We start from the raw sequence: 57,671 nt of genomic DNA, 5'->3' as shown, positions 1-57,671 counted from the left end.
AAAGTCGTGGACTACATTCTGGAACATCACGCTCAAAAGACCAAAGCACCAGACTTCACCGCCATGTTTTGCGTCAGCAATATCGAAACCCTAATCAAATACTACGAACTATTCCAAAAGCAACAAGCTCAAGCAACCACTCCCCTAAAAATCGCCACAATCTTTAGCTATGCTGCCAACGAAGAAAATCCACAAGCCAACGGCATGATCGATGAAGAGCCGCTAGAAATTCCTAGCGAAGCAAAAATCAACCAAAGCAATCGCGACAAACTCGATCAATTCATCACTGACTACAACGCCCTATTCAATACCAAACATAGTGCCAACGACAGCCAAGCTTTTTATAACTACGCTCAAGACATCTCAAAGCGTGTCAGACAAGGCGAAATCGACATTTTGCTAGTGGTGAATATGTTCTTAACAGGCTTTGACAGCCCCAGACTAAATACTCTCTATGTCGATAAAAATCTCAAGTTTCACGGGCTAGTCCAAGCCTTCTCCCGCACCAATCGCATTCTCAACGATAAAAAATCACAGGGCAATATCGTTTGTTTTCGCAACCTCAAAAAGGCAACCGATGACGCGATCGCCCTATTCTCTGACAAAGATGCAAAAGCAACAGTGCTAGTCCAACCCTATGAGGACTATGTAGCTCAATTTAATGAAGCTGCGATCGCGCTATTAAAAATAACTCCTACCATCAAAAGCGTAGATACCTTAGCCGATGAAAACAAAAAACTAGAATTTGTCACCCAATTTCGAGAACTACTACGCCTCAAAAATGCCCTGACCACCTTTGCCGACTTTGAAGAAACTGACCTCACCCTTGAAGCCCAAAAGTTTGAGGACTACAAAAGCAAATATCTCGATGTCTATGACAGTGTAAAGAAAGAACGCAACACCGAAAAACCATCGATCCTCGATGAAGTGGACTTTGAACTGAGCTTAATCCATCGTGATGAGATTAACGTCGCCTACATTCTCAACCTCTTGAGAAGCATGAGCAAAACCGATCCCGCCGCCGCTCAAAAACGTCAAAAAGAAATCCTCGACCTCATGGCAGGTGAAGTCCAACTACGCAGTAAACGCGCCCTAATCGAAACATTCATCGAAAATAATCTGCAACAACTTCAACCACATGAAAATGCCGAACAAGCCTTTGAGGACTACTGGCTAACCAAAAAATCTGAAGCCTTAGCCGAACTCTGCACCACCGAGAATATTGCGCCTGAAGAACTATCAAAGCTCATTAATAACTATGCCTTCGCTAACCGTCTACCCAGAGAGCAGGAGATTATCAGCGCTCTCAACTTTAAACCCAAAATCTTAGAACGCAAAGCAACCATCGATCGCATATCCGAGAAGATTAAGTCTTTGATTGACACATTTATCGAGGGTATGGGCGGTGCTGTTTAAATTATGCTTTTGGCGATCGCAAAGTGACCGATCATCATAGAGAATCTGATAGTCAAAAACAATCTAAATGTGTCCAAAAGTATCTAACCGTATAACTGGTTACACGGTGTAAGTTAGTCGTAGTGGCTTGTGTGCCTTATCCAAGGTGTCGGAATCGAACCGACATATCAACGATTATGAGTCGTTTGCTTTACCAGTCAGCCAACCTTGGGGATGTTGTGATTATAGCCGTAAGTATTATATGCTATCAAGCAAGCTACCGTGCAGGTTGCTCTAGGGAAAATATTAGCTAAACAAGTTTGTGATGGCAACAACCCGCTCTGAAAAGCCAGAAAAACGTCTCCGCAAGAAAAAAAAGCAGCCTAAAAAATTTAGGCTGAGCTACAGTCTAATCCTATTATTTGCGATGATCGTTGTGGGATCTGTAGCAGGAATGGTCGCCTACAGATTTGGTAAACAAGCATTAGAAGGGGTTAACCCATCTCCTGCGGGAATAAAATTACCCAAGGCTAGTCCAGCCGCTAAACCCAAGGAAACGCCAAAATCTTCATCACAGGTACAAGATAAAATCTCTTTTTTGCTAGATGAATCCGAGGTAATTGCCGACATTAAGACCCGATCGCAAGAGGAGTTAGGTGGATTAAGGCGACCTACCTATGTAGCAAAGGCAAATGTGAGCGATCGCAAAAGGATCTATACCAAGGTTGACCGTGTTTATAACTCCATGCGTGACCCTCTCGCCATTTCTAGCAATGCCGATGACAGGATTGCCGAAAGGATTGCAGCTTTGCGTCAACGGGTTTATAGTCGCTCCTATGAAAGTAAAGCCGATCGCGTAGCGGCTAATTCTAATGGTGGCAATACGAGCTTACCGTTATTGTCTACGCCTGTAGAGCTAACCCCCATCCGTAGTCGTTGGGAAGACCGTGATGCAGCTTTGCTTAATAATTCCAAAGCTGTGGATGCTCGTGAGCTTAATGCCCCTAGTTCTACAAGAAGCTTTTTTATTACTGATCCAGAACCTATTTCCGATGCCCAAAATCGACGCTAACTTTTAAAAAAGGGCTTGCCAAGCAAGCTCTTTTTTTTAATAGAGGGGCAAAGCGCTGCACCTCTATTTTGTTTTTTAAGCCATGCGTACTTGACGATTTGAGCGAAATGAAAATCTCTGGGGAGACAAATTGCCTGTACCGATCGCTTTTCTGATCAGTTCCGCGCGATCGCGGGATTTGGTCATCGCATTTGCGCCGCCATAGGTTTCGCGGATAGTAAGGTAATTTTGAATAATGGCAGATTCTTGATCGATGGGGCTTTGGGCGATTTGGGCCGGAGTTAAGCCCGATCGCGCGATCGCCTCTGCCACACAGCCAATTACATGGCTAGGTCGATTGACATGGTGATCGAGTAGCAAAGCTGCCGCAAACTCGGAACTGAGGACTTGAGAGAGAGCATATCCCTGTAGAGATTGGGTGGGTGTAAAGTAAAAGCGATCGAGGCGAGAAATTGCGTGTAGCACCTGTATGGATTGAATGATCGCATCCATTCCCGCGATCGCAAAGCGTAAAGCCCAGATGGGTTGCCGCATCAGATTTTTATCCGCCTCAGTCACAAGGCGAATACCATTAAGCGACATCCAGCCCGTAATTCCATCAAGGGAAGACGCATCAAGCCCAAATTGTCCAAAATAATATTGAAATTCGTTGGGATAGCGTCTTTTTACATTTGTTAGAAATGCTGGTAACTCTCCCTGTTGTCCTGCGGAACCAAGCGTCCATTGGAAAATACCAAAACTCAAATATTGATTATCCCAAGTATTAATCGCGTCAAGGCTGCCTTCATTGGCGGAGGTTACCAACATCACATTAATTTCTGAAGGACTCATTTGCATTCTTTGCAATAGGCTACCGCCGTAAGTAATAAAGTCCCGCAGTTTGAAAATGCCGAAGCGATATAGTCCGAGATTTCTCGTTTTGGCAAATGGTTCTTTTTGTCCAGTATTTAATAAATTAGCGATGACATCATTACCAACAGTGGTAAAAGAAATCGCGATCTTATTGGGTGGATAAACACCCTGCAACGTATTTCTGACCATCGCCACTTCAGGATTTTTGGCGATCGGCGGAGTCTCTACGTTATCGGGAATGAGAAGTCTCTGACCAATTTGTAAGCTGGAGGGATTGCTAATATTATTAACCCTTGCAATTTCTCTCCAATCTCCATTTGCTCCTAAAAAACGGCGAGCAATATTGGATAGGGTGTCTCCAGATTTAACAATATATTCCTGCATAATCCCTTGCCAGTAAATAGTCAATGATGCATGACTTTATCACGCTTTACCTCTCGCTGCTTTCTAGTAAGCTGTGACACACGCATAGCTTACTAGAAAGCTTTTAGGGTTTTATTTTTAATGTGAGTTCAAAAATTTTTCCCACTCATGATCTTGAAATTCACCCGTAGGCGGATAGCGTTGTTGCTGTTGTAAATACAAATAAGTACATTGAGATTTTGTAAATCGATTATAGGAATCCATTACCCATCCTTCGATACAGATTCCTGTCATTAGAGCAAAAGAGAAATCTGTATTCCCAATTAGCGCATGACTAAAATTTGCCTCATTTAAGTTCGCCTTTTTAAAAGAGGTTCCTGTTTTACTTTTAATTGACTCAATCAACCATGTAAAGACTTTAAAAGTCACGATCGCCGAAATGCTCATGGGAATTAAAAAAAGAAAGGCCCCAGAAAAGCTAATGACAGCAAAGCTTATTGTAAGAAATAGCATGAGAAAAAAAAGCAAGCAAATACTGGCTTCCCCCAAAAGGTCGGAAGTTTTGGGAAAAGCCTCTAAAATATGTTTTTGAAAGAAATATAGAACAAACAGCAGCAGAGTGGAAAAAATACTACTGATTTTTCTGTAGGTTTCTCCAAGCCAAACAAATAGCTGATTGTCAACCGTTACGACTACAAAGGTGATTATGGTAATGACGCTGATCATGGCGATCATGCCCATAACTATAGAGAAAATAGCTTTATTCAATTTTTGAGGAGTTTGTCCAGTAATCACGCGCTCAAAATTCGCCCCAGTTAAAATTGCTTTGGTAAAATCACAGCCGCGCAAGTCGGAACCACTGAAGTCTATTCTTGACAAATCTTGTCCGACAAAAGATTGATTTTGCAAGTCTTGACCTTTGTAATCGTAGGATTGGTTGCTCATAGTTAGTACTCATTAGGATAAGTAGAAATAAGAGGCGCAAATCTTCGTTTACCTCATTCCTTTCTACTGAATAATTAGGCTTACACTATTCACTGCGAAGGGAGGAGCGATCTCTTTCACTGCTATATAAATAAATTTATGTGGGATATCTTCACATTTTTTTATGTGAAGGTTAACATTACTATAACTTTTATGGCAATCTCATGGCAGCAGTACCAACGGTTCGCACTCACCGATTGACTAAACAGTTTGACAATCACGTGGCGGTTAATCATATTGATTTGCTGATCGATCGCGGCGAGGTTTATGGTCTTATTGGACCGAATGGTGCAGGAAAAACTACCTTAATTCGGATGTTGGCGGCCGCCGAAGAGCCTACGGCAGGAGAAATTTATATTAATGGGGCGCGATTTTTACGAGGTCAAAACAACCCTGAACTGAAGCGCCAGTTAGGATACCTACCAGATGATTTTCCCTTGTATGATGACCTGACCGTATGGGAATATCTCGATTATTTTGCGCGTTTATATTTTCTGCGTGAACCGCAGCGATCGCAAAGATTGGATGAAGTAATTGAACTAGTGGAATTGGAGCAGAAAAAGAATGAGGCGATCGCCACTCTATCGCGAGGGATGAAACAGCGTCTTAGTTTAGCCAGAAGTATCATTCATAATCCCACTTTGCTCTTGCTAGATGAGCCAGTATCAGGACTCGATCCCTTAGCACGGGTACAGGTTCGCAATATTATTAAATCCCTGCAACAGCAGGGAATGACGATTCTCATTTCATCGCATATCTTAAGTGACTTAGCCGAAATCTGCACTTCCATTGGTATTATGGAACTTGGTACATTGGTGGAGAGTTCGCGATTACAAGAGCTTTACGATCGCAGCAGTCAAGATCGGCAGCAGTTGCTTATTTCCACCTTAGGCAATATGGAAGACTTGCGATTAGCTTTAAAGCGATCACCCCTAATTCAGGAAGTAGAATTACTATCTGGAACTAATAGTATTCGCGTTCAATTTGGCGGTAGTATCGAAGAATGTGCCGATCTGCTGAAATCTTTAATTGAATCAGGGATTCCCATTTCTAATTTCCATCGAACTCAAGAGACTTTAGAAAATATCTTCTTGAAGTTAGGCTATAAACAAACAAGCTGATATCAAATGAAGAAATGGCTTCGCCATTTCTTCATTTAAAAAAGAGAGAGTCAAAGCAAAGCTTTGACTCTCTCTTAGGAGATTTTTAGGCGATCGCCTTTATGCTATTGACAATCGCTTGCTCTGCGTCATTAGCGGGAAGTGGGCGCGAGAATAAATAGCCCTGCCCATATTCACAACCTAACTTTTTCAAAATTTCTACCTGTTGCCGAGTTTCTACACCCTCCGCAACTACACTCATCTTTAAGGTATGAGCCAGCATGGTGATCGTCCGCACGATTTCAATATTCTCGCCGCCATCACTCATTTGACTAACAAAAGCGCGATCGATCTTGAGAATATTAATCGGAAAGCGATGTAAATAACTGAGAGAAGAATAGCCCTGACCAAAATCATCAATACTTAGTTGAATATTTCTGGCTCTTAATTGGGCGAGCTTATTGATAGTCTGCTCACCTTGATCCATTAAGGTACTTTCAGTAATTTCCAGCCGAATTGAGCTACCTTTAACCCCAGTGGCGACAAGGATGGCATCTAGTTTTTCGAGAAGATCTGGTTCGCGAATTTGATGGCTAGCCAAATTTATACTCATTTTTAAATCGGCGGCTTCAGGAAATTTTGTCAGCCAAGCTTGAAGTTGTTGACAAGCCTCCTGCAACACCCAATCTCCTACCGCTACGATTAAGCCCGTATCTTCGGCAAGGGGAATAAACTCGATGGGCGAAATGAAGCCTCTTTTAGGATTTTTCCAGCGAATTAAAGCTTCAAATCCCGATAACTGACTGGTTTCTAGCGAAACAATGGGCTGATAGTAAAGCTCAAACTCTTGATGTTGGAGAGCATAGTGCAGTTCGCTTTCGAGTTGGGTCAGCCTGAGAGTTTGCTCATACATTTCTTGATCAAAAAGCGTATAACGTCCCTTGCCCAAAGCCTTAGCTCGATACATGGCAATGTCAGCATCTCTAAGCAGATCGACGCAGTTATCATAGGCGGGTGTACTAATGACAATCCCAATACTGGCACTAGGGAAAATTGCTTCTCCTTGAATAATCACAGGAGAGAGAAATTTATTGAGAATGCGATCGGCTACCACTATAGATTCGCCCGCATCTTGAATATCATCAATGAGAATCGTAAATTCATCGCCGCCTAATCTCGCTACTGTGTCAATGGAGCGAAGACATCCTTGCAAAATTTGGGCGATCGCCTTTAAAAATAAATCACCGACATTATGCCCTAAGCTATCGTTGACCATTTTGAAGCGATCTAGATCGATAAAAAAGATCGCAAACATATATTCTGGATGCCGCTTACTATATTTGATCGCATGTTCAACCCGATCCATAAAAAGATTGCGGTTCGGCAAACCTGTGAGGGCATCGTGCGAAGCATCATGGGCTAGTAGCTCAATAGAATCAGATAAGGCGGCGTTTAACTCACGCAGACGCGACACATAAATGTAACTTTGCATCACCAACATCGAGCCGATGTAGGCAAATAAACAGGGTGCAACAGGTATCCACCAACCTCCAGTAAATGCTAAGTAAGTGCCACCCAATAAGCAACCAGTCAGGGTTAATACGGCTCCTGCCATCACAACTAAGCGTTTTGAAGAAAAAATCCAAATAACTGCTGCCCCACCTAGCGCCCAACTCGCAATCCATATTTCTTCCCACCCATCTGACCACACCTTAAATAGAGGACGATTATCTAAAACCGCACCGAGAACCATTTTAATAATATTTGCCTGAAACTCTACGCCTGAAATTTGAGCTGGCGAAGTGATGAAATTACTGCTGTAGGGGGTATAAAAAACGTCATTAAGGCTAGGGGCTTGAGCGCCAATTAGGACAATGCGATCGCGCATCAGCTTGGGATCAATGCGATCTTCAAGAAGTTGCTCAAGGGAAATATATTGAATTTTTTGTGATGAGCCGTGGTAGTTCATCATGACCTGATAACCACCCGCATCGGCGCGGATATAGCCGCCATCATTCTTCTCTAAGGGCTTAAAAATTGTTTGATCAAGTTGTAAGTAACCTCCGTCCTTAGAAGATGTTGCCTCGATGCCCTGATCTTTAAGATAGTAAAGTGCCATCGCCAGTCCAAGGCTAGGCAATCCTTCGTTACCATCGGGCATGGGGTAGAGCAAGGCTCGTCTTAATCTGCCATCGGGATCAACGATCACATCATTTGCGGACACCTGACCTAAAGCTTTTAGGGTTGGCGGCGGCGCAATTACGGCGTTAGCGCGATCGCCAATACTCTTTTCGATGCCGATGAGATTAGGGGTAGTTTTAAAGATTTTTTCTAACTCTTCCGAGCCTTCCCCCACGGAAATATCTCGATAGAGATCTAAACCAATCACCTTTGGTTTTTGGTCACGAATTTTACGCAAAATATTAGCTAATACACGATCTGATGCTGGCCACTTCCCCAAATAGCGAATATCAGATTCTTGAATACCAACAATAATAATTCTTTCGTCAACTGGCTCCGATGGACGAATCTGGATAAATAAGTCAAAGGCTGCCCACTCACTAGGCTGTAGCCACCCTAACCAACGCAAGCCAAAAATTAAAAGGTAAATGCTACTACTAGAGAGTAAAAAACCTCCCCATTGTTGGAGATTGCGCGGTAATTTTTCCCAACTAGTCTTTAAATTTTTGATAGAGAGCATTTAGAGGAGTTTAAGGTCACTTGCTTCCTTAATTCCGACTTGTTGCAGTAAATCCTGCAAAAGGTTGGACGCTAAGGCAATTTCAGAACTGTTAGATTTTGGTTCTGCTATCGAGGCAATCGCATCGTACCAAATTCCCGCTCTAATGTATGCAAGCGCTTTGTCGTAAGCTGACTTTTTAGATAGGATATCTTTATGTAAATTTAAGGATAAATCCTTTCTTTGAATCCATGCACGAGCATAAATGCTTTGAGAGGGTCTTTCAGGGTTACAAACTAGAGATACTGTCCAGCGATATTCTTTGCCGATTTCCAGCCCTGATGTATCTTGGGGCAATTTAAATTGTAACAATCCCGCGTTTTTAACCGCTAGACGCTTAACTAAGATAGGCTGAGCAACACCTTCTTCGACTAGGGCAATCTCCATGGGCATAGATGGCACGGTGGAGACATACCAAGAAAATGTAGGGTGAGAATCGGCTGTAAAAGCCGTATGATCCTGCGGGACGAGAAGTTGCAAGGAAACTGGCTGGTTATTAACACATCCGCGTGAGCCACCGCCTTGGGTTCTCTGAGGCTTAGGTCGGTCAGAGGGTGTATAGGTATTGGTTTGAGAACGAGTCTGACTAGTAGCTAAAGATTCTGCTGCCTGATTGCAAAACAATACTATGCCCCCCATCAAGGCGATAGAAGCGTTCAGAATACTTTTGTAAGATTGTGGAAACATAGTAATTCTGTGTCTTACAGTTACCATAAGAGTATACCCGAATCTCTAAAAAAAACAGCCAATAAGCTTATCTTCCTATAACTTTTTATTTCTGCATTTATGTAATATTTTTAGTTAAATAATGAGCATTTTTAATGTGTTTTCTCAAGCTGTATAAATAAAGTTGATAAACAATATAAATCAGTGTAAATCTTTACCTTTTTTAATCTTAAAAATTCTTCAGTTGATTTTTCTGCAATTAGGTTAGTAAATACCTTGAACTGCTTTTATTCTCAAAAAATTATCGTTGCAGCCACCTTGTTGTCTAATTTACTTGCTCTTACTAGTGCTAGTGAAGTATTAGGAAATGGTAATCATCCCTCACTGATCAAAAGAAGGATTTTCGATAATAGTGTATCGATGACTACGATAATATCCACTCACGATTCTCTTCTCAAAATAGGGCAAGAAAACTTAAATCAGGGCAATGAATATGAGGCGTTAATTAAACAATGGCTAAAAACGCTGAATTTGACGAATAAATTGGATGAAAAAGCTTTGATTTATAGCAATATCGGTATTGCTTATCGAAAAATGGGGCGAGTATCGGAAGCGATCGCCCAGTGGCAACAGGCAATATTAATTTATCAATCCCAAAATCAAAATTCTGAAAATAAGGAGCGTCTGGCACGATTATTGATCGACCAAGCTCAAGCCTATAGTGCTTTGGGACAGCAACAGCAGGCGATTGTTTTATTACAAAAAGTATTAGGGTTTGGAGAGGGGGAAATCCTGCAATTAGCACAGGGAAGTTTAGGCAATGCCCATCTCGCTTTGGGGGAATATCAACAGGCGATCGCCGCCTACCAAGAAAGCATTCGCTTAACGCGGAATCCGCACATTCTGGCTTCAGGCTGGATGAATCTTGGTAATGCTTTTGCTCGGTCGGTTGAGCGTTATCAAGGACAAATCGAAATAGAATCAGAAGAAGCAAATGCTACAGAAGTGACAAGATTAAAAAAGTTGCGAGATCGGGATCTTGCTGAGGCTTATATTGCCTATCAAAAAAGTTTATCGTTTAACGATGCGGCTTTGCTTCAAGCTCAAGCATTGCTGAATTTAGGACGTTTGGAACAGGCGCACTATTTACCAAATCATTTTTTTGAACCTAAAGAACTCATTGAACATCTAGAAAAAGAACATCTAGAAAAGGCTACAAAATTATTAGCGATCGCGCCAGATTCGCCTACTAAAGTCTATGCACTGATCGATTTAGCATCTCTTTATTCCCCTAATAAAATTTCTGTGCAAATTCAAGTGCTTCATCAAGCGCTGAGCATCGCTCAAAGTATTGGTGACAGGCGAGGTGAGTCTTTTGTCATGGGGGCGATCGGTAAAGTCTATGAAATGAATGGGAATTTGAATGATGCTTTGAAATATACCAATCAGGCTCAATGGTTAGCTCAAGCTTATAACTCGGCGGATAGTCTTTATCTTTGGCAATGGCAAATAGCGAGAATCCTCAAGGCAAAGGGCGATCGCTTGAAATCCATCGAGTCCTATCGACAGGCGATCGCTACGCTCCAAAGTATTCGTAGTGATATTGTGGCGGCGGATCGGAACTTTCAATTTGATGTGCGCGATCGCGTAGAGCCAGTTTATCGTGAGTTAATTGAGCTTTTATTGTCCGAAAATAACTCGCAATTAAATCCTGAAAAGCAAAAAGCCTTTCTTGAGGAAGCTTTGCAAGTTGCGGATTTGTTGCGTTTAGCGGAGTTGCAAAACTTTTTTGGTGATGAATGCTTACAAAACAAAGGGAGTAGCCGTAAACAACAAGAACAGTCAAAACAGAAGATTGCGCTTATCAATTCGATTACCTTAGATAAACAGACCTATATGGTGATGAGACTGCCTGATGGTTTTCTCAAAAGCTATGTAGTGCCGCTATCTAGGGCGGAGTTAAATACCAAAATCAAGTATTTGCGTTTCACTTTAGAAAACGTTGCTACAAATGAGTATCTCAATCCTACTAGAGAAATTTATGATTTATTAATTCGTCCTTTTGAACAGGATTTACAGCGATCGCCTGTCGAGCTTTTAGCCTTTGTGAATGATGATATTCTGCGAAGTATCCCCATCGCTGCTTTGTATGATGGCAAGCAGTTTCTGATTCAAAAATATCCCATTGTTTATCTTGTAGAATCCAAGTTAACGGAAAATCTTACTCAAACTGCCTCTAAGTTAAACTTACTAGCTTTTGGGCTAAGTGAGGCGATCGCGCCCTTTGCGGCTTTGCCTAAAGTTTTAGAAGAACTCCATGAAGTGGAGACCATTTGGAAAAGTAAGTCTGGTGAGAAGATATCTAAAATCTTTTTAAATCAGGATTTTACGTTTGAGACATTGCGTACTCAAATTAAATCTGGTTATGAAGTGGTGCATCTTGCCACCCATGCGAAATTTGGCGCTACGCCCGAAGCTACTTATCTACAGGCTTTCGATCGCAAAATTAATCTCGAACAATTAGAAGCAATTTTGCGATCGAGCCGAACCCAAATCGAACTATTAATTCTTAGTGCTTGTCAAACCGCGACAGGTAGCAATCGCGCCACTCTGGGACTAGCGGGTGTTGCACTGCGATCGGGAGTTAACAATGTTTTAGCGACTCTCTGGGCAGTAGACGATACGGATGTGGTTCCCTTAGTTAAAGATTTTTATAATGAGTGGCAAATTAATGGATTAACTAAGGCTCAAGCCTTACAAAAGGCTCAGATTAAGGGAATTACTCAAAATAATTTACATCCCGCTAGTTGGTCAGCCTTTATTTTGGTAGCAAATTAAAATAGAAGATTGGCGCAAAGCGCCAATCTTCTATTCTTAAGCTTTATGACGATTAATCTCCTGTTGGAGCCATTCTTCGACGGGCTGTCCATCTTTGCGAAGGAGTTCTATCTCTACTGTTACCGAAGATGAAGAACCAACGGGAGCCATTTTTTGATGGAAACGAATCACATAATCTTTGGGATTATAATTACGCTCTCTGAGCCAATCTTGGACTTTGACTTCGGCAAAAAGAGATTGTCCTTGCTCAAACATCTTCGATACTTGCATTCGGATCGTAAATGGATTAACTTGTGGCATATTGTTTTTTGATGATTTTTAAAATTTAGATGACAATAACAAACCAAAACCCGCAAAGTTGCGCCCCTACGGGTTTTAGTTTGTTATTTTGCATAAGCACTTACAGTCCAAATTTCTATTTTTTTAATACAAGATAATATAACTGACCATCGCCTTTGATTAGCCCAGCGCGTTGCTTAGCCCGATCGCCTGTTCCCATGAAAATATCCACACGCCCAGCCCCACGAATTGCGCCGCCTGTATCTTGATCGAGGACAAAGCGTTGAATCTGACGTAATTCTAATTTGCCAGTTTGGGGATTTTCAAAGGGTACTTCGGTTTTAATTAGTGCAAGTCCGCCAGAGGGAAATATTTTTTTGTCGGTAGCGATCGATCGCTCTGCGCTCACCGCTTGACCTAAGCTCCCCGTTGCTGGTTTGCCATTGGTTTCGCGAAAAAATACAAAACTAGGATTGCGATTGAGGTAAGTAACTAAGTCTTGAGGATTTTTTTGGAAATACTCAATCAAGGTTTGGAGGGTGACATCTTCCAGACGCATTTTGCCATCTCGAACCAACTCGGCTCCGACAGAGCGATAGGGCTGATCGGTTTTACCTGCATAACCAACGGTCAATAACTTGCCGTCGGGCAGTTCTAGTCTGGCTGAACCTTGGACATGGACAAGAAAAGCTTGAAAGCGATCGCTAAGCCATGCAACCTCTAGCCCTGCCAATTGCTTACTACCTTCGAGCATCGCACGGGTGGGATGGGGCGATCGCCATTCTCCAAAATCCGCAGGTAAGCGATAAAGCGGATATTTAAATTCTTCGGTTTTGGTTCGGCTAGCTTTATAAACTGCTTCGTAGTAGCCCGTAAATTGCACGGAGCCTGAGCCATCGCGCCCTACCGATTGATAGAGATCAAATTCTCGGCTGACCGCTTGTTGTAAGTCTTTGGCTGTGCGAGATACTTGCACAAGGCGGCGAAATCGGACTAGACTGCGCTCTACCAAATCGCGACTAATTCCCGCTACGGGATAACGCCGCTCGGCACTGGGAGTACGAATATATTGCAGGCTATTGTCGATCGCTTGCAAAAGATTTAGGCGATCGCTCTCTAATAAATCATCGGTAAGATCGAGGGTGAGGGGATTAACGGCGCGGGGCGTGAGGGGAAGCACAGCCTGAGCCATTTTAAATTCCGCCGCTTCCGCAGGCATTTGAAAATCTGTCTGCATATAGCAAGGTGGTACGGCACAAATTAAGCCGACACAGGTGGCAAATATTACGTCCCCACTCCGATGCAAGAGTGATTGCCATGAGACGGATGGCTGTCTCCCCGCTTTTTGAGCCGATTTTTGATATTGTGGCGATCGGGGTAATCGGCTATAGCTGTGAATACGATTATGTTTAGAGCCTATCACTCTTAAAAACTCCTCAATTAAAACTGTTATCTGTATAGCAATTAACTTTGGTAATCAACTGCCAAGTTTACAGGCTTTTGCTTGCTTTAGGGACAAGCGATGATTGTTTAAACCAAGAGAAATTTTGAAAGCGTTGCGAAGCAACGCTTTCAAAATTTCTCTTGATCGGCAATTGCTGTAAAAGTCCTGCGAAGCATTATTTTTAATATTTGACGTTAATGCTAGCTTTTTGTTCGTACAGGCGATTGAGCCATTGGGGATCAATTTTGAAGTGATAGCAAATTTTTAATAGCTGATTCAGGAGAGCATGGCGATAGATCCCCCGTTGATGAAATCTTCGTGCCGAAGTAATGACCTTACCCTCGACTAAAACTGGTCTTGCTAATTTGCAAAGGCGATCGCTTAACACCGTATCTTCAAAAATATCTAAGTCAGGCAGATAACCAATTTCATCCAAAATTCGGCGCTCCATAAAAGGACAATGATCTAAATAGACAATTCCTTTACCTTTTACCCGTACATTGTCCGAATACCAAGAAGTAAAGCGCAATAACCAATGGTCAAAATCAAAACTATGCTGAAATGCGCCCCAGTAATTCCCCTGCATGATTTCTGGGGCGATCGCCTGCTCGACTATTTGTAAAGCAAGCTTTTCAGGCAACAGGCTAGCGGGATGATGTAATAAAATAATTTCCCCGATGCTGTGAGCAAGACCGTCATTGAGCCTCTGAGCGCGATTTTTGGCGGGCGATCGTACAATTTTTACTTCCGTAAATTTGCTTGCATATTCCACTAAAAGGGTTTCCGTACCGTCATGACTTGGACTTAGTACGGCAATAATTTCTTTGTCACCCTTTTGCTGAACTAAATTAGTGAGAATTCGTTCTAAATAGCCATGTCGAATTTCATTGAGACAGGGAAGAATAATCGAAAACCGCATAGATTATGACTAAATTTAATGATCCCCAAAGACGATCGCCAAAAAGCTGATATCAGCAATTTGTACTATCTGTAGTTGACGCTAAGTGTATCAGGATATATAAAGTCAAAATGGACTTTTAACCCAAGTTACTACAACTTTATTTTGGGTTTATGTTTTGAGAGAGTACTTCGTCTAGGATTTACGCTCTCCAAGTATTTAGGATGGCTACAGGGGAGATTCATATAAAGCTGAATAGAGGTTATCATGTTAGAAAATTCTAAAACTATCTTCCTATGACCGAGCAAAACTTATATCAAGCTAAAGAAGAGAAATTAGCCAACAATGCGTCTGTTTTGATAGTTGATGACACTATATATAATATTCAGCTTTTATCACTAATGCTTGTCAAACAAGGATATCAAGTTGAGCAAGCCAATAATGGAACTGAAGCATTAGATAAAGTGCATCAAAAATTACCAGATATAATCCTGCTTGATATTAGAATGCCCGACATTAATGGTTATGAAGTTTGCAAAATATTAAAAGCTAATCCCGTAACTCAAGATATTCCAATTATTTTTATTAGCTCAGTGGAAGAGCCTTCGGAGAAAGTAGAAGCCTTTTCTGTAGGCGGTGTTGATTATATTAGTAAACCATTTCAGCTAATTGAAGTATTAGCTAGGATAGAAACCCACTTGCGATTATGTTCTTTACAAAAAATGCTTCAAGAACAAAATGAACAATTGCAGTTATCCGCATCTTTATTATCGCGATCGCTAAAGCAAGAACGGGAACTCAGTCAAATGAAATCTAATTTTATATCGGTTGTTTCCCATGAGTTTCGTACACCTCTAACTACTATTCAAAGTGCCTCGGAGCTATTAGAATACTATGAATGGACTAAGGAAGAGCAAGTAGAGCAACTACATCAGATTCAATCTGAGGTTAAGCACATGACAGCTTTAATGGAAGATGTCTTATTTTTAAGTAGGGCTAACGCCAATAAATCAAAGATTAATTTAACAGAGTTTGATATTTTAGTTTTTTGCACTCAACTATTACGGCAAATGCAAAGAACTTTTGGACAAAAATATGATTTACATTCATATTTATATAATCAAGTAAATAACACATCAATTGATGACTTTCATCTCCAGATTGATTTGCCACCTATGTTGGTAAAAATGGATGAAAAATTATTACGGCAAATACTAACAAATTTAATCACTAATGCGATCAAATATTCCCCAGAAAACACTAAAGTTGATTTTAAAATTACTATCAATAAAGAAAATATAACCTTTATAATTAGTGATCACGGTATAGGAATACCTGAAGAAGATTTAGGACATTTATTCAGTGCATTTCATCGAGGTAAAAATGTGGGAATTTTACCTGGGACTGGTTTGGGCTTATCAATTGTCAAAAACTGCGTTGATATTCATAAAGGATTTATATCAGTAAGTAGTCATTTAGAGGTGGGGACAGAATTCACTGTTGTTCTACCAATTTTGAAGGAGTTACAACTTAATGAATCACCTTAGATGCTTTGTATTAATGTTTGATTGATTTCAAAAATATTTTTGAAATACTAATGCTTGGTAAGCCTCTATTCAGCATTTTGTACCTTGTTAATCAGTATAATATTTAATAAAGTTAATTCCATTTAGCTTAAAAGCAGTAGTAAAAGTTGCCATGAAAAAAATTCTCCTCATCGAAGATAATCCTAATGTTTTACTTAACACCAGCAGAATGCTACAGGCTGAAGGTTATGTGGTAATAACAGCTACTAATGGGCGCGATGGACTAGAAATTGCTCAGCAAACTATTCCCAGCTTGATTATTAGTGACATTATGATGCCTGAAATCGATGGATATGGAGTAATTACAGCGCTACGCAGCAACCCTGCTACTACGGCTATCCCTTTTATATTTCTTAGTGCTAAATCAGACAAAATAGATTTTCGTCAAGGAATGGAGCTAGGCTCTGATGACTATTTGACCAAACCATTTACCCGAGATGAATTACTAGGTGCAATCAAAGCCCAGTTTAAAAAACAAGAAATAATCAATAATTATTATCGCCAAGAGCTAGATAATTTACGCGGCAATATCTCCAAATCCTTGCCCCATCAATTGCTATTCCCTGCGATCGAGGTTATGGGATTAGCGGATATTTTAGTCAAGAATTACCACGCGATGGAAGCCCATGAGGTTCCTGATATCGGTAAGCGTATTCGTAAAGCGGGACGAGATATGCATGAAATGGTGAAAAAATTCTTGCTATACGCTGAGTTGGAGTCGATGGAAAATGTCATCGATGGCAATAGACAGTTACGCTCTAGCAAAGCTACTTTTGTGGATATTGAAATTTCTAGCTGTGCTAAAAAAATTGCCGAAAACTATAATCGTGTTTCGGATTTGCAATTAAGTATTCAGGATGCCAGTATCCAGATTTCCGATTCCTATTTAAATGTGATTGTTAAGGAAGTTATTGATAATGGCTTTAAGTTCTCTTCAGAAGGCACGGAGGTAATTGTATTAGGCACATCTGATGCTAATGAATATTGTCTCTGTGTAGTTGATCATGGTCAGGGATTTGAGCCAGAGCAGATTGCGAATTTTGGAGCCTATATAAAATTTGAGAAAAAGCTATATATTCAGCAGGGAACAGGGCTAGGCTTAGCGATCGTTAAGCGTTTAGCGGAAATTCATGGGGGCAGGATTGAGATTGAAAGTATTCCCTACGAACGAACTTCAATCAAAGTATTTTTACCAATCGTCAGTTAATACAGCGCTTTGCGCTTACCAAAGAGAAAGGCGACGCTTTGCGTCGTCTTTCTTTTTGGTGATTTTGATACAACTAGGACTTACGCAGAATTTTCTAAGACCCTCACCCCTAGCCCCTCTCCCATTAAGGGCGAGGGGAACAAGAAAATTGCTTTACTCCCCTTCTCCCGTTCTGGGAGAAGGGGCTGGGGGATGAGGGCAGTTTGGGTTTTGCGTAAGTCCTAACAACCAACGATCGCTATATAGCTGCTGCCCTTCTTGTTAGGACAAAAAACCCACGAAGCTAGTTACGGCGCAAAGCGCCGTAACTAGCTTCGTGGGTTTTGCAAGTTACCACAGCTATAAAATCAAATTTTTAAGAAATAAAGCGACGCAAAGCGACGCTTTATTTCTTTGGAACGATTTTTAGTGATTTGAGTCACTAAGATAATTCCTCATGGTCACGTATAAATGCTTAGAAGCGTCACAAATCAGTCTATATAAACATCACAGCTTAATTAGGTTAGCTAATCGATGATGGATATGTGAAGAGCGTCCTATATTTATTTAGTTATGATCATTCTTTCGTTATCTGAGATAGAACCTAGAAAATTTCTCACGCCTTGGGGGAATGAAAAAGGAATTTGTTATTTAGGAAAAACTTTTTTGCCGATCGATGTTCATGCAACCCATCAAGAGGCGATCGCCGCTTGTCGTCGAGATCTGGAGGCGGGAATGATATCAATTGTGGTGGATGAAGGCGATCGCCTATCAATATGGTGGTATTTTTCGGACGATTTATGTCACCAAACTTAAGAATAGCAAGGTAGGGCAAAGCGCCGCTTTGCCCTAATAAGACACTTGACCATACATAAAAGTCACAGCTTTACCCTTCAGCAAAACCCGTTGGTCACGATCTTCAACATCTAGCTCTCCAGTACGTGCAGATAATTGTTTCGCCTTAAGATTAGGTTTGCCAAACCGCTTTGCCCAATAGGGTGTAAGACTGCAATGCGCGGAGCCTGTGACAGGGTCTTCGGGAATACCTGCTTTGGGCGCAAAAAATCGTGAGACAAAGTCATAGGGCTGATCCACATCAGCGATCGCCGTAATAATAAATCCGAAGCCCTCTAGCTGCGCGATGAGATCATAGTTGGGCAGGAAATTCTGGACAACAGACTCCGACTCTAATACTACGGCTAGATAATCTTCACTGAGTCCCAGACAGCCATAGGGGATCTCACCGAAAATATTATTTAACACCTGTCGCGATCGCTCTGAGCAGTTGTGATAGGTTGCCGCAGGAAAGTCCATCACAATCAATTCATCTTCAAAGGTGATCTGGAGATCGCCACTTAGGGTGGAGAAAATGAGTGGTATATCGGTGGCGATCGCCGAGATTTCACGGAGATAATGAGCCATGGCAAGAGTGGCATGACCGCAAAGTGGTACTTCCTGTAATGGAGTAAACCATCGCAACTGGAAATGATTTTGGTCTAAAGGTTTGACGAATGCAGTTTCGGATAGATTGATTTCGGCGGCTATTTGCTGCATTTGGGCATCTTCAGGAAATTCTGCTATTAACGTAGTTGCCGCAGGATTACCGTGAAATACTCGATCTGTAAATGCGTCAATAATGGCGATCGCTAATTTCATATTTTTAATAATAAATACAGCGCTTTGCGCTCCCTTAAAATCCAGAGCAAGTTTGGAACAGCTTGCTTTGCAAGCTGTTCAAATTAAATAGCGCTTTGTACCACCTGTTTATTTTGGCGTTAATATACTTGACGCACTTTACAAATTCTTACCCCCTCAGTCCCGCCTTGGAAGGGGGGAAGTCTGAGTTCTCCCCCTTCTAAGGGGGAGAGGGGGTTCTAGATATTTGGTGTGTCAAGTATATGAATGCCTTTATTTTAGGGGATTGCTACCGTGGGATCGACTTTGTAGCTATTGACCACGCGATCGAAAGACTCTTTAAGTGCAGGAATTTGATCTGCGACTCCACCCGTAGTAATTAAAGAAACCTTATCGCCATTGCGACTGATAAAGCTATTGCCTTGCACTTTGGCGGTCACATTTTTGAGTGACTCATTATAGCCCCAGACAATTTGGACACTGCCATCTTTTTGTTGGATTGGCTTTTCGGCTGTAAATCCGGGTCGAGAACCAAAGGTTTGCTTGAGAAATGTTTCTAAAAGTGAAGTCAATTGTTCGGGAGTAGTCTCCGCAGGAGCCTTAAACACATCTACCGATAGCAAAGCATTCTTAGATGGGTCAAACCATAAAACAATTACCTCATTAGGCTTCTTATTTTCTTTGGGAGTCCAACCCTTGGGGACATCAATTTGAAATAGTCCCGAAGGATGTTTATAGGTTTCTAGACCGTCAATTTTGACTTTAATGATTCGAGCATCAGACTTAGAGGTAGGCTCAGTCTTAGTTGCTACGCTTTTGGCATCGGGAGACTTGGATGCAGAGGCAGCAGGGCTAGCAGGAGCTTGACTAGCAGGGGTCTCAGGGGTGCTAGGTGTGCAGCCCACTAGACTTCCTAAAACAGCGATCGCGCTAAAAGTAGCGGCTAGGGAATGGGTTTTCAGCATATTTTTATGCATATTTTAAGAAATATCACTAAGGAATGGTAAGACTAGCATTGACGGTCTGACTGTTGGATATTTTAGCGAAGGAATCTTTCAATTCTATAAATTTAGGCTCGATCGCTCCAAAAGTTAAGATCACAAATTTGTTATTTATACGCTGCAATTTGCTATTAGCGAGAAATTTAATTTTTTTGTTACCAATGGTCACTGTCGATGTCCACTCAATCACGACATTACCTGTAGCTTCAAGAACAGGCGATCGCAGTGCAAAATCCGCTTGATTGCCATACATGCCCTTAATAATTACTTCAAAAACATCACTCAGTCTGTTCTCAGGAATTTCACTCGGAGGCACAAAAATATTTGAGGAAATCGTAGCGCGTCCCGCTTTGTCGTTCCAAGTTACTAATATCTCTCCCGCCTGACTATTATCCACAAGCTTCCAGCCTTTAGGGATGCTGATTTCCATAATTCCCGAACGGTGCTTGTAAAGTTCGAGTTCACCTATTTCTAATTCTTTGGTGAGGTCAATCTCAGGGCTAGGCGTATTCGGAGCAAGGGTGGGCGAATTGCTATTACTGGGCGTATTTGTGGGCGTATTTGACGGCGTGGGAGTTGGGGAAACTTTAGTAGTATCGATCGCTGGCATAGACAAATTATTGTTACCAGAACTTGAAGCGCCATTGGAATTACTGCAAGCAGTAAACATGCTAGCCGCGATCGCTGATAAAAATAAAATCGATATCTTTCTTGATATCTGGAAAGAAGAAAACATAGTGTTGCGTAATTTTGCGTGTTAAGCAAACCCAAATAATTTAAAAGCCTTGCAATGCAAGGCTTTTAAATTTACCTTTCCATTGTGTCTTTAATCTAGCCAAACTGCAATGCTTGACCACGTACATCAGGGTTAACCTTGCCATCAGCAAAGGCAATCTGACCACCAACGATCGTAGTAACCGCCCAGCCCGTAAGCTCCCATCCCGCAAAAGAACTCCAGCCACATTTAGTTAATAGATCTTCATTTCGCACAGGTTTATAATTATGGAGATCTACTAAAACTAAGTCCGCATCCCAGCCAATCCGAATTTCTCCCTTATTGGCAATTTTGTATGCTTTGGCAACATTTGCACTCATCCACTGACTAACCTGATGTACCGAGCAACGTCCCTTAGCTGCTTGCGTCAGCATTAGTGGCAATGATGTTTCTACCCCCGGCATTCCCGACGGCACATTGGCTGGTTCTAACAAAACGGTATCCTTTGAGGACTTTTCCGAAGGGGGAGCTTGCTGATCTTCGCTAGCCGCAAAGCCTTTCTCCGCCCAAGTATGGGGTGCATGGTCAGTGGCAATAAAGTCAATTACGCCATCGAGCAGAGCTTGCCAGAGAATTTCTTGATCACGAGGCGATCTCAATGGGGGATTCATTTGGGCGAGCGAGCCAATTTTTTCATAAGCGCCAATATTCATGAATAAATGCTGCGGAGTCACCTCGGCAGTCACCCATTCAGGCTTATCTTGACGCAAAAATTCTGCTTCTTCGCCTGTGGACATATGCAAGATATGCAAACGTCTTTGATATTTCTTAGAAAGCTTAACTGCGAGTTGGGTGGCATTGAGCGCCGCTTGATTATCTTGAATAATCGAGTGCAGTGCTGGCTCTTTACTACCCGCAAATTCCTTACGGCGTTGAGCAATTCTGGCTTGATCCTCAGCATGAACAGCAATTAAGCGATCGCCCTGCGAAAAAATCCGATCTAAAACGTCCTCTTGATCTACCAGCAAAGCCCCATGCATCGATCCCATAAATATCTTGATGCCACAGGTAGGATTCGCTGTGAGTAAATCTGGCAAAATTTCGCCTGTCGCCCCAATAAAAAAGCCGTAATTTACTACACACTTACTAGCCGCCCGACTGAGCTTGTCATCTAACGCCGCTTGGGTAATCGTGAGTGGTCGCGTATTCGGCATTTCTAAAAAGCTAGTCACCCCCCCCTTCGCACAAGCATGACTCGCCGATCGCAAATCTTCTTTATGCTCTAGCCCCGGCTCCCGAAAATGTACTTGGGGATCAATTACTCCTGCTAATAAAGTTAAGCCTTTGGCTTCGATAATTTCTAAAGGTTGATCTAGATCTGCGGGATTGAGAGATGGTGCGATCGCCGCAATCTTGCCATGCTGAATATAAACATCACCCAGTAACGTTTGGCGATCGGGCAGAATAATCGTGCCTTGTCTAATTAGTATGCTCAAAATAAAATCTCTATATAAATCAAAAATATTTACTGAACTGGCTCAACTAAGCGTTGGAAGCACTACCTCTTTCATTAGCTCTTTGCAAAGGTTTATTTTTAGCCTTACTTTCAATTAATTCCCAATCCGCATTTTCTAGCACAGCATCTAATACATCAGATAGATTACACCTTTGCTCATAGGCAATGCGCCTTAAAATATCATGATGCGGTGGCAGGATATATACAGGCTTTCTCTGTGTTTGCGCCATTTGTAACTTAGCAATAAATTAATTGTTTTCATGGTATCACAGCTAAGTGTTTAATTTGACAACTGGCTAATTAGCTGATTTAATTAAACAATAAATTTTAAGAGTAAAGATCTCTCATCAAGGTATCTAAAATTTAATGAGTAAATCAGTTATAGCTCTATTCTCAGGTTGTGGAGGTCTAGATTTAGGCTTTCACCAAGCTGGTTTTAATGTCACATGGGCTAATGAGTATGACAAAGATATTTGGGAAACCTACGAAAGAAATCATGTAGATACCGTGCTAGATCGACGCGATATCCGCAAAATTGCTTCAGAAGAGATTCCTGATTGTCTCGGAATTATTGGCGGGCCACCTTGTCAAAGTTGGAGTGAAGGAGGTACACAAAGAGGGATCGAAGATGCTCGTGGTCAGTTATTTCTAGACTATATTCGGATTCTCAGAGATAAACAGCCTCGGTTCTTTTTAGCTGAAAATGTATCAGGAATGATGCATAAAAAACATCAGCAAGCTTTTGGAAATATCATTGCATCCCTTGAAGAGGCGGGATATGTAGTTTCTTTTGCTTTATTGAATGCTAAAAATTACAATGTTCCCCAAGAAAGAAAACGTGTAATTTTTATTGGCTACCATGTTGACTTAAATAAACGCTTTGATTTTAATTTAGTCCAGAAATCACTTCATATTCCTACTTTTAAAGATGCGATTTGGGATTTACGAGAATCTGCACTTCCTGCGTTGCCAACTTGCAAGACAAATGGTGAAAATTGTTTAGTTCATAATCATGAATATATGACTGGTGGATTTTCGAGCATATTTATGTCTCGCAATCGAGTACATAATTGGGATGAGCCATCATTCACAATTCAAGCGGGAGGTCGTCACGCGCCGATTCATCCCCAAGCTAATAAAATGATTTGGGTTGGTAAAGATAAATGGATGTTTGATCCTAATTCACCAAATCCTTATAGAAGATTGTCCGTTCGAGAATGCGCTAGAGTTCAGACTTTTCCTGATGATTTTAATTTTTATTATAAAAATTTAGCGCATGGATACAAGATGATAGGTAACGCTGTTCCTGTAAATCTTGGCTACGCATTAGCTAAAGCTATTAAGTTACAACTTACAGAACCAGAAAATATTATAAAAGCTCAAAACTCCAATCAACTAAGTCTTACTTTCTGAGTAGAATTGCCATTGTCTAGTTGGATTAGGTCTTAGTGGTATACGGATTTTATAATCAGCTTGTAAGGTGTCGAGAATATGATTATGATTCAGTCGATTAGGAAAGACTTCAGTAAACTTACCTAGTTTCATTAAATCCTTGATATTTGTTACGTCGGTAATCTCAGACAAAGGCTGATGTGGTTGAAACTTTGTGTATACATTTTTACCTCTATTGCTAGCCTCTGTAAAAGGATTAATGGGTCTAAAAATTACTGTGATTTTTTCACTTAGTTGTTTTACTGTTTCAAGATCAAGTGGTGACAATTTTTCTACAAGATCTTCAATAGATTTAGGTTTCTCATTAGAAACATATAGACAATTGGCTGCATTATCTTCTTCTCCAACGCCACAGATAATCTTTTTCATGTCTTCGATATTATCAAAAATATCCAAAAAGGGAATAAATGTATTACCAGTTCTCTCTCCAAAACTAATACTTACACCCACAAAAAGACTAGCATTAGACTTGTTAGCCCATTCATTAGCCCATAGGCTTGTCTTTAAAGTCAACTTATTAAATATATTGCGCCCAAATTCCTTTATGAATCTTTCATGTCCATACCAATTACCAAAATAACCTGCATTGCCAAGTTTTACAGAAATTTTGAGTGGTTTAGATTTATTAAACCTAATCAATACATCTGTTTTATTGTTTGAGCTTTTATTCCCGATTTTTGTTGATTCTATAATTATATCTGCTGGCGATATCCCCATTTTTTGCATCCATTCAGGTATATTTTGAGGTAAATGACTACCAATTTTTGCTGTTGTAGCGATCGCTTTCTCTAAATCCTGAGATGCTTTTGACATAGTAAGGTTTCCTGACGTTCTAATATCTGACAATGCTAGCGTTGTTAATTCTACTTTGATACAGTAAATACACCGTGAAATCATGAAAAAAACATTTATCGATCTATTCTCTGGCGCAGGTGGAATGTCTTGTGGTCTGGAAATGGCTGGCTGGACTTGCTTGCTAGGAATTGACCACGATCACGCCGCTATTGAAACTTTTCAGCATAATCATCCACAAGCTCAGGCGATCGCAGGTGATATTCGGGAGATATCTAATCAGCAAATTCAAGCAATAATCGAACATCAAAAAGTTGACTTAATCTGTGGCGGGCCACCTTGTCAAGGCTTTTCGACAATTGGACAAAACGATCATCTAGACGAGCGTAACTTTCTATTTCTTGAATTTCTCCGCATCGTAGAAGCCTTAGAACCTAATTACATCATTGTTGAAAATGTGACAGGACTGTTATCAAAAAAGAATGAAAATGTCTTAAAAGCAATCATTAAAAGCTTTACAGATTTAGGTTATACAATCGATGTTAGGGTTTTATCAGCACATCATTATGGTGTACCAGAAAAAAGAAGACGGACTATTTTTCTTGGCAACCGATTTGGTGTAAAAAATATTTATCCAGATAAAATATTCAAAGATTCAGCGCAGGATTATCAAGATTTGCCTTTACCTCGAACTGTTGGATGGGCTTTTGATAATTTACTAAAATCAAATACTGAAATCCTCAATCATGATATTAAGCGATCGCAAATAGCTAATGAATTAGAAAGAGAAAGAATTAGACATATCCCTGAAGGAAAAAGCGTCAGATATGAAAAAGATCAGTTAGCATATTTGCCTGAAAGCTTGTGGTTTGATGTTGATTGGTCAAGTATTCATGAAGAGCGATTTAGAGAAGCTAAATTAAATCGTTTAGATCGCTACGATTGTGCAAATACAATTAACACCAGTCGCACCACTTACTATCATCCAGTTGAAAACCGCTATTTAACGGCTAGGGAAGCAGCCGCAATTCAATCTTTTCCAGCTAATTATTTTTTCTGTGGCAGTCTAACTCAACAATGGCGACAAATTGGTAATGCCGTTCCACCTCTTCTTGCCAAGGCTCTTGGTGAGTCCATACTTATATTAGATTCAATGAAAAATAATATGGAAATAACTAACTCTATTGAAGACATTCAATCAATTAGAGCCAAAGCATTTTCTTATAAAGAAAATGCTTTTAATAAATCCAAACAACTTGACAAATCAAAATCTACTCAGCTCGTCTTATTTTGAATTTTAGAATATATCAAAATTAGATAATCGGAGGAAATACACGTCCATCTTTTTGTTCCAAATCATAACAAGACTTTTTGATTTTTTCCTTTTTATCTACTTTTAAAACTGCGTAAAATCCATACTTATATACTGGAACACTATGGATAGTTTTAGCTCTCAACCTCAACTTCATTTTACAATCAAACTGCGGTGTACCTAATGAGAGTACATCTCGTTTAAGGTGATAAAATCCGTATCCACCAATCTGAATATAGTAACAATTTTTACCCCCATAAAAATCGTACAAACTATTAATATCAATTTCTACTTTGTCTTCAAAAGCTTTTTGATCTTGCTTTTTGTGCTGCATAGTAATTTCATCTCTGGGGATAGAATATCGATTAGGAATGAAGTTTTTAGCATTAACGATATCCAAAACCCCAACAGATGTATAAAACGAAGTCACAGCATCATCAACACACCAACTCCACATCCCATCATTCCATCTCAACATTTTCTGTCCATAATCAGCCTCAAGATCGAGTTTAATTTCTAGGTTATATTCTTGGAGGCTACACAAAAATTTTATATCTGTGGAATTGCCTGCTCCAGCCCTCATTGAATTTAAAGCTAATAATCCTCTCGCCTTTAGCAGATCGAAAATATGTTGCTCATAATTATCACCCTTGTTATATCCCATGATTTCTCTCGCAATAAATTAAGGTATTGCTAGACTACATGAGATCGATAGAAAACCAGGCGATGAAACTAAATCAAGTTAGTCAGATCGTCGATTTCAAAATATTGATGAAACTTTGCCGTAACCTGCAACACCGACGATCGCCCACCATCTGCTTGCCTTTTCTTTCGCACAAATCCCTGTTCAACTAACTCCTGAACATGCTGATAAGCCCCTGCCCCACGTAACTCGATCAACTCTGACTGCACAATATTTTTTTTAAGGGCGATCGCCGCCAACGTCCGTAAAGCACCACGTCCCAAATCCACAGGAATGAGCTTATGCACTAAGTCTTCAAACTCCGATCGCAGTCTTAGCGAAAAACCGCTCTCGGTTTCGACAATTTCTAAAGCACTATCGCGATGGGCATATTCTGAGATTAAATCTATTAGCCCCATCTCTGCTTCTTCGTTCTCGCAGCCCAAAGCCTCAGCGATCGCCGCCAAATTCATCGGTTGACCCTTCAGATACAACACCGCTTCTACTTTTTGCTTGAGAAAATTGGCGATCGGTGCTTCGGGCAATTCATACATATCCATTGACAAAGACAATGGTTCATCCAACACCGCCGACTCATGCAAATCAATTTGCTCATCTTCAGTCAGAGGTTCTACATTTGCTGGCTCAGGTTCAACAGACTCGATGGGTTGTTCAAAAGGCTCTTCAATCATCATGCTAAAATTTTAACCGAGTAAAGGCAGCGTAAAGTGTTGCGTTTACTCACTTAAAAAAAGTTTATGAGCTGAAAAATAATATGCCAAGCAGCATGATGTACTACGAAGACACTTATGTAGTGCTGCCGCCCGATATGCAAGAAAAGTTTGTGACTCAGCCAGAATTAGAGGAAATTCTGCATGATTTACTTGTCGATATGCAAGATGAATTACCTCGCGATTTACAAAACCTTAAAACAATTCCTGAACAGGTACAACGCCTCATTAAGACTGTCTGTGATCTAGATTGTGGCGATCGCGGCACATGGCAATGGTATGTCGTCCGTCTTGACAAATAAGTAAAGGATGGCAAAGCCATCCTTTACTTATAAAAACAACTTGGGATCAACATGAAAAAATTTACCAAGTGCTTGTGCTTGATTTTTGCTGATTTGACGCTTACCGTTGACAACTTCTGACACAACACCACTTGAGCCAATTACATTCACTAGATCGGCTTGCTTTAAGTCATTTGCCTCCATTAGATATAAGAGAACATCAAGAGGTGAAGCATCATCCATTGGATAATGCTCATCTTCATATTTTTCAATCAATGTCAGCAGAAGTTGCAAAATTCTCTCTTCTTCGGCACTTGGGTGGGGAATTGCCAGCAATCTTTCCATATTTTGCAATGCAATTTCATTTTCAGCATCACTAGTAATTACATGAGGCTGAATCTCAGTTAGCAACTCCCCATAGGCTTTTCGATTAATAGTAAGGGTCATTTTTCCACCTACCTGAGTCATACTCAGCGTGAGTTAAAATATATTTGATATTAATAGTTTGTCTCTCATAATCAATGCTGACAATCAGACGATATTTATTACCTTTGATATTGAAAACAGTAAATCGTCCCGCCGCATCAGCAGATGCTGTACAAGACTCTTTAACATCTTGAATATTTTGCCATTTGGCAGATTTTGCTACCCGATACCAGCCTTTTAGCACACCAGCTACATCAGCATGAATTTTTCCATATTCATCAAGAGTTTTCTTTGAGTAAATCCGCATATCCTATACCTTCTAACAGTTTTTATATTCATGTCTATGACCCTTTTCATTGTTTTGTCCTTCAGACATTATACTCTCATTTTGAGAGGGTAATGTCAAGAAAAAGGAACGCTTTGCGTTCCTTTTTCTTGACATTACTATCAGCTTCTTTACAACATAAATGTACGTGCATCATTAGTTACATCTGTATTCACGACATTATCTGATTCGAGATTGCCATCTACTAAGTTGATAATGCGATCCGCCACATCAAGAATGCGATTATCGTGAGTCACCATCAAAATCGTGATGTTTTCCTCCTTCGCCATTTTTTGCATCAATGTCACTACATCGCGCCCCGATTTTTTATCTAGAGCTGCCGTTGGCTCATCGGCGAGAATTAGTTTAGGGCGATTTACCAAAGCGCGGGCGATCGCTACCCGTTGTTTCTGCCCGCCCGATAGCGCATGAGGTTTGTAGTCAACCCTTTCGGCTAGCCCCAGTTGTCCAAGAATATCGGCAGCCCGACTTGCAGGTGCAGTATTATGAAAATCATTGGGATATAAATCCGTTGACATCATCACATTCTGTCTAGCAGTCAGCGAATGAAAAAGGTTGTGAGCCTGAAAAATAAATCCAATATTTTTACGGATTTGGACGAGCTTTTTCGGATTTAAGCCCCTTAATTCTTGTCCTAAAACCTGTAAACTCCCCTCCTGAATAGTTCGTAAAGCCCCAATCAAAGTTAATAAAGTTGTTTTCCCAGAGCCAGATGGTCCCGTCAGGATCACGATCTGCCCGGGATAAACATCCAAATTAATGTCAAATAAAACCTGCTTCAGTAAATCTCCCTCACCGTAATGAAAGTTTAAATTACGAATTTGAATTGATGGCTCCCCTTGATTAGGAAGAGATATTGGGAGCGTAGCCGAGGAAGTTTCGAGCATAGTCTAATACCCTATGGACAAATGAATGACAAAATAAAAGATTTATTCAGATTATTTACGAAGCCATCAGACTATATTAGCTAGGACAGGCAAATTTAAAGCTTGTCCACAGAAATTTTTCTAAACTATTTATTCAAGGTTCTAATCTATGGCCTCACGAACCTTAGTCAAAACTTACCTAGCTCAATGGATGCAGATGGGTAAAGCTGTTCACTTACCTCAACAAAACAAGGAAGTGTACATACATAAAATTATACAAGGTGAAAAATATTCCCCTGTATTCAATAAGCTTTGGGATGAAATTAGTACAGCCAAAGCTCAAGAAGCTTATCTAAATGGGACATCTCAAACCATTAGTGATTTACTGAGCAATCAGTGGGAGATCATACCCTGCGCTCGTTGTAGTTTACTTGTACCTTGCTTGGATATGGGCGCAAGAGTTCCCATTAGCTGCCCCTGTGATGATTTGGTAGGACATCCCAATCTTGAATCTATAGCCCCCCGTCAGCCCGTCAAGACGCTTAGTCATCTGGACAACTTATGCGATCGCTTAGATCAGAAATTAGGGAAGCAAGATGAAGACCCCAATGAAAATGCATCAGACTCTATGTATACTTCCGAAGATGAAGACAATCAAGCTATACGCAACCTCAGAAACTCAATCCTAAGACTTGTAAAAACGACCCTCTAAGTCATAATAAAGGCAAAATCCCTCTATTTATATAAGCAAGCTTGTAATTTAAATTACAAGTCAGTGCGCCATAAAAATCCATATTTTGACTGTATTTTGAGAAAAAATTACTCGATTATCCCTCTCTTCTGATATGGTAAACAGAGATTCTTGCTTATATAATTTTTTAAGACTAAAGAACGAATAAAAGGCGAAAAATGTCTGACACAGTCATTCGGGTTGAAAACTTAAGCAAGAAATATATCATTGGTCATCAAAAGCAAGAGCGTTATACCTCCTTGAGAGATGTCATCGCCAATGGGACAAAATCCTTACTCCATAGCTTATCTGGTAAACGCCCAGATGATTCGGACGACATCTCAGAGGAATTTTGGGCGCTCAAGGATGTCTCCTTTGAAATTAAGCAAGGCGATCGGGTTGGCATCATCGGACGCAACGGTGCAGGCAAATCTACTCTCCTCAAAATCCTCAGCCGCATCACCGAACCAACATCAGGCAAAATTTCCATCAAAGGCAGAGTCGCCAGTCTTCTCGAAGTTGGCACAGGCTTCCATCCTGAACTCACAGGACGCGAAAATGTCTATCTCAATGGCGCAATTTTAGGGATGGATCGCGCTGAGATTAAGAAAAAATTTGATGAAATAGTTGCCTTTGCCGAGATTGAGAGGTTTTTAGATACGCCCGTCAAGCGTTATTCATCTGGAATGTATGTACGCTTAGCCTTTGCGGTAGCAGCACATTTAGAACCAGAGATTTTAATTGTAGATGAAGTACTGGCTGTGGGAGATGCACAGTTTCAAGAAAAGTGCTTAGGCAAAATGCAAGATGTTACGAAGGAAGGTAGAACTATTATATTTGTAAGCCATAACATGGGAGCGATTAAAGCCTTATGTCAAAGAGGTTTGTATCTAAGAAAAGGTGAATTATTGGCTAATGATAGTATTGAAAAAATAGTAAATTGTTATTTTGACTCAGGTCAAGTATATAGTTTGGACTACTTCTGTCCAGAAATTAGAGAAAGACCATACATCAAAACAATTCGTATTTCTCAACAAGATAACTTGCAAAACAATAATTTTAATATAGATAAGTCTATTACTATCTATATTGAATTTGAGAGCTACGGAAAAAATGAAATAGTTACTTGTATAGCAGTCCGCAATCAGCAAGGACTACTGGTGCATCATTCTAGTGATGAATTTATGACTGAAAAAACATCAATTGGGGATATCCGAAAGTGTATTATTCCTGCGTACGGTTTATCAGCCTCTAAATACTATGTTGATGTATCCATAGCTCAAAGAAATTATGAAATACTAGACCAAGTTTTTGATTTTTTATGCTTCGAGGTTGAATTTACTGGTATAGGATCAGATAAAACTACGGCTAATGATTGGAAAGGCGTATGTGGACCAGGACTGTTAATGTGGCACTAATAATATGTTAGTTAAGCAATTCATAAAAAGAGTGTTAAGACTTACGAGTAAGCTTATCGTAGCTCTTTTAGAAATACTATCTGAGATGGAGTCTCGAATCTCTGATCCAGGTGACTACTTGTTTTTTAAAAGAATTTTTTTGAATTGTAATAAAGTAAAACATGGTAAAGACTTGTTTGTTGGTCGTGGGTTTCGTATTCTTAATATGGGATACAATATGGTTCTAGGTGAACGTTGTGCGTTAGGTGACTATGTACGAGTAGTTAATTATAACTCTATAGTTATAGGCGACGACTTTATTGGTTCCGCAGGGCTTCATTTAGAAACTGGTGCACATGACCCAAATACTCTTATTCCTAAACCTTTACCAATTACTATTGGCAATAGAGTCTGGTGTGGAATCAATGTAACTATAATGGCAGGTGTAACTATTGGTGATGATGTAGTTATAGGGGCGGGAAGCTTAGTCTGTAGAGATATACCATCCAATAGTATTGCAGTGGGAATCCCCGCAAAAGTTACTAGACCTCTTGAAAGAGATCACATAACTTATGTATGGTCAGCTTTTAAAGGTTAGGTAATGTGACAATCACAAGTATTATTTACTACAACCGTGACAGTCTTTGTGTTTTTACTAAAGCAATTATTTTGAAAGTGATTATTCTAACTTAATTAATCTAATCTAATATAGAAACTGAGCTACAAATCCATAGAAATATATGCTAAAAAAATTATTTCCCAAGAAAAAGAAAAAAGAAAACATCGGACTATGGTCATCTAATTGGGAATTTGATGAGGAGTGGAAAAACAGGATTTCAACGATGGCAGCCTACATTAATACTTCAGGAACTGTTGCTGATTTTGGTTGCGGTCTGATGTGGCTAGAGCCTCTTTTGAAGCCAGAAAATACTTATCTGCCGATTGATTATATTGCAAGAGATGAGAGGACTTTAGTTATAGACTTGAATAAAGATTTATTGCCAGAGTTGAATGCTGACATAGCTTTTTTGAGTGGTGTTTTAGAATACGTAATTGATATTGAAAATTTTGTATATAATCTAACGAATAAAAACTTTAAAAAGATAATTCTGTCATATTGCACATTAGAAAAATTTAGTGATGTCAATGGACGTGAATCTCTCAATTGGGTAAGTCATAAATCTATTTTTGATATTTTGTCAATGTTTACTAGTAAGTACTCCTTATCAGCTATTAATGATGTCAAAGGGAATACAATTTTTGTTTTTGATTGCAAGGCATTATGAAAATTTGTTTGTTTGATCCAGGGATTGAAGATAATAATGGTAAGCCAAGTTCTAATCTAGGCGATCTAATTATTCAAGAAGCTGTAATGCGGGAGCTAAAAGATATATTCGGAAATAGCCCTATAGAAAAAATTTCAACTCAATCTAAAATAGATAATGATGGTTGTAAGAAAATTCAGACATCTGATTTGTGTTTTGTAGGAGGAACTAACCTCCTCTCATCAAACATGGACAAATACAATCAATGGAAAATATCTTTGTTTGATACTTTTGTGATGAGAAATGCCATCTTACTTGGAGTGGGGTGGTGGCAGTATCAAGATTCGCCCAACCTATATACAAGGTTTTTGTTAAAATCTGCTTTGTCGAATAGTTATTTGCATTCAGTAAGAGATAGCTATACAAAAGCAAAGCTTGCCTCTATTGGTATAACTAATGTAATTAACACGGGATGTCCTACGATGTGGTCACTATCTCAAATTAAAATAGATCAAATCCCTAGGAATAAATCTGAAAATGCTCTTTTGATGCTTACTGACTATTCTAAAAATTTAGACTTAGACAAAAAATTAATCGAATTATTGCTAAGTAAATATGAAGAAGTTTTTGTGTGGCCACAAGGTAGTCAAGATTTAGAATATATCAAATCTCTTAATGTTTCATTAACTATACTGGATAGATCCTTAGATGCACTTGATGCTTTCTTAAAGTCAGATATCCAATTTGATTATATAGGAACTAGATTACACGGAGGTATAAGATGTCTTTTGTCTAACAGAAGATCTCTAATCCTAGAGATTGATAATCGGGCTAAAGAGATAGCTAGTGATACAGGACTCACAACTGTTCCAAGAAATGATCTGACATATATTAGTCAGTGGATTGAGAAATCTTCTGAAACAAAAATACGAATAGATACATCATCTATAAATAAGTGGAAAGAACAATTTAAAATGATTTATGAAATATCTTAACCTTGGTTGTGGTTTGCGGTTCCACACTGATTGGACAAATATCAATTTTACAAAAACTGGTAAAGACGTATTTGTCTATGATTTAAATAGGGGTATCCCATTTCCTGATAATTCTTTTGATGTCGTGTATCATTCTCATATTCTAGAACATTTTCCTAAGTCTCAGGCGATGTTCTTTGTGACAGAGTGTTTTCGGGTTCTTAAGCCCCAAGGTATACTAAGAATAGCAGTTCCAGATCTTGAACAAATTGTTGAAACCTATTTATTGTGTCTAGAAAAAGTAGAATTTAATTCCCAAGAATGGCAACAAAATTATGAATGGATACTGCTAGAAATGTTTGATCAAGCAGTTAGAAATGTATCTGGAGGGGAAATGGCGAAATTCATTTATCGCCAAGATCTGATCAATCAAGAATTTATAACCCGTAGAAGCGGAATAAAAATTCCAACTATGTCACCAGAAAATCTTAGTAAAGAGACAACAAATATTATTCAAAAGAACTTAATACTAAATATAGTTAAGCATATATATCGATTCTTCAAATACAACGATTATCGCCGTGTTTTTTTTCAGAGATTACTGCTTAATAAAGAAGAATTTGAAGCTCTACAGATCGGTAAATTTAGACAAACAGGAGAAGTTCATCAATGGATGTACGACTATTATTCCCTTTCTTGGCTATTGCAAAAATGTGGGTTTGGACAAATTAAGAAACAAACTGCTTCTGAAAGTTATATTTTAAATTGGACTTCCTTTAATTTGGATACCGAGTCGGATGGTTCTGTTTATAAGCCTGATTCTCTTTTCATCGAAGCCATAAAAAGCAATAATTCATGAAAGTATTACATATTAACTCGGATATCATTGGCGGTGCTGGTATAGCGAGTTATCGCCTTCATCAAGGATTATTAAAACATGGTATTGACTCAAAGTTTCTAGTTGGTAATGCCTCTAACTGTGATGATCGAATATCAATTATTCCGTCCAAATTTGTGGCGATAAGTAAAAAGCTTAATCATTTCAACGCTCGGCTTGGACTTAACTACATTCATCTGCTAAATACTTTTAATATTACTAAATGTAAGTCTTATCAAGAAGCTGACGTACTCAATTTTCATAACCTTCATGGAGGTTATTTTAACTATTTAGCTATTTCAAAACTAACTCAAGATAAGCCTTCCGTTTTCACTTTACATGACATGTGGAGTTTTACAGGACACTGTGCCTATAGCTATGACTGCGATCGCTGGGAAATTGGTTGTGGGAAATGCCCCTATCCCAGTAATTATCCAGCTTTTTACCATCGAGACAATACAAGAATTGAATGGAAATTAAAAGATTGGATTTATAGTAAATCTAACTTAAGTATTGTAACTCTTAGTAGTTGGTTAACAGAAAAAGCTAAATCAAGTATGCTAAAACGCTTTCCTATTCACCACATTCCTAATGGAATTGATACTAACGCATTTAAACCACTAGATCCTACTGAATGCAAAAAAAATCTAAATATCCCCACCAATAAAAAGGTTCTCCTGTTTGCTGCTGCTAGCTTACAGGATAGTCGTAAGGGTGGAGATTTACTTATTAAAGCCTTAAAAAAATTGCCTTCCTCTCTAAAAGCTGAAACTATATTATTAACTTTCGGATATGAATGTGCAGAAATACTTTCTGATTTAGATATGCAAACTATAAGTCTGGGATATATCAATAGTGATTTTTTAAAATCTATAGCTTTCTCCGCATCTGACTTATTTGTTTTTCCTACTCGCGCTGACAATCTACCCTTGGTCTTGCAAGAAAGTATGTCTTGTGGAACACCTATGGTATCTTTTCACGTAGGTGGTGTCCCTGATCTAGTACGCCCTAATGTTACTGGTTACTTAGCTCAAGCTGAAGACATAGATGATTTCTGTAAGGGGATTATTATGCTACTAGAAGATGAACAATTAAGATTACAAATGAGCAAAAACTGTAGGTCAATCGCTATAGCAGAGTATTCAATAGAAAAACAAGCAGAAAAATATACTGGATTATACGAAAGCTTTTTGTTTTAATATTAAACAGAGTAATCTTGAGTTACTAATTAGACATTTTAGCGTTCAGTGCTATATCAATACTTAGGGCATTTTCAAAACATCCGTTCATTTATTCTAGATCGTATTTTTTATTTATTTGATTGACTGTTAGCTTTGTAGCAAACAGTCAATCAAATCAAATTATTACCATGCAATCCTTATATCAACGTTAAAAAATGTTCGGAGTACTATGATATAACATTCTTAAATAATTTGTAGATTATTGGGTTTGTGGAAGCGCACTCTTTGGGATGCGTCTCCACAAACTATTTAGAATTTCTATAAATTAGTGGAGTCCGTCCTAGGTTAGACTTGCAGACTGACATTTTATATTATTCATACAAACAAAAATAACTTGGTGGAGACTATCTAAATGAAGGTTGTATTATTTTGTGGGGGTCAGGGGACAAGACTGCGAGAAGAAACTGAGTATCGACCGAAGCCTTTAGTGGAAGTTGGCGGACGACCGATTCTTTGGCACATTATGAAGTTGTTTGCCCATCATGGTTTAAGAGACTTTGTTTTATGTCTTGGCTATAAAGGAAATATGATCAAGGAATATTTCCTAAACTATGAGGCGATGAATAATGACTTTACTATCCGATTAGGCACAAGCCATCAGGTTGCTTATCATAATATGCATACTGAGCAAGATTTCTCGGTAACTCTTGCCAATACTGGTTTGGAGTCTATGACTGGTGGCAGATTGCATCAGGTTAGTCGATATATTGATGATGACATCTTTATGGTGAGTTATGGCGATGGAGTGGCTGATATTGATATCTCTAGCCTAATTGAATTTCATAAGAGTCATGGAAAAATTGCCACGGTCACAACTGTAAAACCTTATTCTCGGTTTGGGATTCTCAATATCAGCGATCGCGAAGAGGTTTTAGATTTTACCGAAAAGCCACAAATAGACGGATGGGCAAGTGTCGGATTCTTTGTATTCAATCGCAAAATTTTTGATTATTTAGGAGGCTCTGACTGTGTTTTGGAGCAAGACCCCCTAGAAAAGCTTGCCCAAGACGGACAACTGATGGCGTACCGTCATCACGGTTTTTTCTATGCCATGGATACCTATCGAGAGTATAAGTATTTGAATGAGCTTTGGGATCAAAATAATGCACCTTGGAAGGTCTGGTCATGAATAATTTTTGGCAAGATCGCTCTGTATTGATTACTGGATGTACGGGTTTACTGGGAAGTTGGATGACCCAAGAGCTAGTCAATCGCGGGGCAAAAGTAGTTGGTTTAGTCAGGGATTGGACACCTCAATCACGGTTGTTTCAAGAAGGTCTGGAGCGCAAAATTAATACGGTCTATGGCAGAATCGAAGACCTATCAACTTTAGAGCGCACGATCAATGAATATGAAGTAGAGACTGTATTTCACTTAGCTGCCCAGACAATTGTGGGGGTTGCTAATCGTGAGCCTCTAGCGACTTTTGAAGCGAATATCAAAGGAACTTGGAATGTTTTAGAAGCTTGTCGGCGAGTTGGCGGAGTGAAGCGGATTGTCATTGCTTCTAGTGATAAGGCATACGGTGATCAAGAAATTCTGCCCTATGATGAGACTACACCTTTGCAGGGTGAGCATCCCTATGATGTCTCCAAAAGTTGTGCAGATTTAATCAGTCATACTTATTACAAGTCCTATGGCTTGCCAGTTTGCATAACACGCTGTGGAAATTTTTATGGAGGTGGTGATCTTAATTTTAATCGCATTGTTCCTGATACAATTCGGTCGGCTTTGCGCGATCGCCCTGTAACCATTCGCAGTGATGGCAGCTACATTCGCGACTATTTTTATGTCAAAGATGGCGTTTTGGCATACTTGCATCTAGCCGAACAAATGGATCGTCCTGAGATATTAGGTGAGGCTTTTAATTTTAGCAATGAAATACAAGTAACTGTACTAGAAATAGTTCGCAAAACACTGGAACTAATGGACAAAAAACATTTAGAACCGAAAGTTTTAAATCAAGCTACCAACGAAATTAAACACCAGTATTTATCGGCGGCAAAAGCGCGGCATCTTTTAAACTGGAGTCCTAAATATTCATTGGAAGAAGGTTTGCAAGAAGCAATCGCGTGGTACAAAAATTTCCTAGTCAACATTAATTAGGGTCTACTTAATCTATGACATCCTCCAGTTCATATACACCACTTAAAGGTAGTTCTGACGGTCAAGAAGAAGCTTTGCGATCGCAAGTTTTTGAAGCCGTTAAAAATTATTACCAACATAAGTTTGCGCCCAAAGACTTTGTTGAAGGAAAAAGCTATGTATCAGTTTCAGGCAAAGTATTTGATGAGTCCGAATTAGTTAATCTGGTTGATGCTTCCCTCGATTTTTGGCTAACAACGGGACGTTACGCTGCTGAATTTGAAAAACGCTTTGCCGAATGGCTAGGAGTCAAGCATTGTTTGTTAGTCAATTCTGGCTCTTCTGCTAATTTATTAGCTCTTACCGCTTTGACATCACCCAAGTTAGGCGATAAGCGACTAAAGGCAGGGGATGAAGTAATCACCGTCGCCGCAGGATTTCCAACTACCGTTAATCCCATTTTTCAAAATCAGTTAATTCCTGTTTTTGTGGATATTCAGTTACCGAGTTATGAAATTGATGTTACTCAACTAGAAGCTGCCATATCGCCGCGATCGCGTGCGATCATGATTGCCCATACTCTTGGCAATGCTTTTGACATCGATGCAGTTCTTGCCTTTGCCAAAAAGTATGACATATGGGTAATTGAAGATAATTGTGACGCAGTCGGAACTACCTACCGACAGCAAAAAACTGGTACGTTTGGACATCTATCCACTGTCAGTTTTTATCCCGCCCATCATATGACTATGGGAGAAGGCGGAGCAGTATTAACCAATGATAGTCGGTTAAAGAAAATTGTTGAATCTTTTCGAGATTGGGGTAGAGATTGCTGGTGTCCTCCTGGGGTAGACAATACCTGTGGCAAACGCTACGAATGGCAACTTGGAGAGTTACCCACTGGATACGATCACAAATATACCTATTCGCATATTGGTTACAATCTCAAAATGACCGATATGCAGGCAGCAGTGGGTGTAGCTCAATTGGATAAGTTGCCATCATTTATTGAGAAAAGAAAACAAAATTTTGAGTTTCTTTATTCTCGATTACAAGATTTACAAGATGTTTTGTTACTGCCTGAAGTAACGCCTAATTCTGATCCCAGTTGGTTTGGTTTTTTGCTTTCAGTTAAAGAAAATGCTCCTTTTACAAGGAATGAGCTTGTCCAACATTTGGAGTCAAAGCGAATTGGTACAAGGCTATTATTTGCAGGAAACTTAACTAGGCAGCCAGCGTATAAAGATTTAAACTATCGGATTATTGGTGATCTCAAAAATACAGATTGGGTCATGCAAAACTCGTTTTGGCTGGGGCTATTTCCAAGTCTGACCGAAGAGATGTTAAATTATGTCGTGTCAGTAATTCATCAATTCTGTAAGAGGTAATGGTAAATGATGGCGACCATCCCACGACTTGTATCTCTGACTAAGCTAGTTATAAATAATCACTATGATTAATCCATTAGCATCAGACTTAGATCACATTCTTTCCCATACCTATGACCTATGGGAAGAAGTAAGAGAGAAGCAAGTTTTTATCACAGGTGGAACTGGATTTTTTGGTTGCTGGCTGTTAGAGAGTTTTATTTGGGCTAATGATAAACTCGAATTGAATTCAACAATTCATGTATTAACCAGAAATATTCAAGCTTTCACTAATAAGGCTCCTCATTTAGCTAGTCATCCAGCCATAAAATTTCACTTCGGTGATGTTACATCTTTTGAATTTCCTGATATTAAGTTCTCTCATGTAATTCATGCTGCTACCGAAGTTAATGTAATTAGTAATTGCAATACATCACTAGAAGTTTTTAATACAATTACAGAAGGGACAAAGCACATTTTAGATTTAGCGATTCAATGTGAAACCAATAAATTGTTGTTGACTAGTTCAGGTGCTGTATATGGTAAGCAGCCTAGTCAAATCAATTATATACTTGAAGATTATCAAGGATCGCCAGATCTAATGGATTTTAAATCTGGGTATGCTCAAGGTAAAAGAGTGTCAGAATTTTTATGTAACTCCTATGCAAATAAGCATGGGTTTGAAGTAAAAATTGCACGTTGCTTTGCATTTATTGGTGCTTATCTATCTCTGGATAGTCATTTAGCGATCGCTAGTTTCATTAAAGCTGGACTAAATGAATCTGATATCAATATTCAAGGTGATGGGACTACTTGTCGTTCTTATCTATACATGGCAGATCTAGCAATTTGGCTATGGACTATTCTATTTAAAGGAGAAAACTGCTATCCCTATAATGTAGGTTCTGACAAGGTAATCACTATAGCTGAATTAGCTAATTTAGTATCAAAAGTATTTGGTCACAATCAATTAGTTACTATCGCCAAAGAACATGATCCTAATCAACCTATTGAAAGATACGTTCCTTCAATACAAAGAGCTTTCGATTCATTAAATTTAAAGCCAACTATTTCAATTGAAGAGGCAATTATGCATTCGATAAATTGGTACTCTCACACAGGAGCGAGGTATGTTTGAATCGCAAAAATTGCGTAAGACCATTTTAGAAATGGCGTATGCTGGCTCTACAGTTCATATTGCCTGCGCTTTCTCCATTGTCGAGATTTTGGCAGTACTTTATCGATCACACCTCAATCTTGGCAATGGTCAACCTGAAGATCCACTGCGCGATTATTTAGTCTTAAGTAAAGGGCATGGGGTGATGGCTCAATATGCTTGTATGCTCGAATTAGGATGGCTTAACGATACCGACATTCAAACTTATTTTAGCGATGGTACTACTCTCAAGGGTTTATCCGATGCTCATATATCTGGACTTGAGGTTTCTTCAGGCTCACTTGGTCATGGCTTATCGGTAGGTGTTGGGTTAGCACTTGGAGCCAAGCGCAATCAAACTCAGCAAAAATGTTTTGCTATTGTTGGCGATGGAGAACTAAATGAAGGCGCTATTTGGGAAGCTTTGATGTTTGCTTCTCATTTTAAACTTGATAATCTAATGGTCATTGTTGATGCCAATGGCTATCAAGCAATGGGTTCCACTCAAGAAGTTATGGACATGGGTGACATTACTGCTAAATTTATTGCATTCGGTTTTGAGGCTCTAGAAATAGATGGTCACGATGAGCACCTTCTGGATCAGACAATTAGCAAACTAATGAATACGCAGTCAGGTAAACCTAAAGCAATTATTGCCAATACAGTAAAAGGTAAGGGCATATCTTTTATGGAAGCTGATAACCGCTGGCACTATACAAGGCTCACGCCTGAGAGTTATCAAAATGCGATCGCCGAGTTATCAGAAACTGAGTTAGTATCCTTACTATGAGAAATGCTTTTAGTAATGCCCTAGTAAATGCGGCTAAATTTGACCCACGAGTTGTTTTATTAACTGGCGACCACGGCTATTCTTTATTTGATGAGTTTCGGAAAGTATGCCCTGATCAATATATTAACGCGGGTGTAGCCGAACAAAATATGGTCGGTGTGGCCGCAGGACTTGCTAAAGCTGGATTTAAGCCTTTTGTCTATGGCTTAAGTGCATTCGTTCCGATTAGGGTGCTGGAGCAAATCAAATTAGATGTTTGTTATGATCAGCTACCTGTAATATTAATCGGAGATGGAGCTGGAGTTGTATACAGTAGTTTAGGTTCTAGCCATCAAAGTACTGAAGATATCGCCGCTTTACGAGCAGTACCTCACATAACTATTTTGTCCCCTGCGGATAGTTATGAGATGACCCAATGTATGGCGCTAGCTATCCAATCTAATCAACCAGTTTATATACGAATCGGCAAAGCAGATTTAGAACCCATTCACGATTCTTTACCTATCTTTCAACTGGGTGACTTGTGTCAAATTAAACAAGGAAGTAGCAAAATATGCCTGATCGCCACTGGCTCAATGGTCAAGACCGCGATGAGTGTCAGCGAAAAACTCGATAATTTAGAAGTGTGGAGCGCTCCTTGCATCAAACCAATAAATATTGAACAAGTTATATCCATCGCTCAACGACACGAAATCATTGTTGTTTTAGAAGAGCATTCAGTATATGGAGGACTGGGATCAGCGATCGCTGAAATAACAGCAGAGTATTATCCAGTTAAAGTTTTTAGAATTGGCATTCAAGATAGATTTTCTAAGTTTTGTGGAAGCTATCAATACTTAATAGAAGAACATAAATTAGACTTAAAATATGTTTTATCCAAGATTGAGAATTTAGTCTATTGCAAAACAAAAAGTTTATAATTGTCTAATAATAGTGATTATTACAGAAGCCAATTGACTCGTGTTTTTTTAACTTGAATTAGAGTTTGTCGTTCGACCCAGTATATTAATATGAAAAAATTATACGAACAAGACTATAGCCAATGGGCAGAAACTATGGCTGATTTACTTGCATCAGGAAAATTTGTAGAATTAGATATTGAAAACTTAGTAGAAGAGGTGCGAGACTTGTCAAAACGGGAACGCGATCGCCTACTGAGTAGTTTGCGCCTTATTTTGCATCATTTACTCAAATGGGACTATCAAAGTCACAAGCGATCGCGAAGCTGGCAAAACACTATTAGTAGAGAGCGGGATAACATTGGACTCTATCTAGAAGACAGTCCTAGCCTAAATCAATATTTAAACAATGAATCTCTTGAAAAAATTTATCGTGTAGCTCGTTCTGATGCTATGCGAGAAATTGGCTTAAATCTTCCCAAAACTTGTCCCTACAATATTGAAACTGCTTTAAATCGTCTTATTGATATTGAAATTACAAAAAACAATTCCGATGGGGCTTGATTTTTATGTCATTTAATAATTACAAAAGCATTGCCCAGGTCTTAGCCGACTTTCCTTTGATTTATCAAGAGCAAGAATTGATCCCATCACTCCCCGCTACTGTTGAAATTAATCCTTACTTTCTTGAGCGATTACAGTTAGTGCTTTCAGAAGGTGTTGTTTTTAATTCAGAATACGCCATTTGTGAAAATATTATCTCACCAATATTGCTCGAAGTTTGGTTAACATACCGAGATAAATTACTGCTGTGGAGCCATCAGCCTCTCAACTTTGATGACCAACTGTCTGGCGTGCCAGATTATATCGTTGCCAAACGATCGCCAAGAGGAAAAGTTATATTAGAACATCCATATTTAATATTGGTAGAAGCGAAAAAAGACAATTTTGAAGAAGGGTGGGGACAATGCTTAGCGGAAATGGTTGCAGCACAGAAATTAAATAACAATCAGCAATACTTAGTTTTTGGTGTAGTTTCTAATGGTAAAATGTGGGAGTTTGGTAGTTTACAAGATGATCTTTTTACCAAAAATATTAGATACTACACTCTAGAAAACTTATCGACCTTGATGGGAGCGCTTCACTTCATTTTTAATAAAAGTATTAGCCAAATAAAATAAAAATACTGTACATTAATCAACCTGATATTGATGATTGTGAGACGATCTCTGAAATGCAAAAAAGCAGATTTATTAATTTTATGTTGGTTGGTTTAATCAATACCCTATTTGGTTATGGTATGTTTGCCTTGCTGCTTCATCTGGGATTATATTATCGCTATTCTTTACTTATTGCTACTATTTGTGGAATATTATTTAACTTTAAAACCATTGGAATTCTTGTTTTTAAGAGTAGAAACAATCGACTTATAGTGCGCTTTGTCGCTGTTTATTTAGTAATTTACTTATTGAATGTTGAATCTTTACGGATTATTTATATGATGGGAATCAGTATATTACTAGGGCAAGCTATCTTAGTAATACCTCTGGCGATTGTTTCTTATTTCCTAAACAAAATTATAGTTTTTAGAGATACATAATAAATGACAAAAAAGATTAGTATTGTCACTCCTTGTTATAACGAGGAAGCAAATGTTGAAGAACTTTATATTCAAACAAAGGTAGTACTTGAGTCTTTAGAGGGATATGAGTGGGAACATATTTTTATTGACAATGATTCAACAGATAACACAGTAAAAATCCTTAGAGAAATCTCCCAAAGAGACCCTAATGTTAAAGTCATTATCAATACGAGGAATTTTGGTGGGGTTCGTTCTACCTATTACGGACTTTTACAGGCTTTTGGAGATGCAGTTATTTTACTTTTTGCGGATTTACAAGACCCACCTCATCTCATTGACAATTTTGTCAGAGAGTGGGAAAAGGGCTATAAAGTGGTAAAAGGGATTAAGACTTCCAGTGAAGAAAGCATCTTATTTTACCTAATTAGAACTTTATATTACTTTTTTATAGGTAAGGTAGCGGAAGTTAAATTAACGGGACACTTTACGGGTTTTGGATTATATGATCAAGAGGTTATTAAACTTTTAAGAGAGCTAGACGATCCTTATCCATACCTTCGGGGAATTATTGCTGAGTTAGGAATGAAAAGCAGTCAAATTTCATACCGACAGAAACAGAGGAAAAGAGGAATTAGTAGTAATAATATTTATCGATTGTATGATTATGCAATGCTAGGTATTACAAGTCACTCTAAGGTTCCACTAAGATTAGCGACTATCTTAGGCTTTTTTATGTCAATACTCACCTTTACAGTCGGCATAGGTTATCTAATTGCTAAGTTGATTTTTTGGAATAGCTTTCCTTTGGGAACTGCACCTTTAACTGTGGGAATTTTCTTGATATCTTCTATGCAATTATTTTTTATCGGTATTATTGGAGAATATATCGGATTAATGCACATGAGAATTTTAAAAAGACCTTTAGTAGTAGAGAGAGAGAGAATAAACTTCTCTGAAAAATAGTTTTTTTGATGACTATATAGCTGTGGTCACTTGCATTAAGACAAATCAAAACCCAAGAAACGAGTTGCGGCGCTTCGCGCGGCAACTCGTCTTCTGGTTTTGTGTCCCAATAAGACTGACCACAGCTATATCTAATAACTATAAAATTTTGAACCAATGGATAAAACTAAAGTTTTAAATCTTAAACAGCTCATCAAGTCCTCCCGTCTATCATTATCAAATATTGCACCCGATTTATTAGTTATATGTGTATGTCTAGTTAGCTTAGTATTCAGTATTATTGAATCTAGAGTAAATATTGATGCTCATCATTGGGGATTCATGTATGCTAATGCAACTCAACTAAACCAAGGTTTGATTCCGTTTAAAGACATATTTATCCAATATGGCTTTCTCACCACATGGATTCAGGCATTTGCTATGCATTTTTTGGGAGATACAGTTGTTGCTGTAGGGATAATAACGGGAGTATTTTATTCAATCAATATCTACCTTTCTTATTGTCTATGGCAAAAGGTTCTGAATAGATGGCTTTCTGCTGTATCAGCTTTACTGATGTTTTTAGTGCATGGCTATATAATTTATCCTTGGTCAAATTATATTTCTTATACTTTTCTACTTCTCGCTTTACTCCTGATAGTTAATTCTCAAGAAAGGAAAAGTTATTATATATTGTCAGGAGTTTTCTTTGCGTTAAATGTTCTAGCTAGACAAACATCATTAGTTCCTACTTTGATACCGATTGAGCTTTACTTTGTTTATAGTTACCTAATTTCTAAGAATGAACATCAACTTAGCAAAAAAAAGCTTATTAACATAGCTATATTTAATCTTTCAATAGCTACTATTTTTATAGTTTTTTATCTATACCTTGTTAGAGTGGCTGCTTTAAAAGATTGGTATCTTCAGTCGGTTACGATTTTGGATTTCTATGAAGAGCTTTTAGGTAATAGATTTCAACTTTTAAAGAGTTTAGTCAAAAATTTGATTAGAGGATTGTTAGGAGTAACCAATTTCTATGAGACTAGGTTTAAATATCCAAGATTAATGATTTACTCTTTTATGTTTTTAAACTGTATTATTATTTGTGCAAGACTCGCCTCTAAAATTTTTAGAATAAAACCTCCTAAAAACACAAATATTTCGCAAAGTCTATTCTTGCTTAGCTCTATTTCTCTGGTAGGTTATCTGCAATCTGTGCATATTTATGAAATATTTCGTTTGCAAAGTGCTTCGTCTCTGGGTATAGGGTTAACTATATTCTCTTTGGATAGAGTATTAAAGATATTTGGGAAATGGAAAAATTTGTTCTTGGTAGTTCCCATCGTATTTTTAACCATATTATTATGCAAAGACGTTATCTTTGTCCAAAATGCTTCTGTTTATTTCCCTTGGGATCAAAAACAGTTGATTAGTGGAGAACTTCGAGAACCGCAAAAGCTCCGATTCTTGCAAGGCAAACTTTATGATTTTGATACGATTACCTATTATGAAACTCTTAAGGATGAAATTGAAAAGTATAGTGATCAACTAGATTATTTAGTCAACTATACTCCTAACTCTTATGTGTTATTTCTGTCTGATAAGTTTCGCAATATTCAAAAATCTCCTTTTTATAATGCAAGACTCTCTAGCTTAATATTTTCTGAGGAAGAAAACAAAATATCGGAGCTATTTGAGCAGAAAAAAGCTATTCTTGTAACTAGTTATCCTGAAAGAGTACCAATTAATTATTGTTATGTCCATTCACTGGTAAAGCCTATCCCTTATATTAGTCTTCCTCTCTATGTTACTATACCCAAAAATATAGCTAAAGACTGTAAAAGCATTCCTTAGTATTTTAAAAAACTTTAGAGGCATCAAATAAGATCATAAGACTGACTTTAAGACATTTTTATAAATGACTGTAACATTTCTAAATTTATTTTTTTAATTGTGATGGTAACTTACCTTTAGTTCTGCAAAAAAGTATATCTTGTGGGACATTAATGATGTATTTCCACATAAAAGGTTTACTCGAATTAGTACGCCAACATTTTTTAGTAGTATTTCATTTTCTTGATCATCTCTTACTGGTTACTTAGCTCAAGCTGAAGACATAGATGATTTCTGTAAGGGGATTATTATGCTACTAGAAGATGAACAATTAAGATTACAAATGAGCAAAAACTGTAGGTCAATCGCTATAGCAGAGTATTCAATAGAAAAACAAGCAGAAAAATATACTGGATTATATAAAAAGCTCTTATGCTAATATTAAATAAAAACAAAGATGAAGTTATTATGTTGTTATTATTTATTAAGATGTAAAATCATTAAACTGATTTCAAAAAATATCTTATGGTAGATTTTGTTTTTAGATTTTACTTAAGTGAAAAAATATTTCTTTTTCACTCAAAATCAATATTTTTAACAATTCAATTTGAGCAATATTAAAGAGATAAATATTAGCAAATTTATGTTTTTACAAAATTTTTTAAAAAAGATATTATTTTATCCTCAAAGTTTAGTCTTACGACTAAAAATGCGAATAACAAGCAACTTACTGAATAGTAAATCCAAGTGGCAGATACTTGATGAACTGGGCATATACGGTCACGGAACCGATTTGTTGAGAGTTGACTTTCCTCCCAAAAAAAATCCTCAACCTCTTTGGGGATATGAATCTCAACCTAATTGTGCTTTATACGAACTATTAAATGCAAATATTTCTGATCAGATACAGCTTTTAAAATCTATTGTTGAACTTACCAAAGACTACACGCAGTGGTCAGAAAACGAGGATAAAGAAAACCCAAATCTCCCATGGCGTATCAATGAGTTTCTACTACCATTTGATGCCATATCTTTGTATGGAATTATTCAGTATCTACGCCCGAAAAAATATATAGAAATTGGATCTGGGATGTCTACCAGAGTCTCTTACCTAGCCAAGTCTTAAGGTAACGTTCCAATGGAAATTATATCTATTGATCCTGAACCTCGCCTTTCTATCGCACAATTGTGTGATCAAGTATATCGAGTTCATCTTGAAGATTTTAATTGTGATGAATTTTTAAGTCTTGTCACTTCCGATACCCTGATTTTTTTTGATGGTAGTCACCGTGTATTTCCAAGTAGTGATGTAACTGTATTTTTTCTAAACCTTTTGCCAAGCCTGCCTAAAGGTTGCATTGTTCATATTCATGACATTTACTTGCCTAATGACTATCCACCTGAATTACAAAATCGAATTTGGTCTGAGCAATATTTACTTGCAGCCTATCTTTTGGGGGGAGCAAAGCATTTGCAAGTATTACTACCATGTGCTCATTTAGCGTCTAATCAATTAGTTAAAGAGATTTTTGCGGAATCATTTGCAACTCAAGAATTCCCTGGTTGCAGCTTCTGGATTAAAATAGTTTAAATTTTAATTATGAAACAACTACTACGTTCTCTAATTCATCGTCTAGGCTTTGAGCCACTACACTATAGCAATGACGGACTTTTACAGTCACTACTAAAGACATATAACGAGCTACGTCTGAGTGCAGGTAAGAAACAGCATTATTCGTTGTCGCTACTCCGTATTGCTTCTCTCTACCATTTAAAGCAATCACTTCAATTAAATAAAATTGATTTGCTAATTGATGTCGGGGCTAATCTTGGGCAGTTTGCTCTTGATGCTAGACGAACAGGTTATACAGGTGAAATAATCTCTTTTGAGCCTATTGCTGCCAATCAAGAATACTTGAATAATCTTGCGCTTGCGGATAAGGATAACAATTGGAAAATTATTCCTTATGCATTAGGTTCAGAGACATCAGAACTACAATTAAACGTATACAAAGATGACTCGTTTAGTTCTTTACATTCGGTTAACTTTCTGGCACAAAGTAGCTTTGGTAAAATGGTTGAGTTAGATCATGTCGAAACTGTAAAAATACATACTATTGATGAAGTTGCTGAATCATTAGGAATTAACCCAAGTAGACGTATTTTCCTAAAAACAGATACGCAAGGTCATGATGCTGAAGTAATTAAGGGAGGTCAGCAAACTTTAAATTATGTTCTCGGTATTCTTACTGAAGCTACAGTGAAACCCTTATATGATGAATGTGTGACATTGGAAGATTTAAGCAAACTACTTGCGTCAATGGGGTTTGTGTATGGAGGAATGTTCCCCATTAGTTATATTCCTGGCACATTAGAATTAATTGAATTAGACTGTTACTTTACGCGTAAGTCTGAAATAGTAGGTTCTTGATTCAAGTAATAAATTATGAATTCGTGTAGCTTACTTATTCCGTGTTATAACGCAGAGCACTATTTACCTCGATTGTGGGAAACAGTTAAAGCTCAAACTGTTCCTTTTGATGAAATTATATGTTATGACGATGGTAGTAAAGATGATACTGCTGAGGTAGCTAAATCTCTGGGGGCAAAAGTGATTGTGGGAGGTGAAAATATGGGTGTTTCACACGCTCGGAATCAATTAGCAAAAGCAAGCAGTTGCGAGTGGATTCACTTTCATGATGCAGATGATCTTCTTCACCTCGAATATCTAGAGAAGGCAAAGGATAGAATAGATAAAGATACTGATGTAATAATTTGTAATGTTGATTGGATAGATGAGCAAACAAGAGAGGTTATTATCTCTTGGAAATACAACAACGAAGAATTTCAAAGTAATTCACTTATTGCTGCGATCGCTAACCCAGTTGGGGTAATAAATGTTCTTTGTAGAAGAGACATTTTTTTAAAAGTTTGTGGATTTGATGAATCAATTTCCTGCTGGGAAGATGCCGATCTATATGTTCGTCTAGCTGGTGCAGGAGCTAGATTTGCAATTATTGAGGAAGTACTTGGCTTCTCTTTAAGACACTCAAGAGGGCTAAGTTATGATCAGCATAGATGTTGGAAATGTAGATTACATTTTTTAAAAAATTATTCCAAAACATATGAAGCTGTTGTAGATAGGGTAATCATAGATCAGTTAGAACTAGTGGCAAGAAACTTTTTAAAATTAAGAGATAAGCGTTTCGCTTTAGAAGCCCTTGAGTTTAGTCAATCATTAGGTGGTAATCCACCTCTAACTAACAACGCTTTGCTTGCTGCTCTGAAGTTTGTATTGCCTGCTTTACTAGTTATCCAGATACAGCAATTTATTAGAAAATCATAGATTATAAAGGTTTTAAAAATTTGTTTTATTCTGGATTGATTAGAAATCACATATATATTAATTTTAAGTGTAGAGATATATTTCCCAAGCTAAAAAACCTACAAATGATTTAGTGCTAATAAAACACTATTAAATTAAATAAAAAACTGTCATGCTAACCATTATTAGTAACATAACTGCAATTTCTAATTGGTATAAAATTTTGAAATTAAAGCAAATTGGTATAGATGTTGATTATAGTTGTCGCGTCGGTAAAAATATTACAGTAAAATTAGGATTTTCCCATAACAAAAAAGGTGTAATACATATAAGTTCAAAATCAGAAATTTGTAATGGGGTAAATTTAGAATGTTGGGGAGGATCTATTTATATCAATGAAAATGTTTTTATAGGACCATATTCTGTGATTTATGGTCATGGCGGAGTAAAAATTGGCAAAGATACATTAATTGCAATGCACTGCCGAATTCTATCTTCAAATCATACAATTCCAGACGCAAATACTAGAATTAGATCTCAACCAGATATTCTTTTGCCAGTAAATATTGGCGATGATGTATGGCTTGGAGCGGGCGTGACCGTCTTAGGAGGGGTAAACATTGGGGATGGATGTGTGGTAGGTGCTGGTGCAGTCGTAACAAGTGATTTACCTGCTTATGCGATCGCTGTTGGTGTTCCAGCAAAAGTAATAAAATTTCGCAAATCCACAAGTTGAAAATTTATTAGAATTATATGAATGACTCTATCGATAGAACAGCCACAGAAACGGTTAAATATAATGAAAATGCTTTCGATTTACTGAGATTAATATTAGCTATATTTGTGGTAATTACACACGGATACCTTATTGGAGGTTATGGAGTTAATGATCCAATTGAAAAGATTATGAATTTCAAATCCTCATTTAGTTTAGGTACTGTGGGAGTAATGGGGTTCTTTTCTTTGAGTGGATATTTGATTACAGCTAGCTTTGAGCGGAGCCAAAGCCCTCTTATCTTTATATATCATCGACTCTTTAGAATTATTCCAGGATTTTGGGCTTGCTTAGTAGTTACAGCATTTATTATTTCTCCAACTATATATCTAATAAACAATCAGACGTTAAGCGGTTTTTACTGGCAACAATCATTAAGCTATATTTGGAACAATATCTTAGTCAATATAAGACAGTGGAATATTGGAAACACTTTAGAAATATCTGCTTATAAAGAGTCGATTAATGGCAGTTTATGGAGTCTATTCCCCGAAATAGTTTGCTATACCTTTACATTGTTAGGAGGAATATTAGGTATATTTAAAAATAATAAAGTCCTTCTTTTGCTATTTTTTCTATATTTCTTTGCCCTTTTTGTCGTAAAAACCTCTGGATTAAATGAGGGACCTACCATTATTATGTTGAATGATATCGGTAGATTACAAGCATATACATCATATATTTGTGGTAGCATTTTATATGTTTTTAGAAAAAATATAAAAATAGATATAAAAGGCGTTTTGTTTGTTTTGATTTTAGCGATTCTAAGCCTTCGATTTGGAGGATATGAGAGAATAAGTCCGATCTTGATTTCTCTAATAATTATTTATGGGTTTCAAGCATTTACTTTTAAAATTCGTTATGATTTATCTTATGGAATCTATATATATTCTTTCCCTTTACAGCAACTTCTATACGTAATATTCGGCAATTCCTTACCTGTATTAGTGTATTTATTTTTGAGTATTCTTGTTTCTTGTATTTTAGCTTTTTTTAGCTTTAAATTTATTGAAATGCCATTTATGAAATTGAGAAAACAAATTGACAAAAAAATAAAATCTTTTATTTGATAGATTTTTAGGATTTACCCATAATGCACTTTGCTTGTTTTCATTATTTTTTTGCTAGCACTAATATATGAGGAAATACGGGACTAACTATAATTATTAGATATATTTAAAAATACATTAGTAACCATGAAAAAAATATCTGTTATTGTCTGTACTCATAATCCCAAAGAAGTCTATATTAGTAAAGTTCTTGAATCCCTGAAAGAACAAACTCTTCCTAAACAAGATTGGGAGTTGCTATTGATAGATAATGCTAGTACAAAAATGCTTTGTGGGGCAATCGATATTAGCTGGCATATAAACTCTCGACATATTAGAGAAGACCTTATTGGTCTTACCAATGCTCGCCTTTGTGGTATCAGATCATCAGTTAGTGAGATATTAATTTTTGTCGATGACGACAATATTCTTGAACCCAATTATCTTGAGAATGCCTATACAATAATGCATGAGAACCCTTCTCTAGGATCGATTGGTGGCAAGATATTACCAAATTTTGAGGTCGATCCTGAAGATTGGGTAAAAAAATTTTGGGTTTGTCTTGCACTAAGAGATTTAGGAGAAGAAGTACAGACTTATTTTTATAACAAGCAAACTTCCGATGATATGAAACATCCATTATTTGCCCCAATTGGTGCAGGCATGGTATTACGAAAAGCAGCAGCAACATTGTATGCTGACACTATCGCAAATAATCTTAATCGAAAGGCATTAGATCGAACAGGCAATAGCCTACAGTCAGGCGGAGATTGCGATATCAATCTAACTTTACTAAAAACAGGATGGGGCGTTGGATATTTTCCCCAATTAAAGCTAACTCATCTAATTTCTGCCCGCCGTTTAACAAAAAGTTACCTTGCCAGATTAAACTATGCATCATGTCGCTCTTGGATTGAGGTACTAGACTTTCATAATGTTCGACCTTGGGCGAAAATACCCGCTTGGAGTGTTTTCCCTAGGAAATTAAAATCTTTTTTCAGCTATCAGGCTTGGAAAAATCCAGAAGCATTTATCCATTGGAAAGGTTCATGTGGCACTTTCGAAGGCTTAGCTAATTTAAAGTAGTAATTTGTAAGTTTTTCATTTCATTTAACTTGAAAACGCTTGTAATATTTTTATATACTCTAATTTTTTTCGATTGATGAATGCAGACGTCTATTAAGTTAACCATACACATAATTATATAGTCATGGCAGTTTTTCTTAAGAGAACAGATTTCTACAAATTAGCAAAAAGATTAAAATTAGGTTCTTTAATTTACAGATTTTATTATGCTCCAAAGTCTTTTTTTGAAAGAATTTTCAGCAAAGGAATTGTAAATTCTTTAATCGATGAACACCAGAAATCTAATATGCAGAGAGCGGCTTATAATCTAGAGCCAATTACAAATAATCAAGTCAATTCTAACGATCTATTAAACCAACAACTTTTAGAAATTTATTTTTTAACAGGAAAAAAATTTTGGTATCAGACTTGCTTTTGTGCTTATTCAATGTCAACGCAATCAAAGGAATATAGATTAAGTCCAGTTATTTATGATGATGGTTCTCTATCCCATGAATATCAAAATGAAATTATCCGCATCTTCCCAAATGCTAAAATTAATCTTAAATCAGAGATTGATGAATGTATTAACAAGCATCTGCCACGAAGTAAGTTTCCATATTTAAGAGAACGACGAGACAATTATCCTAATATTCGTAAGTTAACAGATATCCATGTGGGTAATCATGGGTGGAAATTAATTCTTGATTCCGATATGTTATTCTTTAAGCCCCCTACAGTGATAATAGATTGGATAAGAAATCCAACCCAACCATGTTATATGCTAGATGTGCAAACATCCTATGGCTATTCGCAGGCTTTAATGGATTCATTAGCTAAAACAACCGTACCAGAACGCATAAATGTAGGTATTTGTGGCTTAAAAAGCGAGGATATTGATTGGGATGAGATAGAGTTTTGGTGTAAAACAATGATAGAACAGCAAGGTACTAGCTACTATCAAGAGCAAGCAATTATCGCCATGATTATGGCTAGGCAAACTTGTACTGTTGTCTCAGATTCAGATTACATTGTGATGCCCAAAAGAGAGGAAGTAATTCATCCAAAAGCTATACTGCACCACTACGTTTCAGATTCTAAGTCTTGGTATTTTCGCTATGGATGGAAGCAAGTAGGTAAGTAAAATGCTTTAGCCAAAAATTTTCTGTACAATCTCAATATAAAAAAGTTCCTTAATATGATTTCTATAGCAATTCCAGATCTGAAAGATTATTGTAATAATTTTCTTTTAAAAGGAGTCAGTATCCCCCTAAAATGCGTTCCTTTCTCACAAGAAGGATTGCTAAAAAAACTACCATCTTCAGAAGGTAAGAGTGGATGGCCATGGACTATAGAAACCAGTATGCCTTTACATGAAGATCTAAATTTACCAAAGATATCTATCGTAATACCAAGTTATAACCAGTGCGAATATATTGAGGAGTGTATACGTTCCGTTTTATTGCAAAACTATCCAAATTTAGAGCTTATAATCTTTGATGGAGGCTCTAATGATGGTACTAGAGAGATATTAGAAAAATATAGTCCTTGGATTAGTTTTTGGCAAAGCGAAAAGGACAACGGTCAGGGACATGCTATTAATCTTGGGTTTAGTATAGCGAGTGGAGAGTATTTTGGTTGGATAAATAGTGACGATTTTTATCTACCTCACTGTTTGTACAAAGTGGCTAAGAATTTTCTTAAGACAGACAAAGACTTTATTTATGGAGACTCTTTAATTCTCAATGAAAGTGATAAATCAGTTAGATACGATCAAAGTTTTCTGGTTCTTGATAGGTACTTAAGATTTGGTGGGATAATCCCCTCCCATTCATCATTTTGGAAAAGTAGCATTCATCAACCAATATGGGAAGAGCTAAACTGTGCGATCGATGCAGAACTATGGATGCGATTGCTCGTCAAAAAAACTAAAAGTCATATTAAGCATCCCTTAGCGATAGCTAGAGTTCAATCAGAAGCTAAATCTGTAAATGAACGTTATAAGGAGCTATGGAAAGCTGATTATGAGGAAAAAATATGGAAAGCTTACGAACCTGCTAAAATGTGGAAATTTAAATGTTATGAATTTAGACATGTTCAAAAAATCTATAAAAAATTTAACATAGTTCCGCCAAGCTCTGAATTTAGAAACCTACTCAAAAGAGATGATTTTTTATTTGTTTAAACTAAGAATAATATGAAGCCATTAGTTTCAACTATCATTCCAGCATACAATGCTGCGCCATACATATCAGAAACATTAGATTCGGCTCTATCTCAAACTTGGCAAAACATAGAAATTATTGTGGTCGACGATGGTTCTAAAGATGACACTTTAGCGATCGCCAAAAAGTACGAATCAAAAAAAGTAAAGGTAATAAACCAACAAAATAAAGGTGCAAGTGCAGCTAGAAATAGAGCTTTAAAAGAAGCACAAGGGGATTTCATTCAATATCTAGATGCGGATGATTTGTTGGCATCAGATAAAATCGAGCGTCAGTTAAAGCTTTTAGACTTTAATCCACTCTCAAATTATTCGGTGTCAGGTGAATGGGCTAGATTTTATCAAAAGCCATATGAAGCTGTATTTACGCCACAATCTTTATGGTCGGATATGTCCCCAATTACATGGCTAGTTACTGCTTGGGAAAAGAATTTGATGATGCACCCTGGAGCTTGGCTTGTATCGCGAAATATAACTGAATCGGCTGGTATATGGAATGAAAAAATATCTTTAAACGATGATGGAGAATACTTTTGCCGTATTATTCTTGCTAGTAAAGAGGTCAAATTCTGTGCAGGGGCTAAATCTTACTATCGGTCAGGTATTTCTGGCAGCTTGAGTGGATCAAAATCTCGTCAAGCTCTGGAATCGGTCTATTTATCCGTTGATTTATGTACAAACAACTTATTAGCTGTGGAAGATAGTGAGCGAACAAGGCTTGCCTGTGCTAATTTTTTTCAACGATTTATATATGAACTTTATCCAGAAGCGTATGATTTAATAAAAAAGTCAGAGGAAAAAATCAAACAATTTGGAGGCTCTAACATCAAACCTTTAGGAAGTCCAAGATTTGAATTCTTGTCGTATTTTTTGGGGTGGAAATGCGCTAAAAGAATTCAAACATGGACATATGAATTCAAGGATAATTCCTTTTTTGGTTGATAATCAATTGTAATAAACTTGGGTTGTTGTCAATTATTCAATCTAGAAAAGTTTGTTCATATAAATTGTTAGCAAAAAATTATTGAATCATTAATTGACCTTATTTAGAAAATTTTTAAGCAATTTATAAATACCTTCTATAAATTGGTAGAAAATATTTATTGTGAGAATATTTTTTAAAAGTTCGTTTGACAGTAATGGTTCAATCTAGTAAAATTTAGTAATTGAGGATAAATCTTTAAAAGTCTAACTATAATATAGTTTATTATGATTTTAGTTTTTACTAAACAACATTAGTTTTTTGCCTAGTTGCTCTTTAAGACAATTTTCAATCCTTAATATCAACTTATTGCAAATTGTTTTTCTTAGTGAATCTTAATTGACTCACGAGAAACCAAAGCTTCTAAGCATGGGCTTATGCCTTTTGTATTTCTCGTAAATGAAACAGAATTACTGCATATGCAAATGATGGTTTAGATGTAAACAGCAAAATTTTAATCAATGATCATCTATTTTATTCTAAATAAACTATATCTGATGCAATCATACAATATCTATTTTTGTGTATTTAAGTGACTGACTATGACAATAAGAGATTCACTTTCGGAAAGAATAAGTACCTATAAAAATACAGCCGAACACAATGATAGTATCTACTCTGATTTTTCTAAGCTTGTTTTAGAGTTTCCATTACTCGTTGATCATAGACAGTATATCGAAAGAAATAGCTTAGGATTTGGTGACATAGCTTTTCATTACATGTGGTATCTGATAGTTATCCACTTATTAGGACACACTACTTGTCCCAAAATATTAGAGATAGGTGTATTCAAAGGACAAACAATTTCACTTTTTGCATTGCTATCCTCTAACTTAAACTTAGATTTATCTATTGCTGCTATTTCCCCACTTAGAGGTAATCCTCTGCCTAAATCAGTCTGGGAAAGAAGAATCAAAAAAATAATTAGTTTCAAATTTCGTCAAGAGATACAATCTGGCAACTTTTATCCCGATGATGATTATTTAGAAATTATAAAACAACTCTTCATTCACTTTGATTTGGAATTTTCAAAAGTTAGAATGATCCAAGGGTTTTCAAATGAAAAACATGTGCTTGAGTCTATTGGTGAAGAAAAATTTTCATTAATATATATTGATGGAGACCATACATATGAAGGGGTAAAATCTGACATAAATAATTATGGTCATCGTGTAGAAAAAAATGGTTTTTTGGTAATGGATGACGCTAATTACTACAATCCAGGAAGCAGTTTTTGGAAAGGCTATGAAGTGGTAGCCAAAGCTTGTGATATTCTTCCTTCGTTGGGATTTGTTAATGTTTTGAATGTTGGTCACAACCGTATTTATCAAAAAGTCTTTTAACTTCTTATGGCATTATGTCGTGTTTATTTGTTAACTTACCGTAGAAACCAGTTATTGCAACGTGCTTTAAATAGTTTACTCCAGCAAACCTTTAAAGATTGGGTATGTGAGATTCATAATGATGATCCCAATGATTTTTTCCCTAAGCAATTAGTTGAAAATGTTTCTGATAATAGACTTATTCTTATAAGTCACCCTGAGAACTTAGGAGCAGTAAAGTCTTTTAATTTGATTTTCAAAGAGGTGTCAGAACCTTTTATAAGTCTATTAGAAGATGATAACTGGTGGGAGCCTAATTTTTTAGAAACAATGATTGAAGCAATGCATCATTATCCTAATGTTCAAATTGCTTGGTCAAATATGAGAATTTGGCAAGAATTACCAGAAGGTGGCTGGGAAGATACTGGAGAAAATATATGGAACTACCAAAAGAATGTTGATTTTAAGTTGTTTGATTGGGGTCAACAGCAGCAGATAATGGGAGCATTGCACTCTAACGGTTCCTCTATAGTTAGATCTCACAATGCAAGTAATTACATAGTTCCAGATGAAACTGAATTTGCTGCAATTGAACCCGTAAGGGAGAGAGCGTTTCTGTATCCCATTCTC

The 57,671-nt window shown here is 37.8% G+C and carries 58 protein-coding genes and 1 tRNA gene (2 of these 59 cut by a window edge); 40 read left to right on the top strand and 19 right to left on the bottom strand.

The features are described from left to right. On the top strand, window positions 1-1,416 hold the 3' portion of the coding sequence (locus tag H6F42_RS07045) for a type I restriction endonuclease subunit R (RefSeq protein ID WP_190398650.1). The gene continues 1,479 nt to the left of window position 1, outside the view; only the last 1,416 of its 2,895 coding nucleotides appear in the window; the start codon falls outside the window, past its left edge; it ends in the stop codon at window positions 1,414-1,416. 139 nt (window positions 1,417-1,555) lie between these two features. Here H6F42_RS07045 and H6F42_RS07040 read toward each other — a convergent pair. Continuing rightward, window positions 1,556-1,627, bottom strand: a tRNA-Ile gene (locus H6F42_RS07040). A 93-nt stretch (window positions 1,628-1,720) separates the two neighbouring features. Between H6F42_RS07040 and H6F42_RS07035 the strand changes: the two genes are divergently transcribed. After that, a complete protein-coding gene (locus H6F42_RS07035; protein ID WP_190398649.1) occupies window positions 1,721-2,467 on the top strand; it encodes a hypothetical protein in 747 nt (248 codons plus the stop codon). Between the two features lie 75 nt (window positions 2,468-2,542). Here H6F42_RS07035 and H6F42_RS07030 read toward each other — a convergent pair whose 3' ends face one another. Both H6F42_RS07030 and H6F42_RS07025 read right to left on the bottom strand, forming a co-directional pair. Further along, on the bottom strand, window positions 2,543-3,703 hold the full coding sequence (locus tag H6F42_RS07030) for a LysM domain-containing protein (protein ID WP_190398648.1): 1,161 nt from the start codon (window positions 3,701-3,703) through the stop codon (window positions 2,543-2,545). A 117-nt stretch (window positions 3,704-3,820) separates the two neighbouring features. Continuing rightward, window positions 3,821-4,627, bottom strand: coding sequence for a pentapeptide repeat-containing protein (locus H6F42_RS07025; protein ID WP_190398647.1), 807 nt, complete (start codon window positions 4,625-4,627; stop codon window positions 3,821-3,823). Window positions 4,628-4,830: 203 nt separating this feature from the next. On the opposite strand from H6F42_RS07025, the gene H6F42_RS07020 reads away from it, so the two are divergent. Then, a complete protein-coding gene (locus tag H6F42_RS07020; RefSeq protein WP_190398646.1) occupies window positions 4,831-5,787 on the top strand; it encodes an ABC transporter ATP-binding protein in 957 nt (318 codons plus the stop codon). 85 nt (window positions 5,788-5,872) lie between these two features. Here H6F42_RS07020 and H6F42_RS07015 read toward each other — a convergent pair whose 3' ends face one another. After that, window positions 5,873-8,467, bottom strand: coding sequence for an EAL domain-containing protein (locus H6F42_RS07015; RefSeq protein ID WP_190398645.1), 2,595 nt, complete (start codon window positions 8,465-8,467; stop codon window positions 5,873-5,875). Continuing rightward, a complete protein-coding gene (locus tag H6F42_RS07010) occupies window positions 8,468-9,193 on the bottom strand; it encodes a DUF928 domain-containing protein (protein ID WP_190398644.1) in 726 nt (241 codons plus the stop codon). Window positions 9,194-9,592: 399 nt separating this feature from the next. Here H6F42_RS07010 and H6F42_RS07005 point away from each other — a divergent pair, with 399 nt between their 5' ends. Next, complete coding sequence (locus H6F42_RS07005; protein WP_190398643.1) at window positions 9,593-12,010, top strand: CHAT domain-containing protein; 2,418 nt, start codon at window positions 9,593-9,595, stop codon at window positions 12,008-12,010. 36 nt (window positions 12,011-12,046) lie between these two features. Here the strand turns inward: H6F42_RS07005 and H6F42_RS07000 are convergent, their stop codons facing one another. From H6F42_RS07000 to H6F42_RS06990, 3 genes are all read right to left on the bottom strand, one after another. Next, window positions 12,047-12,310 carry a hypothetical protein gene (locus H6F42_RS07000; RefSeq protein ID WP_190398642.1) on the bottom strand — a complete coding sequence of 88 codons (264 nt, stop codon included), beginning with the start codon at window positions 12,308-12,310 and terminating at the stop codon, window positions 12,047-12,049. Window positions 12,311-12,425: 115 nt separating this feature from the next. Continuing rightward, on the bottom strand, window positions 12,426-13,712 hold the full coding sequence (locus tag H6F42_RS06995) for an MltA domain-containing protein (RefSeq protein WP_190398641.1): 1,287 nt from the start codon (window positions 13,710-13,712) through the stop codon (window positions 12,426-12,428). Window positions 13,713-13,914: 202 nt separating this feature from the next. Beyond that, a complete protein-coding gene (locus H6F42_RS06990) occupies window positions 13,915-14,652 on the bottom strand; it encodes a glycosyltransferase (RefSeq protein ID WP_190398640.1) in 738 nt (245 codons plus the stop codon). A 275-nt stretch (window positions 14,653-14,927) separates the two neighbouring features. Here H6F42_RS06990 and H6F42_RS06985 point away from each other — a divergent pair, with 275 nt between their 5' ends. From H6F42_RS06985 to H6F42_RS06975, 3 genes are all read left to right on the top strand, one after another. Continuing rightward, window positions 14,928-16,178 carry a hybrid sensor histidine kinase/response regulator gene (locus tag H6F42_RS06985; protein WP_190398639.1) on the top strand — a complete coding sequence of 417 codons (1,251 nt, stop codon included), beginning with the start codon at window positions 14,928-14,930 and terminating at the stop codon, window positions 16,176-16,178. Window positions 16,179-16,329: 151 nt separating this feature from the next. Next, on the top strand, window positions 16,330-17,424 hold the full coding sequence (locus H6F42_RS06980) for a response regulator (RefSeq protein ID WP_190398638.1): 1,095 nt from the start codon (window positions 16,330-16,332) through the stop codon (window positions 17,422-17,424). Between the two features lie 552 nt (window positions 17,425-17,976). Beyond that, window positions 17,977-18,219 carry a hypothetical protein gene (locus H6F42_RS06975; RefSeq protein ID WP_190398637.1) on the top strand — a complete coding sequence of 81 codons (243 nt, stop codon included), beginning with the start codon at window positions 17,977-17,979 and terminating at the stop codon, window positions 18,217-18,219. A gap of 33 nt (window positions 18,220-18,252) precedes the next feature. Here H6F42_RS06975 and H6F42_RS06970 read toward each other — a convergent pair whose 3' ends face one another. The 5 genes from H6F42_RS06970 to H6F42_RS06950 form a co-directional block, all read right to left on the bottom strand. After that, on the bottom strand, window positions 18,253-19,059 hold the full coding sequence (locus tag H6F42_RS06970) for a PhzF family phenazine biosynthesis protein (protein WP_190398636.1): 807 nt from the start codon (window positions 19,057-19,059) through the stop codon (window positions 18,253-18,255). A 257-nt stretch (window positions 19,060-19,316) separates the two neighbouring features. Further along, window positions 19,317-20,003: a hypothetical protein gene (locus H6F42_RS06965; protein WP_190398635.1), complete on the bottom strand. Its 687-nt coding sequence runs from the start codon at window positions 20,001-20,003 to the stop codon at window positions 19,317-19,319. A gap of 28 nt (window positions 20,004-20,031) precedes the next feature. Further along, the gene (locus H6F42_RS06960; RefSeq protein WP_190398634.1) at window positions 20,032-20,775 is read right to left on the bottom strand and encodes a hypothetical protein; all 744 of its coding nucleotides are present in this window, start codon (window positions 20,773-20,775) and stop codon (window positions 20,032-20,034) included. A 95-nt stretch (window positions 20,776-20,870) separates the two neighbouring features. Next, on the bottom strand, window positions 20,871-22,253 hold the full coding sequence (locus H6F42_RS06955) for a dihydroorotase (protein ID WP_190398661.1): 1,383 nt from the start codon (window positions 22,251-22,253) through the stop codon (window positions 20,871-20,873). 43 nt (window positions 22,254-22,296) lie between these two features. After that, entirely contained in the window at window positions 22,297-22,500 is a 204-nt protein-coding gene (locus tag H6F42_RS06950; protein ID WP_190398633.1) for a hypothetical protein, read from the bottom strand. A 136-nt stretch (window positions 22,501-22,636) separates the two neighbouring features. Here H6F42_RS06950 and H6F42_RS06945 point away from each other — a divergent pair, with 136 nt between their 5' ends. Beyond that, window positions 22,637-23,683 (top strand): DNA cytosine methyltransferase, encoded by a 1,047-nt coding sequence (locus H6F42_RS06945; protein ID WP_190398632.1) that lies wholly within the window; start codon window positions 22,637-22,639, stop codon window positions 23,681-23,683. On the opposite strand, the gene H6F42_RS06940 is transcribed toward H6F42_RS06945, so the two are convergent. Further along, complete coding sequence (locus H6F42_RS06940; RefSeq protein WP_190398631.1) at window positions 23,666-24,535, bottom strand: hypothetical protein; 870 nt, start codon at window positions 24,533-24,535, stop codon at window positions 23,666-23,668. The genes H6F42_RS06945 and H6F42_RS06940 overlap by 18 nt on opposite strands. 82 nt (window positions 24,536-24,617) lie before the next feature. Here H6F42_RS06940 and H6F42_RS06935 point away from each other — a divergent pair, with 82 nt between their 5' ends. Next, on the top strand, window positions 24,618-25,808 hold the full coding sequence (locus H6F42_RS06935) for a DNA cytosine methyltransferase (protein WP_190398630.1): 1,191 nt from the start codon (window positions 24,618-24,620) through the stop codon (window positions 25,806-25,808). Between the two features lie 19 nt (window positions 25,809-25,827). Here the strand turns inward: H6F42_RS06935 and H6F42_RS06930 are convergent, their stop codons facing one another. Both H6F42_RS06930 and scpB read right to left on the bottom strand, forming a co-directional pair. Beyond that, window positions 25,828-26,490, bottom strand: coding sequence for a hypothetical protein (locus H6F42_RS06930; protein ID WP_190398629.1), 663 nt, complete (start codon window positions 26,488-26,490; stop codon window positions 25,828-25,830). Window positions 26,491-26,558: 68 nt separating this feature from the next. Then, window positions 26,559-27,203, bottom strand: a complete 645-nt coding sequence (scpB, locus tag H6F42_RS06925) for an SMC-Scp complex subunit ScpB (RefSeq protein ID WP_242018352.1) — start codon at window positions 27,201-27,203, stop codon at window positions 26,559-26,561. An 80-nt stretch (window positions 27,204-27,283) separates the two neighbouring features. Between scpB and H6F42_RS06920 the strand changes: the two genes are divergently transcribed. Further along, complete coding sequence (locus tag H6F42_RS06920) at window positions 27,284-27,541, top strand: chlororespiratory reduction protein 7 (RefSeq protein WP_190398628.1); 258 nt, start codon at window positions 27,284-27,286, stop codon at window positions 27,539-27,541. A gap of 27 nt (window positions 27,542-27,568) precedes the next feature. Here the strand turns inward: H6F42_RS06920 and H6F42_RS06915 are convergent, their stop codons facing one another. The 3 genes from H6F42_RS06915 to H6F42_RS06905 form a co-directional block, all read right to left on the bottom strand. Continuing rightward, window positions 27,569-27,967, bottom strand: coding sequence for a transcriptional regulator (locus H6F42_RS06915; RefSeq protein WP_190398627.1), 399 nt, complete (start codon window positions 27,965-27,967; stop codon window positions 27,569-27,571). Continuing rightward, window positions 27,951-28,253 carry a type II toxin-antitoxin system HigB family toxin gene (locus tag H6F42_RS06910; RefSeq protein ID WP_190398626.1) on the bottom strand — a complete coding sequence of 101 codons (303 nt, stop codon included), beginning with the start codon at window positions 28,251-28,253 and terminating at the stop codon, window positions 27,951-27,953. The genes H6F42_RS06915 and H6F42_RS06910 overlap by 17 nt, the downstream gene beginning before the upstream one ends. Before the next feature lie 149 nt (window positions 28,254-28,402). After that, entirely contained in the window at window positions 28,403-29,179 is a 777-nt protein-coding gene (locus H6F42_RS06905) for a DevA family ABC transporter ATP-binding protein (RefSeq protein ID WP_190398625.1), read from the bottom strand. A gap of 148 nt (window positions 29,180-29,327) precedes the next feature. Here H6F42_RS06905 and H6F42_RS06900 point away from each other — a divergent pair, with 148 nt between their 5' ends. From H6F42_RS06900 to H6F42_RS06755, 30 genes are all read left to right on the top strand, one after another. Then, window positions 29,328-29,870 (top strand): hypothetical protein, encoded by a 543-nt coding sequence (locus H6F42_RS06900; RefSeq protein ID WP_190398624.1) that lies wholly within the window; start codon window positions 29,328-29,330, stop codon window positions 29,868-29,870. A 197-nt stretch (window positions 29,871-30,067) separates the two neighbouring features. Continuing rightward, complete coding sequence (locus H6F42_RS06895; RefSeq protein ID WP_190398623.1) at window positions 30,068-31,306, top strand: polysaccharide ABC transporter ATP-binding protein; 1,239 nt, start codon at window positions 30,068-30,070, stop codon at window positions 31,304-31,306. A 4-nt stretch (window positions 31,307-31,310) separates the two neighbouring features. Then, window positions 31,311-31,883, top strand: coding sequence for an acyltransferase (locus H6F42_RS06890; protein ID WP_190398622.1), 573 nt, complete (start codon window positions 31,311-31,313; stop codon window positions 31,881-31,883). A gap of 142 nt (window positions 31,884-32,025) precedes the next feature. Then, window positions 32,026-32,571 (top strand): hypothetical protein, encoded by a 546-nt coding sequence (locus H6F42_RS06885; protein ID WP_190398621.1) that lies wholly within the window; start codon window positions 32,026-32,028, stop codon window positions 32,569-32,571. Beyond that, entirely contained in the window at window positions 32,568-33,545 is a 978-nt protein-coding gene (locus tag H6F42_RS06880) for a polysaccharide pyruvyl transferase family protein (protein ID WP_190398620.1), read from the top strand. The genes H6F42_RS06885 and H6F42_RS06880 overlap by 4 nt, the downstream gene beginning before the upstream one ends. Next, window positions 33,532-34,383 carry a methyltransferase domain-containing protein gene (locus H6F42_RS06875; RefSeq protein WP_190398619.1) on the top strand — a complete coding sequence of 284 codons (852 nt, stop codon included), beginning with the start codon at window positions 33,532-33,534 and terminating at the stop codon, window positions 34,381-34,383. Before H6F42_RS06880 ends, H6F42_RS06875 begins: the two co-directional genes overlap by 14 nt. Next, complete coding sequence (locus H6F42_RS06870; protein WP_190398618.1) at window positions 34,380-35,600, top strand: glycosyltransferase family 4 protein; 1,221 nt, start codon at window positions 34,380-34,382, stop codon at window positions 35,598-35,600. The genes H6F42_RS06875 and H6F42_RS06870 overlap by 4 nt, the downstream gene beginning before the upstream one ends. A gap of 394 nt (window positions 35,601-35,994) precedes the next feature. Then, window positions 35,995-36,771 carry a glucose-1-phosphate cytidylyltransferase gene (rfbF, locus tag H6F42_RS06865; protein ID WP_190398617.1) on the top strand — a complete coding sequence of 259 codons (777 nt, stop codon included), beginning with the start codon at window positions 35,995-35,997 and terminating at the stop codon, window positions 36,769-36,771. Continuing rightward, a complete protein-coding gene (locus tag H6F42_RS06860) occupies window positions 36,768-37,748 on the top strand; it encodes a GDP-mannose 4,6-dehydratase (RefSeq protein WP_190398616.1) in 981 nt (326 codons plus the stop codon). The genes rfbF and H6F42_RS06860 overlap by 4 nt, the downstream gene beginning before the upstream one ends. A gap of 14 nt (window positions 37,749-37,762) precedes the next feature. Beyond that, window positions 37,763-39,115, top strand: a complete 1,353-nt coding sequence (rfbH, locus tag H6F42_RS06855; protein ID WP_190398615.1) for a lipopolysaccharide biosynthesis protein RfbH — start codon at window positions 37,763-37,765, stop codon at window positions 39,113-39,115. Window positions 39,116-39,179: 64 nt separating this feature from the next. Further along, on the top strand, window positions 39,180-40,232 hold the full coding sequence (locus H6F42_RS06850) for an NAD-dependent epimerase/dehydratase family protein (protein WP_190398614.1): 1,053 nt from the start codon (window positions 39,180-39,182) through the stop codon (window positions 40,230-40,232). Next, entirely contained in the window at window positions 40,225-41,040 is an 816-nt protein-coding gene (locus H6F42_RS06845) for a transketolase (RefSeq protein ID WP_190398613.1), read from the top strand. Before H6F42_RS06850 ends, H6F42_RS06845 begins: the two co-directional genes overlap by 8 nt. Then, the gene (locus tag H6F42_RS06840; protein WP_190398612.1) at window positions 41,037-41,960 is read left to right on the top strand and encodes a transketolase C-terminal domain-containing protein; all 924 of its coding nucleotides are present in this window, start codon (window positions 41,037-41,039) and stop codon (window positions 41,958-41,960) included. Before H6F42_RS06845 ends, H6F42_RS06840 begins: the two co-directional genes overlap by 4 nt. 90 nt (window positions 41,961-42,050) lie before the next feature. Beyond that, window positions 42,051-42,503 (top strand): DUF29 domain-containing protein, encoded by a 453-nt coding sequence (locus H6F42_RS06835; protein WP_190398611.1) that lies wholly within the window; start codon window positions 42,051-42,053, stop codon window positions 42,501-42,503. A 5-nt stretch (window positions 42,504-42,508) separates the two neighbouring features. Next, window positions 42,509-43,120, top strand: coding sequence for a hypothetical protein (locus H6F42_RS06830; protein WP_190398610.1), 612 nt, complete (start codon window positions 42,509-42,511; stop codon window positions 43,118-43,120). 53 nt (window positions 43,121-43,173) lie between these two features. Then, complete coding sequence (locus H6F42_RS06825) at window positions 43,174-43,539, top strand: GtrA family protein (protein WP_199288934.1); 366 nt, start codon at window positions 43,174-43,176, stop codon at window positions 43,537-43,539. Window positions 43,540-43,542: 3 nt separating this feature from the next. Continuing rightward, window positions 43,543-44,484 (top strand): glycosyltransferase family 2 protein, encoded by a 942-nt coding sequence (locus tag H6F42_RS06820; RefSeq protein WP_190398609.1) that lies wholly within the window; start codon window positions 43,543-43,545, stop codon window positions 44,482-44,484. Between the two features lie 156 nt (window positions 44,485-44,640). After that, a complete protein-coding gene (locus tag H6F42_RS06815) occupies window positions 44,641-46,320 on the top strand; it encodes a glycosyltransferase family 39 protein (RefSeq protein WP_190398608.1) in 1,680 nt (559 codons plus the stop codon). A gap of 586 nt (window positions 46,321-46,906) precedes the next feature. Beyond that, window positions 46,907-47,425, top strand: coding sequence for a hypothetical protein (locus H6F42_RS06810; RefSeq protein ID WP_190398607.1), 519 nt, complete (start codon window positions 46,907-46,909; stop codon window positions 47,423-47,425). 12 nt (window positions 47,426-47,437) lie between these two features. Continuing rightward, the gene (locus tag H6F42_RS06805) at window positions 47,438-47,890 is read left to right on the top strand and encodes a class I SAM-dependent methyltransferase (RefSeq protein WP_190398606.1); all 453 of its coding nucleotides are present in this window, start codon (window positions 47,438-47,440) and stop codon (window positions 47,888-47,890) included. Between the two features lie 9 nt (window positions 47,891-47,899). Further along, window positions 47,900-48,730: an FkbM family methyltransferase gene (locus H6F42_RS06800; RefSeq protein ID WP_190398605.1), complete on the top strand. Its 831-nt coding sequence runs from the start codon at window positions 47,900-47,902 to the stop codon at window positions 48,728-48,730. A gap of 15 nt (window positions 48,731-48,745) precedes the next feature. Further along, window positions 48,746-49,645 carry a glycosyltransferase family A protein gene (locus tag H6F42_RS06795; RefSeq protein ID WP_190398604.1) on the top strand — a complete coding sequence of 300 codons (900 nt, stop codon included), beginning with the start codon at window positions 48,746-48,748 and terminating at the stop codon, window positions 49,643-49,645. A 151-nt stretch (window positions 49,646-49,796) separates the two neighbouring features. Next, window positions 49,797-50,360, top strand: a complete 564-nt coding sequence (locus H6F42_RS06790; RefSeq protein WP_190398603.1) for an acyltransferase — start codon at window positions 49,797-49,799, stop codon at window positions 50,358-50,360. 17 nt (window positions 50,361-50,377) lie between these two features. Next, the gene (locus tag H6F42_RS06785; RefSeq protein WP_190398602.1) at window positions 50,378-51,469 is read left to right on the top strand and encodes an acyltransferase; all 1,092 of its coding nucleotides are present in this window, start codon (window positions 50,378-50,380) and stop codon (window positions 51,467-51,469) included. Between the two features lie 126 nt (window positions 51,470-51,595). Continuing rightward, on the top strand, window positions 51,596-52,534 hold the full coding sequence (locus H6F42_RS06780; protein WP_190398601.1) for a glycosyltransferase: 939 nt from the start codon (window positions 51,596-51,598) through the stop codon (window positions 52,532-52,534). A 124-nt stretch (window positions 52,535-52,658) separates the two neighbouring features. Beyond that, window positions 52,659-53,657 carry a glycosyl transferase gene (locus tag H6F42_RS06775; RefSeq protein ID WP_190398600.1) on the top strand — a complete coding sequence of 333 codons (999 nt, stop codon included), beginning with the start codon at window positions 52,659-52,661 and terminating at the stop codon, window positions 53,655-53,657. Between the two features lie 54 nt (window positions 53,658-53,711). Next, window positions 53,712-54,698: a glycosyltransferase family 2 protein gene (locus tag H6F42_RS06770; RefSeq protein WP_190398599.1), complete on the top strand. Its 987-nt coding sequence runs from the start codon at window positions 53,712-53,714 to the stop codon at window positions 54,696-54,698. Window positions 54,699-54,710: 12 nt separating this feature from the next. Further along, entirely contained in the window at window positions 54,711-55,679 is a 969-nt protein-coding gene (locus H6F42_RS06765; RefSeq protein ID WP_190398598.1) for a glycosyltransferase family 2 protein, read from the top strand. Window positions 55,680-56,261: 582 nt separating this feature from the next. After that, the gene (locus tag H6F42_RS06760; RefSeq protein ID WP_190398597.1) at window positions 56,262-57,062 is read left to right on the top strand and encodes a class I SAM-dependent methyltransferase; all 801 of its coding nucleotides are present in this window, start codon (window positions 56,262-56,264) and stop codon (window positions 57,060-57,062) included. A 6-nt stretch (window positions 57,063-57,068) separates the two neighbouring features. Further along, window positions 57,069-57,671, top strand: partial view of a glycosyltransferase gene (locus tag H6F42_RS06755; RefSeq protein WP_277873819.1) — the 5' portion only. 426 nt of this gene lie beyond the right edge of the window; the window shows 603 of its 1,029 coding nt (coding positions 1-603); the start codon lies at window positions 57,069-57,071; its stop codon lies beyond the right edge, outside the window.

It is taken from the genome of Pseudanabaena sp. FACHB-1998 (assembly GCF_014696355.1).
Classification (GTDB): domain Bacteria; phylum Cyanobacteriota; class Cyanobacteriia; order Pseudanabaenales; family Pseudanabaenaceae; genus Pseudanabaena.
The sequence above is the reverse complement of the archived record's forward strand: the minus strand, read 5'-3'. Positions and strand labels throughout refer to the sequence as shown.

What these genes read in the sequence shown, in the direction of transcription:
- H6F42_RS07035 (WP_190398649.1), top strand. Translation starts at nt 1,721, where the DNA reads ATGGCAACAACCCGCTCTGAAAAGCCAGAAAAACGTCTCCGCAAGAAA.
- H6F42_RS07030 (WP_190398648.1), bottom strand. Translation starts at nt 3,703, where the DNA reads ATGCAGGAATATATTGTTAAATCTGGAGACACCCTATCCAATATTGCT.
- H6F42_RS07025 (WP_190398647.1), bottom strand. Translation starts at nt 4,627, where the DNA reads ATGAGCAACCAATCCTACGATTACAAAGGTCAAGACTTGCAAAATCAA.
- H6F42_RS07020 (WP_190398646.1), top strand. Translation starts at nt 4,831, where the DNA reads ATGGCAGCAGTACCAACGGTTCGCACTCACCGATTGACTAAACAGTTT.
- H6F42_RS07015 (WP_190398645.1), bottom strand. Translation starts at nt 8,467, where the DNA reads ATGCTCTCTATCAAAAATTTAAAGACTAGTTGGGAAAAATTACCGCGC.
- H6F42_RS07010 (WP_190398644.1), bottom strand. Translation starts at nt 9,193, where the DNA reads ATGTTTCCACAATCTTACAAAAGTATTCTGAACGCTTCTATCGCCTTG.
- H6F42_RS07005 (WP_190398643.1), top strand. Translation starts at nt 9,593, where the DNA reads ATGACTACGATAATATCCACTCACGATTCTCTTCTCAAAATAGGGCAA.
- H6F42_RS07000 (WP_190398642.1), bottom strand. Translation starts at nt 12,310, where the DNA reads ATGCCACAAGTTAATCCATTTACGATCCGAATGCAAGTATCGAAGATG.
- H6F42_RS06990 (WP_190398640.1), bottom strand. Translation starts at nt 14,652, where the DNA reads ATGCGGTTTTCGATTATTCTTCCCTGTCTCAATGAAATTCGACATGGC.
- H6F42_RS06985 (WP_190398639.1), top strand. Translation starts at nt 14,928, where the DNA reads ATGACCGAGCAAAACTTATATCAAGCTAAAGAAGAGAAATTAGCCAAC.
- H6F42_RS06980 (WP_190398638.1), top strand. Translation starts at nt 16,330, where the DNA reads ATGAAAAAAATTCTCCTCATCGAAGATAATCCTAATGTTTTACTTAAC.
- H6F42_RS06975 (WP_190398637.1), top strand. Translation starts at nt 17,977, where the DNA reads ATGATCATTCTTTCGTTATCTGAGATAGAACCTAGAAAATTTCTCACG.
- H6F42_RS06970 (WP_190398636.1), bottom strand. Translation starts at nt 19,059, where the DNA reads ATGAAATTAGCGATCGCCATTATTGACGCATTTACAGATCGAGTATTT.
- H6F42_RS06965 (WP_190398635.1), bottom strand. Translation starts at nt 20,003, where the DNA reads ATGCTGAAAACCCATTCCCTAGCCGCTACTTTTAGCGCGATCGCTGTT.
- H6F42_RS06960 (WP_190398634.1), bottom strand. Translation starts at nt 20,775, where the DNA reads ATGTTTTCTTCTTTCCAGATATCAAGAAAGATATCGATTTTATTTTTA.
- H6F42_RS06950 (WP_190398633.1), bottom strand. Translation starts at nt 22,500, where the DNA reads ATGGCGCAAACACAGAGAAAGCCTGTATATATCCTGCCACCGCATCAT.
- H6F42_RS06945 (WP_190398632.1), top strand. Translation starts at nt 22,637, where the DNA reads ATGAGTAAATCAGTTATAGCTCTATTCTCAGGTTGTGGAGGTCTAGAT.
- H6F42_RS06940 (WP_190398631.1), bottom strand. Translation starts at nt 24,535, where the DNA reads ATGTCAAAAGCATCTCAGGATTTAGAGAAAGCGATCGCTACAACAGCA.
- H6F42_RS06935 (WP_190398630.1), top strand. Translation starts at nt 24,618, where the DNA reads ATGAAAAAAACATTTATCGATCTATTCTCTGGCGCAGGTGGAATGTCT.
- H6F42_RS06930 (WP_190398629.1), bottom strand. Translation starts at nt 26,490, where the DNA reads ATGGGATATAACAAGGGTGATAATTATGAGCAACATATTTTCGATCTG.
- scpB (WP_242018352.1), bottom strand. Translation starts at nt 27,203, where the DNA reads ATGATGATTGAAGAGCCTTTTGAACAACCCATCGAGTCTGTTGAACCT.
- H6F42_RS06920 (WP_190398628.1), top strand. Translation starts at nt 27,284, where the DNA reads ATGCCAAGCAGCATGATGTACTACGAAGACACTTATGTAGTGCTGCCG.
- H6F42_RS06915 (WP_190398627.1), bottom strand. Translation starts at nt 27,967, where the DNA reads ATGACCCTTACTATTAATCGAAAAGCCTATGGGGAGTTGCTAACTGAG.
- H6F42_RS06910 (WP_190398626.1), bottom strand. Translation starts at nt 28,253, where the DNA reads ATGCGGATTTACTCAAAGAAAACTCTTGATGAATATGGAAAAATTCAT.
- H6F42_RS06905 (WP_190398625.1), bottom strand. Translation starts at nt 29,179, where the DNA reads ATGCTCGAAACTTCCTCGGCTACGCTCCCAATATCTCTTCCTAATCAA.
- H6F42_RS06900 (WP_190398624.1), top strand. Translation starts at nt 29,328, where the DNA reads ATGGCCTCACGAACCTTAGTCAAAACTTACCTAGCTCAATGGATGCAG.
- H6F42_RS06895 (WP_190398623.1), top strand. Translation starts at nt 30,068, where the DNA reads ATGTCTGACACAGTCATTCGGGTTGAAAACTTAAGCAAGAAATATATC.
- H6F42_RS06890 (WP_190398622.1), top strand. Translation starts at nt 31,311, where the DNA reads ATGTTAGTTAAGCAATTCATAAAAAGAGTGTTAAGACTTACGAGTAAG.
- H6F42_RS06885 (WP_190398621.1), top strand. Translation starts at nt 32,026, where the DNA reads ATGCTAAAAAAATTATTTCCCAAGAAAAAGAAAAAAGAAAACATCGGA.
- H6F42_RS06880 (WP_190398620.1), top strand. Translation starts at nt 32,568, where the DNA reads ATGAAAATTTGTTTGTTTGATCCAGGGATTGAAGATAATAATGGTAAG.
- H6F42_RS06875 (WP_190398619.1), top strand. Translation starts at nt 33,532, where the DNA reads ATGAAATATCTTAACCTTGGTTGTGGTTTGCGGTTCCACACTGATTGG.
- H6F42_RS06870 (WP_190398618.1), top strand. Translation starts at nt 34,380, where the DNA reads ATGAAAGTATTACATATTAACTCGGATATCATTGGCGGTGCTGGTATA.
- rfbF (WP_190398617.1), top strand. Translation starts at nt 35,995, where the DNA reads ATGAAGGTTGTATTATTTTGTGGGGGTCAGGGGACAAGACTGCGAGAA.
- H6F42_RS06860 (WP_190398616.1), top strand. Translation starts at nt 36,768, where the DNA reads ATGAATAATTTTTGGCAAGATCGCTCTGTATTGATTACTGGATGTACG.
- rfbH (WP_190398615.1), top strand. Translation starts at nt 37,763, where the DNA reads ATGACATCCTCCAGTTCATATACACCACTTAAAGGTAGTTCTGACGGT.
- H6F42_RS06850 (WP_190398614.1), top strand. Translation starts at nt 39,180, where the DNA reads ATGATTAATCCATTAGCATCAGACTTAGATCACATTCTTTCCCATACC.
- H6F42_RS06845 (WP_190398613.1), top strand. Translation starts at nt 40,225, where the DNA reads ATGTTTGAATCGCAAAAATTGCGTAAGACCATTTTAGAAATGGCGTAT.
- H6F42_RS06840 (WP_190398612.1), top strand. Translation starts at nt 41,037, where the DNA reads ATGAGAAATGCTTTTAGTAATGCCCTAGTAAATGCGGCTAAATTTGAC.
- H6F42_RS06835 (WP_190398611.1), top strand. Translation starts at nt 42,051, where the DNA reads ATGAAAAAATTATACGAACAAGACTATAGCCAATGGGCAGAAACTATG.
- H6F42_RS06830 (WP_190398610.1), top strand. Translation starts at nt 42,509, where the DNA reads ATGTCATTTAATAATTACAAAAGCATTGCCCAGGTCTTAGCCGACTTT.
- H6F42_RS06825 (WP_199288934.1), top strand. Translation starts at nt 43,174, where the DNA reads ATGCAAAAAAGCAGATTTATTAATTTTATGTTGGTTGGTTTAATCAAT.
- H6F42_RS06820 (WP_190398609.1), top strand. Translation starts at nt 43,543, where the DNA reads ATGACAAAAAAGATTAGTATTGTCACTCCTTGTTATAACGAGGAAGCA.
- H6F42_RS06815 (WP_190398608.1), top strand. Translation starts at nt 44,641, where the DNA reads ATGGATAAAACTAAAGTTTTAAATCTTAAACAGCTCATCAAGTCCTCC.
- H6F42_RS06805 (WP_190398606.1), top strand. Translation starts at nt 47,438, where the DNA reads ATGGAAATTATATCTATTGATCCTGAACCTCGCCTTTCTATCGCACAA.
- H6F42_RS06800 (WP_190398605.1), top strand. Translation starts at nt 47,900, where the DNA reads ATGAAACAACTACTACGTTCTCTAATTCATCGTCTAGGCTTTGAGCCA.
- H6F42_RS06795 (WP_190398604.1), top strand. Translation starts at nt 48,746, where the DNA reads ATGAATTCGTGTAGCTTACTTATTCCGTGTTATAACGCAGAGCACTAT.
- H6F42_RS06790 (WP_190398603.1), top strand. Translation starts at nt 49,797, where the DNA reads ATGCTAACCATTATTAGTAACATAACTGCAATTTCTAATTGGTATAAA.
- H6F42_RS06785 (WP_190398602.1), top strand. Translation starts at nt 50,378, where the DNA reads ATGAATGACTCTATCGATAGAACAGCCACAGAAACGGTTAAATATAAT.
- H6F42_RS06780 (WP_190398601.1), top strand. Translation starts at nt 51,596, where the DNA reads ATGAAAAAAATATCTGTTATTGTCTGTACTCATAATCCCAAAGAAGTC.
- H6F42_RS06775 (WP_190398600.1), top strand. Translation starts at nt 52,659, where the DNA reads ATGGCAGTTTTTCTTAAGAGAACAGATTTCTACAAATTAGCAAAAAGA.
- H6F42_RS06770 (WP_190398599.1), top strand. Translation starts at nt 53,712, where the DNA reads ATGATTTCTATAGCAATTCCAGATCTGAAAGATTATTGTAATAATTTT.
- H6F42_RS06765 (WP_190398598.1), top strand. Translation starts at nt 54,711, where the DNA reads ATGAAGCCATTAGTTTCAACTATCATTCCAGCATACAATGCTGCGCCA.
- H6F42_RS06760 (WP_190398597.1), top strand. Translation starts at nt 56,262, where the DNA reads ATGACAATAAGAGATTCACTTTCGGAAAGAATAAGTACCTATAAAAAT.